This window comes from Streptomyces sp. NPDC000594, from assembly GCF_040299965.1.
In the GTDB taxonomy this organism is placed as follows: domain Bacteria; phylum Actinomycetota; class Actinomycetes; order Streptomycetales; family Streptomycetaceae; genus Streptomyces.
Window position 1 is genome coordinate 1 of record NZ_JBEPCY010000044.1, and the last position, 56,489, is coordinate 56,489.

A 56,489-nucleotide genomic window follows, 5' to 3' on the forward strand; every position below is an offset into this window, starting at 1 on the left:
CGCCAAGGCGGGGGTCGCCGCGGTGCTCGCGGTCGCCGCCGCCGTGGGGCTGGCCTGGGCCTTCGCGGGGGACTCGGCCGAGCCGGCGGAGCCCTCGGCGAAACCGCCCGCCGCGCAGCCCGTCGTACCGCCGGAGCCCGCCCCGCCGAAGCCGTCACCGCCGAAGCCTCCGCCGCCGCCACCGAAGCCCGCTCCCCGGCCGCCCGCGCCCCCGGCCGCCGAGCGGCCCGTACCCCCGAAGCCGGCTCCGGCGAAACCTTCGCCCTCGGCCTCCCCCCGGCCGGCGCCCAGCCCGAAGCCGCCCCCGCCGAAGCCGGCGCCGACACCCCCGCCGTCCCCGTCGGTGTCGCCGAGCCCGCCCCCCGCGCCGACGGTCTACCGGCTCAGCCGGTTGCGCTACAGCCATCTCGGCGACGGCAGCGGCCCGGAGGTGCGTACGGGTGAGAGCGGCTGGCTCTGGCAGCGGTACGGGCTCTCGGTCGGCGGCAAGCGCTATGCGCACGGTGCGACGGTGCACGCCTCGTCGTCGGTGACCATCGATCTCAACCGCCGCTGCTCCAGCTATGACGCCGTGGTCGGGATCGACGATCTGATGGCGGGCTGGGGCGCGGCGCGGTTCGCGGTGTACGGGGACGGGCAGCGGCTGTGGCGGTCGCCGGTGGTACGCGCCGGTGACCCGGCGGTCCCGCTCCATGTGCCGCTCACCGGGCGGACCTCGATCCGGCTGGTGGTGACCCCGCACACCGCGCTGGACTCGGCGGTCCTGGCGGACTGGGCGGACTCGGCGATCAGCTGCGCCTGACCCCCGGGAGGTCACACGGGTGGGTCAGGAGCGGAGCGAGGGGCGGGAGGGGACACCGCCCGCGACGGCGCGGCTGCGCGGTGCCGCCGTACCGGTCCAGCAGGTGCCCCGCCGGGAGAGCAGCCTGCGCAGCCAGAGTTCGGTGGCGACCAGGTCGGCGAGGCCGTCGAGGGGCAGGGGTTCCCCCTCGGAGGCGGCGCGCAGGGCCTTGCGGACGACCCGGGCCTCGACGAGTCCGGCGTCGGCGAGCAGGGGTACGTCGAAGAGGGCCATCAGCTGGGGCAGTGAGGCGCGCAGTCCCTTGCGGGCGGTCTCGGCCGGGGAGGCCTGGGTGGGCAGCCCCCAGCCGGGCGGCACGGACCGTACCCCCGCTCCGGTCAGGACGGTACGGAGGATCTCGGCGCGGGCGCCGGGCCGGACCCGCAGGGACTCCGGCAGGTCGCGGCCGGCGCGGACGACCTGGTTGTCGAGGAAGGGGGTGTGCACCCGCTGGCCCCGGACCTCGGCGGCCTGTTCCAGGATCCGCTGGTCGGCGGCGTGGCGCTGGAGGGCGGCGCGGGCGCGGGCCTCGCCGGGGCGCTGCATGACGACGGGCCGGGTGGCGGCCTCGGCGAGCCGGACGGCGACCTCGGCCAGGGCCTCGCCGGTGAGCCAGCGGGCGGCGGGGCCGGGCCGGGACCAGGTCAGGGCGGCGAGGGAGGCGTCGAGGGGGCCGTTGGAGGGGGCGCGGCCGGTGGGCCGGTTGGCCTCGGTGAGGACTCCGGCGGCGGCTTCGAGGCCGGTGCGGTAGGGGGTACGGGCGAGTCGGCGGGCGGCCCGGTAGACGGTGAGCGGCACCAGGACCGACTGGGCGGTGGCGCCCTCGGCGCGGGTCAGGGCGGCGACGGGCCGCAGCAGATGGCGGCGTCTGCGGTCGAGGAGGAGGTCGGCGAGGCGGGCCGGGTGGGCGTCGAGGACCTGGCGGGCGCCCGCGCCGGTGAAGTGGTCGGCGCTGCCCGCCGCGAGTCTGCCCCGGTGGCGTTCGGCGAGGACGAGGGCGGGGGCGGGTTCGTCGGTGAGCGGGCCGCTCTCCAGCGCGGCGTAGGGCAGGCCCTCCTCGGCCGCAGCGACGACGACATGGTGGAGGCGGGGGTCGTCGGCGAGGGCGCGGGCGCGTTCGAGTTCGGCCTCCCGGCCGTCCTCGGTGAGGTCGTTGTAGGTGACGGCGAGGAGGCGTTCGCCGGCGGCGCCGGTGCCATGGCCCTTGAGGGTGCCGGGGCGGCCGGGGAGCCCGGCGGCGAGCAGGGCGAGGGTTCCGGAGGCGCTGCCGCCGGAGAGGTCGGCGCCGATGCCGGGGGCGGGGGCGCCGCGCCGGGCGCGCCGGTCGGCGGGGCCCATGCCGGGGACGGGTCCGGGGTCGGGCGACGGATGGCCGGGGGCGTGCCGGGGCGCGGTCAGCCGGGCGCGTACCGCGTCGATGAGGGCGTCCCGTACCCCTTCGACGGCCCGTTCGGCCTCGACCTGGGGGCCCGCGACGGCGAGCGAGGCGACGGGTTCATAGCCGGCGATCTCCCGTGCGCCCTCGCGGAGGATGAGGGCGTGGCCGGGCGGTATGCGGCGGACGCCCTCGTACGGGGTGGAGTCGCCGAGGGCCTCGGGGGTCTCGGGGCAGGCGAGCAGCGCGGCGAGGTGGCCGATGTCGAGCTGGGCCTCGATGAGGTCGGCGAGGGGGAGGGCGGCGGTGGCGTAGGCGGTGCCGCCGGCCCAGGGGGTGTGGAAGACGGGGCGGGCGCCCGCGAGGTCGCCGATGACGGTGACGCGCCGGCCGGTCTGGACGACGACGGTGTAGCTGCCGGGCCAGGAGGTGAGGTGGCGCAGGGCGCCGCCGCGGGCGGTGACGAGGGCGGCGCGGAGTTCGTCGTCGGTGGCGGCGCAGCAGCCGAGGACGGCCATCCGGGTGTGGGCGCCGGGGGTGGTGTGGGGGGCGCCGGGGGTCTGGCCGGGCGGGGGCGGCGCGGGGTCGAGGGCGAGGAGGCGTACCTCGTCGGGGCGCCAGTCGCCGACGGCCCAGAGGGGGTCGGGGTCGCCCCAGAGCGGCTGGGAGCCGACGGGCTGGACGGTGCGGCCCTCGTCGGGGTCGCCGACGTTCCCGGCGACGGGACCCGGGCCGGCGTCGAGGAGGGAGGAGACCGTGGGGAACACCGCGGCGCCGCTGCTCCAGCCCACCAACCACCGCATCGCCGCCTCCACAGGCTGTGGACAACTCTGGCCGCCCGGGAGCCTCAAGGGCGACGCGAACCTCCCGGGAACCTCGCTCCGGATCCCCGGTCCGTGCCGGGGTCCGGCGCGGGCGGAGGGCTCCCGGGTCGCCGCCCCGCGGTGTGCGCGATGCCCGGCGGTGCCGGGTGCCGTGCGGTCGCGGGGTGTCGCGGGAGCCTTCCGGGAGCCTCCGAGGGAGGGCGCACCCGGCCGTTCGGGACCATGCTGCCACGAAGGAGGCGCGCGGACGCGCTCCAGGGTCGCAGGTGCGAAAAGTGAATGCGCTCCCCACCTGCCGGAGTTGGCCGCGACGGCCCGGGTGATCACGGGTCATCGCACGCCGGGGGCAGGGGAGTTAAGGGGCAAGACGGACAGTAAGGATTCGGCCAATCTCTGGGGTCGGCCGGGCAGCACAGAGGGGCGCGCGGCCCCTGGTGACCAGGCGGAACCGTACGCTCCGGGCGCTGCGCCCAACAGCCCGGGAGGCGCAGCCCGCCTCCCGGACCGGTCCGCCGCCCACGGGGATCGAAGGCGGCGGCGTCCCCCGGCCCACTGGTTCCCGTACACAGCGGACCGACCCACGCAACACCCATGGAAACCGCTGCGCGGGTCACCCGGCAGAGCGCACGGGCGGGCGCACGGCCACACACACGGGGCACAGCGCGGCACACCCGGGTGACCCCGCCGCCCCGTGCCCGATTTCCGGAGGGGGCCTCCGGAGACAGGCAGCAATCTCGCCATACGGAACACCGCCTCTTAACGGTCGGGATGCGGCGAACTACGCTGTGTTTACTGATGTTCTGCACCGACGGGCATATTCCGGAGGGCTCGGCCAAGCGCTTTTGCAACCGGGACCGCGGACCGGGGGACGGGAGCCACCCGGCGGGGCAGTCCTCCGTACGCATGCCGCGCGCCGGACCGGGACGCGGCGGCCGTCCGTGTGTCGAGGGGTGGGCCATGTCCAGGGAGCAGCGCGGGCCGAATGAGAAGCTCGGCACGGTTCTCGCCCTCGCGGGGATCAGCAACGCCGGACTCGCCCGCCGGGTCAACGACCTCGGGGCACAGCGCGGGCTGACCCTCCGCTACGACAAGACCTCCGTGGCCCGGTGGGTGTCGAAGGGGATGGTGCCGCAGGGCGCCGCCCCCCATCTCATCGCCGCCGCGATCGGCGCCAAGCTGGGCCGCCCCGTGCCGCTGCACGAGATCGGTCTCGCCGACGCCGACCCCGCCCCCGAGGTGGGCCTGGCCTTTCCGCGCGATGTGGGCGCGGCGGTCAAGTCGGCGACCGAGCTGTACCGCCTCGACCTGGCCGGACGGCGGGCGGGCGGCGGCGGGATCTGGCAGTCGCTGGCCGGGTCGTTCTCCGTGAGCGCCTATGCCACCCCCGCGTCGCGGTGGTTGATAACACCCGCCGACTCCTCCGTGGAGCGGATACCGGAGCCGGGTCCTCCGGGGCCCGGTGAGACCGCTCCGGACGAGACGCACACCCGGGTGGGCCACAGCGATGTCGCCAAGCTGCGGGAGGCGGCCGAGGACGCGCGCCGCTGGGACTCCAAGTACGGCGGCGGGGACTGGCGTTCGTCCATGGTGCCCGAGTGCCTGCGGGTGGACGCCGCCCCGCTGCTGCTCGGCTCGTACTCCGACGAGGTGGGCCGGGCGCTCTTCGGCGCCACCGCCGAACTGACCCGGCTGGCCGGCTGGATGGCCTTCGACACCGGGCAGCAGGAGGCGGCGCAGCGGTACTACATCCAGGCGCTGCGGCTGGCACGGGCGGCGGCCGATGTCCCCCTCGGCGGCTATGTGCTGGCGTCGATGTCGCTCCAGGCGATCTACCGGGGCTTCGCGGACGAGGGCGTGGATCTCGCCCAGGCCGCCATCGAGCGCAATCGCGGCCTCGCCACCGCGCGCACCATGAGTTTCTTCCGGCTGGTGGAGGCGCGGGCCCATGCCAAGGCGAACGACGCCGTGGCGGCGGGCGCGGCGCTGCGGGCGGCGGAGGCCTGGCTGGAGCGCTCCCGTGCGGGCGACTCCGACCCGACCTGGCTGGGTTTCTATGGGTACGACCGGTTCTGCGCGGACGCGGCCGAGTGCTACCGCGATCTGAAGGCCCCCCGGCAGGTGCGGCGCTTCACCGAGCAGGCGCTGTCCCGGCCCACGGAGGAGTTCGTCCGCTCGCACGGGCTGCGGCTGGTGGTCAGCGCGGTCGCCGAGCTGGAGTCCGGGAATCTGGACGCGGCGTGCGCGGCGGGCACCCGGGCGGTGGAGGTCGCGGGGCGGATCTCCTCGGCGCGGACCACCGAGTACGTGCGCGATCTGCTGAACCGCCTGGAGCCCTATGGGGACGAGCCCCGGGTGGCGGAGCTGCGGGAGCGGGCCCGGCCACTGCTGATGGCGCCCGCGTAGCCGGCACCCCCGGCCCCGGGGCGCCCCGGAGATGCCGGGTGTGAAGCCGGGCCTCCCCGGGTACGAAGCCGGTCCTCCCGGGTACGAACCGGTGCGCTCCGGCCTTCCGGGGATCCGATTCGGCCTTCTTGGGGTCTACGAGGTGATCTGATCCGGCCTTCCTGGGTACGGGGTGATCCGATCCGGGTCGGTCCAGGTCGGTCCGGGGTCGGTCCAGGTCGGTCCGGGTCGTCCGAACGACGGTGTTCCCCCGGGCGGCGTGGGCGGGGCACGGGCGGGGCAGGGATAGCGGCGGAACTTGTGTGTACGGCTCCCTGGGCCCGTGCCGCCGGAGCGGCGCGGGCCCTCCCGCATGGGCCGCTCCGGCAGGGGGGACCGTACGGGAGGGCCCGGGTACGGACGGGCGGGCGGTCCGGGCGCGGTCGCGGCGGCCCCCGTGCGGTGCCGGGCGGAGCGGTCCGGTGGACGGCTCCGGGGGGCGTTGTCAGTGGGCGGGTGCAGTATCGGGGGTGGGAGGTGGCACGGGTGACGGCGACAGCGACGGCGGAGCCGGGCAGCAGGGCGACACCGGGGGCGGACACGGCGGCCGGGGCGGCGGAAGCGGCGCGCTCCGCGACGGCCCGCCCGGTGGCGGGCTCCGGAGGCGGCTTCGACTGCGATGTCCTGGTGATCGGCGGGGGGATCGTCGGGCTCTCCACCGCCCATGCCCTCACCCGGGCGGCCCCCGGGACCCGGGTGACCGTGCTGGAGAAGGAGCCCGCCCCCGCCCGCCACCAGACCGGGCGGAACAGCGGGGTGATCCACAGCGGCATCTACTACCGCCCCGGATCGCTGAAGGCCCGGTTCGCGGTGCGGGGCGCCGCGGAGATGGTCGCGTTCTGCGCGGAGCACGACATCCCGCACAAGGTCACCGGCAAGCTCATCGTCGCCACCGACCGCGAGGAGCTGCCCCGGCTGCACGCCCTCGTCCAGCGCGGCCGGGAGAACGGCATCCCGGTGCGGGAGCTGGGCCCCGCCCAGATCGCCGAGTACGAGCCGGAGGTCGTCGGGCTGGCCGCGATCCAGGTCGGGACCACCGGTGTGTGCGACTACGGCGCCGTCGCGGCCGAGCTGGCCCGGCTGCTCATGGAGGACGGGGCGCTGATCCACTGCGGCGAGGAGGTCACCGCGATCGACCGAAGACCCTGGGGGGTCGCCGTGCGGACCTCCACCGGCCGGGTGGTCCGCGCCCGCGCCCTGGTGAACTGCGCGGGGCTGCACTGCGACCGGGTGGCCCGGCTGGCCGGGGACGACCCGGAGATGCGGATCATCCCCTTCCGGGGGGAGTACTACGAACTGAGCGACCCCACCCGGGTGCGCGGGCTGGTCTATCCCGTGCCGGACCCGGCCTTCCCCTTCCTCGGGGTCCATCTGACCCATGGGATCGACGGCGGCGTCCATGTCGGGCCGAACGCGGTCCCCGCGGCCGCCCGGGAGGGATACCACCGAACCACCGTGCGCCCCCGGGAGCTGGCCCGGACCCTCGGCTGGCCCGGCACCTGGCGGATGGCGTCCCGGCACTGGCGGTACGGAGCGGGCGAGCTGCACCGCTCGCTGTCGAAGACCGCCTTCACCCAGGCGGTGCGGCGGCTGCTGCCCTCGGTGACCGAGCCCGATCTGCGGCCGGCCCCCTCGGGGGTACGGGCCCAGGCCGTGCTGCGGGACGGGAGCCTCGCCGACGACTTCCTGATCCAGGAGGCCCCCCGTACCGTCCATGTGCTGAACGCCCCGTCCCCGGCGGCGACCGCCTCGCTCCCGATCGGCCGGGAGGTGGCGGCCCGGGTGCTGCGACAGCTCTGACCTGCGGGGCCGCTCCGGACGACCAGCGGCACCGACCGGCGGCACCGGCACCCACCCACAAGGCACCGGATGCAAGGCACCGGGACAAGGCACGAGGCCTGCCGGGCCTGCCGGGCCTGCCGGGCCTGCCGGGCCTGCCGGGCCTGCCGGGCCTGCCGGGCCTGCCGCATGATCATGACGGCTCGCTCGCCCGCCCCCGTAGAATCGGAGGCACTGTGTCCGAGCTGAAGAACAACACCCCCGCACCCTCCGTCGCCGCGCCCGCCCGCGACCGGAGCCTGCCGCGCTTTCCCGGCGGCCCCGTCGCCGACCCTGCGGGCTCCCACCACGAGCGGCGCATCCGGAGCTTCCAGCCCCGGCGCAGCCGGGTGACCACCGGCCAGGGCGACGCCCTCCAGCGGCTCTGGCCCCTCTGGGGCATCGAGATCGACGGCCGGGACGGTCTCGATCTGCCGCGGCTCTTCGACGGGCTGCCCGTCGTGCTGGAGATCGGCTTCGGCATGGGCGAGGCCACGGCGCAGATGGCCGCCGCCGACCCCGGCACCGGCATCCTCGCCGTCGATGTCCACACCCCGGGCCAGGGCAATCTCCTCGGCCTCGCCGAGCGGAACGGTCTGTCCAATGTCCGCGTGGCCAACGGCGACGCGATCATCCTGCTGCGGGAGATGCTGCCGCCCGCCTCGCTGGACGGACTGCGGATCTACTTCCCGGACCCCTGGCCGAAGAAGCGGCACCACAAGCGGCGGCTGATCCAGACCGAGTTCCTGACCCTGGCCGCGGGAGCGCTGAAGCCGGGCGCGGTCCTGCACTGCGCGACCGACTGGGAGCCGTACGCCGAGCAGATGCTCGATGTCCTCTCCGCCCACCCCGACTTCGGGAACACCCAGGACGACGGGGGCTATGCGCCCCGGCCCGCCTTCCGGCCGCTGACCCGTTTCGAGGGCCAGGGCCTGAACAAGGGACATGTCGTGCACGATCTGCTGTTCCGCCGGGTGGAGGCCACGGCTCCGGACACCGTCTGAGCCCGCCCCGGGTCCGCCCCCGGTCCTCGCCCTCAGGCCCCGCCCCCAGGCCCCCATCGGGCCCTCCTCGGGCCCCTCGCGGGAAGTGCTTCGCCAGGTGTCGGTGCGCGTCGTTAGGGTCATTGGGTGCCCGAGCCGCTCCCGCACCACCCTCAGCCCAGCCCGACGGACCCCGAGCCCAGCGCCCGGGACCGCCGGGGCCCCGCCGTGCCCGCCCTCCGTCAGGAGCCGGTGTTCGACGCCGTACCCGAGCGGTCCCGCTGGCGCTATCAGCCCCGGCGGGCCTCCCGGCTCTGGCGCTCCAGAGCGATGCGGATCGGGGTCCTGGTCACCGCCCTCGCCCTGTGTGCGCTGGTGATCCTGGGGCTGGTGCGCAAGGAGACCGGCCACGAGGGGTTCCTCGTCGGTCTCGGCCTGGCAACCCTGCCGGTCCCGCTGCTGGTCACCGCCTTCCGCTGGCTGGACCGCGTCGAGCCGGCCCCCTGGCGGAACCTGATCTTCTCCTTCGCCTGGGGCGCCTTCGCCGCCGCCCTGATCGCGATCCTGGCCAACACCTTCGCGACCCGCTGGATAGCCACGGCCACCGCCGACCCCACCGGCGCCCACTCCCTCGGAGCCACGGTCGTCGCCCCGATCGTGGAGGAGAGCGCCAAGGCGGTGGCCATCGCCCTGCTCTTCTTCTTCCGCCGCAAGGAGTTCACCGGGGTGGTCGACGGCGTGGTCGTCGCCGGGCTCACCGCCACCGGCTTCGCCTTCACCGAGAACATCCTCTATCTGGGCAACGCCTTCGGCGAGGACCAGGCCCTGGGCTACTCCGGCCTGCCGGCGCTGACCGCGGCGACCTTCTTCGTACGGGTGGTGATGTCCCCGTTCGCCCATCCGCTCTTCACCGTCCTCGCCGGGATCGGCTTCGGCCTGGCCGCCACCGCCCCGCGCCACCGCAGGGCCCGCCGGATCCTGCCGCCGCTCGTCGGGGTGCTGCTCGCGATGGGGACCCACGCCCTGTGGAACGGCTCCGCCTCGTACTTCGGACCGCTCGGCTTCTACGCGGTGTACGGGATGTTCATGGTGCCCTCCTTCGCCCTGCTGACCTGGCTGGCGATCCGGTCCCGGCAGAACGAGCTGCGCACGATAGCCGCCGAGCTGCCGAAGTACGCCATCGCCGGATGGCTGGCCCCGGCGGAGCCGCAGGCGCTGTCCTCGATGAAGGCGCGCACGATGGCGCAGGGCGTGGCCCGGCACGCGCACGGCCCGGCGGCGGCCCACGCGGTCTCCGAGTACCAGCGGTTCGCGACCTCGCTGGCCTTTCTGCGGCACCGGGCGGAGCGGGGCACGGCGGGGCCGGACTTCACCGCCCGTGAGCAGGAGCTGCTGCACCACATGTGGCAGCGGAAGGCGGTGGCGGCACCCGCCCTGACCTATGCCGCGCGGGCGACGGGCCGGGTACTGGTCCCGCCGCCGCACCGGGACTACGAGACCTACAACCCGTACCGCGTCTGACTCGCCCACGGCCGGAAGCCGGGAGCCGGGAGCCGGAAAAGGGACCGGCGGCCCTGGCATCGGGGGGTGTGCACCAGGGCCGCCGGGGATCAGGGCGCGGCAGACCGACGACGCGGGTACGGGCGGGCGTCCGGGCATCGGGCCACGGGGGATCAGCGCGGGAAGAGCGCGGAAAAGAAGGGGAGCGGGGGTCCCGGTGGATACCGGGACCCCCGCGGAGATCAGGGGTTGAGGCCCTGGGCGCGCAGCCAGGCCATCGGGTCGACGGCCGCGCCGCCCCCGGTCTTGACCTCCAGGTGGAGGTGGTCCCCGCTGACATTGCCGGTCGCGCCGACGATGCCGATCGTCTGGCCCGCGCTCACCTGCTGGCCGGCGCTCACCGACATGGAGTGGAGGTGTGCGTAGAGGATCTCGGTGCCGTCGGGCAGCTTGAGCAGGATGCGGTAGCCGTACGGGCCCGCCCAGCCGGCCGCCGTGACCGTGCCGGTGCCGACGGCCTTGACCGGGGTACCCCGCTGGGCCGCGAAGTCCAGGCCGGTGTGCTGGCCCGAGGACCACATGGAGCCGGACTGACCGTAGGTGGCGGTGATCGTGTACGAGGAGGTGGGCAGCGCGAAGGCCTTGGCGAGCTTGGCCCGGCGCTCGGCCTCCTCCTTGGCCTTCCTCTCCCGCTCGGCCTTCTTCTTCTGCTCGGCCTTGGCCTTGGCCTCGGCCTTCTTCTTCTCCTCGGCCTTGCGCTCGGCAGCCTGCTCGGCCTTCTTGGCGTCGGCGGCGGCCTTCACCGCGGCGTCCCGCTCGGCGGCGGCGCGGGCGGCGTCGTCGGCGCTCGACTGCTGGTCGTCGGCCTGCGCCAGGATCCGGGAGCGCAGCGCCTCGGCGGCCGTCTGGCTGTCGGCCTGCTGGGCCGCGAGGCCCATCGCGGCGTAGGAGGCGTTCTCGTCGACGACCTCGGAGGAATCGTCGGAGCCCGGCATGAGCGAGCCCACATCGGGAAGGGATATGGAGACGGCGGGCTTGTTCTGCGCGGTGGCGATGCCACCCGCGCCGACCGCGGCGATCACGCCGACACCGAGCACCGTGGAGCTGCGGGCGAAACCGCCGCGCTGCTTCATCACACGATGGCGGTGACGACCGCGGACCGGGTGAACCGTTTCCTCAGTGGGGTTCCAGACACCGGGGGACGGAGCCGCCCCCTCGTCGCTGAAGACGCCGGGCCTGAAAGGCGTTTCCGGGGCAGGGCTGTTGGACGCCACCGAGGCGTGCTCCTTTCCTTCCTTCTCGCCTACCGGGTTAGCTGACGGGTTCGGAGCAGGAAGGTCTCCTACGGGCACCCTCCACCGCGGACAGCATGGTGGAAGAAGTCCGATTCACCCCAAAAGGTGGTTCCCCGGTTCCCTTGCGGGATTCGGCGCGTGCGCACGGCGCCGTCCTGACGACGGCTGGGACGACCGCGCTGCGTTATCGAACGTTAATAGACACGCGGACCGTATTCCAAGTTGTTCCGGTCGATCTTTAATCTCTTTGCCATCCACTTACCCCGACATATGAGGGCGGAATCGGGCGACTTGAACGACCGTCGGGACGGATCACATATCTGACGGTTTATCAATTGTTATCGGAGAGGTGTCCATCGGCTACGGAGCGTGCGTCTCCTTATGTCGCCTTCACCTCGCCGGGGCCGGGCGGACCGTCGTCGGTCGTCCTGCGGGTGGCCCCGAACCGCCGCCCGGTCCGCTGCTCCTCCGGCGGCCGGGCGACCGCGAGCAGCGCCATGTCGTCCGTGGCACCGCCCCCCGTATGCCGCCGCACATCGTCCAGGAGTTCGTCCAGCAGCTCCCCCGGACCCGGGAAGACCCGCCCCGCCAGCCGCGCGGCCGGATCGTAGAAACGCCCCGTCCCGTCCCGGGCCTCGGAGAGCCCGTCGGTGAAGAGAAAGAGGGTCGCCCCCGCCGGCAGCGGATACTCCTCGGCCCGGTCCGGCCAGGAGCCCAGCTCGACCATGCCCAGCGGCAGCGCCGCCTCGCTCGGTTCGAGCACATCCAGCGCCCCGTCGCCATGGAGCATCAGCGGCTCCGGATGACCCCGGTTGACCAGCCGGACGATCCCCGCGCCCCGGGGGATCTCGGCGAGGACCGCGGTGGTGAACGCCTCGACGGCGTCCAGCGTCTCCCGCCGCTGCGCCTCCCGGATCAGCGCCCGCTCCAGCCGCCCGGTCACCCCCTCCAGGGTGCCCTCCTGCTCGGCCGCCTCCCGGAACGCCCCGATCGCGACCGCGACCGCCTCCACCGCCCCGAGCCCCTTGCCCCGGACGTCGCCGACCACCAGCCGGACCCCGTACGGGGTGTCCTGGACGGCGAAGAGATCACCGCCGACGAAGGCGTCGGCGAGCGCCGCCTCGTACCGCGCGGCGATCCGCAGCCCACCGATCCGTTCGGCGGGGGTGGGCAGCACCGCGCGCTGCGCCGTCTCGGCGATCACCCGCGCGGAGGCCAGCTGTTCGCTGCCGCGCTGGATCACCCGGTTGATCAGCAGGGCGAGGCCGGAGACCGTGATCACGGTGACGAATTCGGTGTACGTGGTCGGCTCGTCCGCCGTGCCATTGGTGGAGTGGAGCGCGACCATCCCGACGGTCGCCACGACACCGGTCAGCAGGGTGGCCCGGAAGGAGAAGAACGGGGCGGCGATCAGCGGCGCCGCGGTGAAGATCGGGGCGGCCGTGTAGCGGGGCGGGGTGAGCAGGTCGAAGACGGTGCCGACCACGATCATCAGCGCGGGCAGCATCCGGACGAAGCGGCGACCGCCGCCGTCTCGCTCCTGCTCGGGCTGGGTCAAGGGGGCTCTCCTGTACCGGGGCACCGGTCCGCCGACCGCCGCGGACACGGTGACCGCGCCCTCTTCAGGCTGGCCGCAATCGGCGGGCGGGGCGAGCCACCACCGGCCAAGTGGGCGAGCGCCGCCACCCGGGCACCCGAACCCGGAAACGACCGTGGCCCGGCACTTCTGAACGAAGTGCCGGGCCACGGTCTCAGTAGCGGGGACAGGATTTGAACCTGCGACCTCTGGGTTATGAGCCCAGCGAGCTACCGAGCTGCTCCACCCCGCGTCGGTAAACCCAACTCTACGCCATGCGGAGCAAGATCCACTCCATTTTCGGGCGCGGGATGCGATCACTTTCAAAAATCGTGCGCGGGAGGGGTTCCGGGCGGCCGACCTGGTCCCGTTTGATCGGTTCTGCCCCCATTCATCGGGGCGGAGCGGACAGCGGGAGCCGGCGGCGGGAGCGGGCCGCCCGGACCGGACAGGGTCGTCACCCCGGGCGGAACAGGGTCGTCACCCGCCGTCGGTGAGGTTCCGCTCGGCGTACACGACCATCGCGTCGCGGACGAAGACCGCCGTACCGGCGCCGTACCGGTCGTAGTGCGCGGCGAAGCGATCGTCCCCGACATACAGCTCGCCCAGACCGAGGAAACGGTCCTTCGAGGGCGTCTCCATCGCCGACAGCCAGATGAACTGCCGATGGGCGAGCCGCTGCACCTCGTCACTGTCGACGGCGAGACCCCCGGCCAGGGCCCGGCCGAAGCCCTCGGCGATCGAGGTCTGCTCCTCGTGGTACTCGCGCCGCTGGGTGTCGTTCAGCGAACGCCACCACTGGTCACCGCGCTGGTACGCCTCCCGGCCCCAGCGTTCGGTCACCTCCTGTTCGTACCGTGCGTGGTCGAAACCGTCCAGTACGTCCTCGGGCATGAGGTCCTCTCCTCTCTCGATCTTGTGGAGAGTGGTCCGCACCGAGGCGATCTGCCGTCCCACGCGGTCGCGCTCCAGCTCCAGCAGCCGCAGATGGGTCCGGAGGGCGGCGCCGGTGTCCCGCTCCCCCTCCAGCACATCGGCGATGGCCGGCAGCCCGAGCCCCAGCTCACGCAGGAGCAGGATGCGCTGAAGCCGCAGCAGGGCCTCCGGCCCGTAGTAGCGATAGCCGTTGCGCCCCACCCGGGTCGGGGGCAGCAGCCCCAGATCCCCGTAATGCCGCAAGGTCCTGCTCGTCGTCCCGGCACGCCGGGCGATCTCCTGGATCGACCACTCCATGCCCGAAACGGTAGAAGTTGACGTTACGTAAAGGTCAACCCGGAATCCCCGGGACATCCACGGCGGGGGGCGGAAACGCGCCCGGGGCACCCGAAGGTGCCCCGGCGAGGGGCCCGGGTCCGTCCCCGGGCGGCGTTCGGTCAGGGGTCCGGAGCACCTCCGGACCCGGGGGTACTACGGCTGGACGGCGCCCGCGAGGCCCGCGACCGGGTCGGTGAGCACGGCGAGCTGGTCGGTGGCGGGGGCGGCCAGCTGGTTGGGCACATCCGTGACGGCACCCAGCTGCTGGAGCTGGCTCAGGTCGTTGACGCCGGTCAGCAGCTGCTCCACGGCGGATCCATGCGGGTTGGGAGCGGGCGGGGCGGGGGTGGTCGCGGGGGCGGCGGGAGCGGCGGCGGGTACGGGCGTGGCGACGGCGGTCCCGAAGGAGAGCACGGAGGCACCGGCGGCGAGAACGACGGCGGCGAGGGCGCGCTGAGTCTTGGTCATGCCGGGTCAAACGGCCGACAGGGGCTTGGGTCACGGGCCGGGAAGGGGGATTGACCCGCATGAGGCGGACATCTCGCCCGGGTCCCCCCGCCGGTGTGCCGGTGCGCACATCCGTCCGTCAGCGGCGGTCGCGCCGGACACCCGCCTGAGCCGTACGGGGCACCGCCGACGGGGCGGAACGGGTGAACTCCTGCCCCCATCCGGAGCAACCGTTCGTTTCGCTGCCCTGCTTCGGGGTGATCTGCCCCTATTCCCGGTGGCGTGATCACTTATCTGAGACAGATCGTTCCGACCCTTCGACCCGCTCGGACCGTTCCGACCACCCCGCCCGTTTCACCCCTTTCACCCGCTTCTACCGCCTCGACCACTCCCCCTCGCCCCCGTCGCCTCCGTCGCCTCCACCGTGTGCTGCCGTTCGTCGTGGGGTCGCTCACGCTGGCGCCGCTGCTGCTGACCGGCCCGGCGGGAGCGGCCGCATCGCCCGCACGGGCCGAGAGCGCGCGGTTGGGGGTGGCCGTCGGCCTGCTGACGGTCGGGACGGAGAGCCGGACCGGGTACGACCGGGACCTCTTCCGCCACTGGAACTCCGGGCTGAACCCGTCCGACGGCTGCAACACCCGTAACGAGGTCCTGATCGCGGAGGCCGTCACGGCGCCGACGGTCGGCGCCCGGTGCGCGCTGTCGGGCGGCGCCTGGTGGTCGTACTACGACGAGCAGCGGGTGACCCCGGCCTCCGCACTGGACATCGACCACATGGTGCCGCTGGCGGAGGCCTGGGACTCCGGCGCCCACTCCTGGACCCCGGCCCGGCGGCAGGCGTACGCCAATGACCAGGGGCAGGCGTCCTCGCTGGTCGCGGTCACCGCCCGGTCGAACCGTGCCAAGTCCGACCAGGACCCGGCCCAGTGGCTGCCCCCGGCCGAGAGCGCGCTGTGCCGGTACGCGGCGGAGTGGACCGCGACCAAACTCCGCTGGGGCCTGACCCTGGACGAGGCGGAGCAGGACCAGCTGCTGGTCATCGCCGCCGGGTGCACGACGACCACGGTGAGCTGGGAGCCCGCACCGTAGTCCGGCCGCCGGCCCCCGGACCCGTACCCACGGATTTCACGGTCCGGTGTACGGGCCCGGGGGCACCCGTCAGCCGGTGACGGCCGGGATGTCCTCGGGCGGGACCTCCGCCACCACGATGTACAGCGTCACCGACGCCAGGAACGGCCCGGTGGCCAGATGGTCCAGCCACGCCCGCCCCGCCTCCTCGGTGAGGAATCCGGCGGCGACCGCGCGCTCGGTGTTCCGCTTGAGCCCCAGCAGCTCATCGGCGGCGCGGACATCGCGGAGGACCGAGACCATGGGGAGCGCGACGGGCACGGTGAATCCGGCGCCGACGGCGAGCCGGGGCAGCTCCCGGCCGAGGGTTCCGTTCCGGATCCCCTGATCGGCGATATAGCGGGTGAAGGCCCGGGAGATCTCCCGGTCGGGGTGGTCGACGGTCAGCGAGTCCCAGTCCGGCTCGCCCATCACCAGCCGTCCGCCGGGGCGCAGCACCCGCCGGATCTCGGCGAGCGCCCCGGCGGGGTCGGCGACATGCTGGAGCACCCGGTCGGTACGGGCCCGGTCGGCGGAGGCGTCGGGGCAGGGCAGGCGGTGGAGATCGGCGACCCGGATGTCGACGGCGGGCAGGGCGGCGGTCCGTTCCCGGGCGCGGGCGGCCATCTCCTCGCTGATGTCGATGCCGATCACCTCGCCGGGGGCGCCCTGGGCGGTGGCCTCGCGGGCGAGGTCCGCGAGATCGGTGCCGGGCCCGCACCCGAGGTCGAGCACGGTGTCGCCGGGCCGGATCTCCAGGGCCTGGAGCAGGACGGGTTTGTAGGCCCGTCCCGCCTCGCTCGCGGCGACCCGGTCGAGGTAGTGCGTCTCGTCGGGGGGCACGGACTCGAAGACCTGCTCGGTCACCCGGGCCATCGAGCGGGCCTCCCGTTCCAGCACGGCCCGCCCCTGCGGGGTGATCCGTACCGGGCGGGCCCTGCCCGTACCCTCGACCGGCTCGACCAGTCCTTTGGCCTCCAGCCGGCCGAGGGCACCGTAGAGGCTGCCGGGGCCCAGCTTGGCCCCGGAGAGCTTCTCGATGGCGGTGTTGATCGCGTAACCGTGCAAAGGCCCGTCGACAAGGGTGCAGAGGACCAGTGTCCGGGCGTCCTGGGTGTGCATGGCGTCGATCATGCTTCGTGACGCGTACTACGCACCACGTACTATTCGGCCAACCGTCGGCCACCTGTCGGCCGACCGCCGGCCGGGCACCGGCGCCGGGGCCGTCCCTGTCACGCCCGTGCCGAGGGGCCGTTGGCGTCGGGCGTCACTGCGCTCCGGCGTCCTCCAGGTCCTTGAGCGCGTCGTCCAGCTCCTTGTCGACCGCGTCGGTCGCGTCCTCGCCCAGGCCGTCCAGATCCTTCGTCAGCTCCTCGGTCTTCTTCTTGGTGTACTCCTTGACCGCGTCGGCGCTCAGATCCTGGAGTTCCTTCTCGCTCAGCCCCTCGCAGGAGCCGGGACGCTTGTCGCCGGTCGGCATCCTGCCCTCGCCCGCGTCCTCCATCACCTTGAGCACGGCCGCCTTACAGGCCGCGGCGTCGCCCTTCTTCTCCCCGTCGTCACCGCAACCGGTGAGCACGGCGAGAAGAACGGCCGCAGCGGTCATCGTGGTGGTAGCCCTGGTACGCATGTCTCCCCCTGATGGTGGTGTGAAAAGCGGACGGTATCGCACCGCCAACTCCCCGCGCCGGGCGCCGAACGCCGTACCGCAGCGCGCCCGGCGCCGGACACGGGAGGCCGTACCGCGGCACCCCCGGCGCGGCGGTCGATGGGCGACCCGTCATCGACCTACGATCCCGGTCTCATGGCCATCGCGCCATGCGCCCCGCCCTACTTCCGAAGGAGTCTCCGTGTCCGCGACCCCGCTGACCTCCGCCGAACTCGACCGGGCCCTCGCCGACCTCCCCGGCTGGACCGTCCGGGACGGGCGGCTCACCGCCACCTTCACGACCGAGCGTTCCGCCGTTCCCTCGCTCTATCTGGCGGTGGCGGCGGCGGAGGACGAGGCCAACCATCACGCCGAGGTGACGATCCTGTACGGGACGGTGGGCTTCGCCCTCAGCACCCATGACGCCGGGGACACGATCACCGCCCTCGACACGGCCATGGCCGCGCGTCTGACCTCCCTGGTCACCGCGCGCGGCGCACGCCCGGCGAACGGCTGAACACGCGGCGAGCGCCCGGCGAGCGGCTGAACCGGTCAGGCCCCCGGTCGGGCCTCCGGTCGCGTCTCCGATCCGTCCCCCGGGCAGAAGGCCGCCTCCACGGCGGCCCGGAAACCGCCGGCCCACTCGCCGTTGGCGTTCAGCACCAGGGAGCGACCGCTCCTCTCGGCGATGTACATCCCGGAACGGGAGCCATGGATCCCTCCGGCGTGTCCCCACACGGCGACCCCGCACGACAGCTTCTGCCGGGCGATCCCGAGGCCGTACCGGGCGCCGCTCTCGGAGCTGGGCACGGTGGTGGTCAGCTCCGCCTGCTGGGCGGGGCGGAGCAGCCGGCCGGCCATCAGCGCACGGGCGAAGCGATGGAGGTCGCCCATCGTGGAGATCATGTCCCCGGCCGCCCAGCCCGAGGAGGCGTTCAACTCGGTGGCATCGTGCACCGTTCCGGCGGGGTCACCCCAGGGGACCTTGGTGTAGTGCCGCCCGGACGGGCCCGGCAGCGCCGTCGATCGCCGGGGCAATGAGGTGCCCCGCATCTCCAGTGGCCCCAGCAGCCGCCGCTCGACCTCGCGTTCGTAGGACCGTCCGGTGACCTTCTCGATGATCATCCCGGCGAGGATGTACTCCGTGTTGGAGTAGTTCCACCCCTTGCCGGGGGCGAACTCCGGCGCACCCCGCATGGCCCGGGCGACCAGGCTCTCGGGGGTGTGGCGGTGGAAGCGGTTCCGCAGGAAGTCCCGGCCGATGTAGCGGTCGAAGAACTCCTGGTCGGAGGCGTAGTCACGGATGCCGCTGGTGTGGTTGAGCAGCTGGCGGACGGTGATCTTCGCCCCGTCGTGGCCATGGCCCCGGACCGCGCCGGGCAGCCACTTCTCCACGGTGTCGTCAAGGTCGAGCCGCCCCTCGCCCTCCAGCTGGAGGACGACGACGGCGACCAGGCTCTTGGTGATCGAGCCGATACGGAAGCGGTCGTACGCCCGGCGCGGCTCCCCCGTCCGCAGATCGGCGACCCCGGCGTCCCCGCGCCAGACCCGCCCCCGGCCGTCCTCGACGGAGGCGATCACCCCGGGTATCCCCGCCCGCACCTCCGCCTCGATGACCCCCTGCACCCCGCTCCCCCGCTCCTCCCCGGCCCCCGCCGGCGCCGAGAGCAGCCCAACGGTGACGGCCGCGGCCAGTACGGTGCCGATCGCCCGCGCGGGCCCGTGGTTCTGCCGGGACATGCGACTCCCCTGTCTGCCGTTCCCCACCGCGCACCCACGCGGTCCCCCGACAGGACCCACCCCCGCCCCCTCGCGTTGCCCCCTCCCCGCCGCCGAGCCGAAATCCGGCCTTTCCCAAAACCCGGGTTCCCCCGTAGGGGCACCCCGGACCCCACCCGCGCCTCCTGGGCCCTGGGGCCGCCGCAGGCCCCTGGTCTGCGGGGACGCGTTGCCGAGGACGACCGAAAACCTTCGCGTACACGGGAGTTAAGAGCTTTAAGCGCATCGATCGCCTGGTCCTGGTCAAGGCCCCGAAGCCACTCGCTGCTTAAAGCCGTTAAACGAAGGGCCCCACTTCACGGGCCGTCGCGGCGGCAGAGGACGGGCCAGCGCCGGGGGATCTTCCCCCGGCGCCACCGGCTGCCTACGATCCGGGTCCATGGAGGCTCAACGGTTCGTGCGCTTCGCGTCGCCCGGTGCGGTCCGGCACGGCCGGGTGAACGGCACCACGGTGGAGGTGCTGGACGGGGACCCGGTACGGGAGGAAGCCCGGCCCATCGGGCGCTCGGTCCCCCTGGACGCCCTACGGCTTCTCGCCCCCGTCCAACCCGGGAAGATCGTGGCCGTGGGCCGGAACTACGCCGATCACATCGCCGAGATGGGCATGGGCGCACCGGCCGTGCCCCGGCTCTTCTTCAAGCCGCCGTCCGCCGTGATCGGGCCGGGTGAGCCCATCCGCTATCCGGCGCAGTCCCGGCAGGTGGAGTACGAAGCCGAACTCGCCGTCGTCATTGGCCGCACCACCCGGGACGTTCCGGCCGCCGAAGCGCTCTCCCAGGTGTTCGGCTACACCTGCGCGAACGATGTGACCGCCCGGGACATCCAGAAGGCGGACGGCCAGCCCTCCTGGGCCAAGGCGTTCGACACCTTCTGCCCCCTCGGCCCCTGGATCACCACCGGCCTCGACCCGGCGGACCTGGAGATCGAGTGCCATGTCAACGGCGAACGCCGCCAGCACGCCCGTACCGCTCAGCTGCTCACCCCGGTCGCCGACCTGATCGCTTACATCAGTGCCGCCGTCACCCTGGACCCCGGCGACATCATCCTCACCGGCACCCCCGCCGGAGTGGGCCCGGTCCTCCCCGGCGACACCGTGGAGGTCTCCGCCACCGGCATCGGCACCCTGACCAACCCGGTCGCCTCAGCCGCGCGGTAGCCCGTCCCCCTCCACCCGTGCATGGGTAGGCGGCGTGAGGGACCCATCAGCGATCGACTGGTCAAGGCACTCAAAGCGCTGGCCGTTTAAACCATTAAGCGGTCCCCCCTGCTGGAACGAGCCCTGGTGTAGAGGGCGTACAGCATCAGGAGCCGGGCCTCCCACCCACGCACGAGCACACGGAAGGCCCACCTTGGCCTTAAGGCTCTCCGACCCTTACCTTTCCCCAACAGCCCAGCCAGTAGGGGCACCAATGCCACCCGTTCCACTTCCGAGTGGCCCCATGCTGCCGCATCCGCTCACGCAGGCGGCAACCCTGTACAGAAGACAACACCCTTCGAAGATGCCCAACACTCCTGTGTTGGTGCCTATATTTTCCTCTACTTTCCTCTAGCTTCCTGGCCGCCGAACCTCCGCCCCGCGCACGCGGGGGTGATCCAAATCCGCTTGGCGGGACTTGCCAAGCCGCTGAGTCGTCCCCGCATCTGCGGGTCATCAACACGCGCGTGGCGTTGAACCGGGTGCCCCGGTTCAACGCCACGCGTGTCTCCACGTCCAGGCAGCGCCACACAACTGAATGATGCTCGCGCACCAGCCCGAGCTTCAGACAGCAGGTATTCACCACCAAGTGGATTGTTCCTACATGGGGAGAGACTCCCCGCCAGAGAACTCGTTCCCCCAGGCAGAGAGAGCCCGAGTGGGCCATCTTCGATTCCACGGGAGAGATACATGCTCGTCATCGTGCTGGAACATCACGAGCCTTGGTGGTCTAACCCCGGCTGGTGGCATCTTGCCGCCAGCCTGGCTGCCGCCATGATCCAGTAAGCAGTCACGGCCTCAGCAAGCCCTCATGACTTGCTGAGGCTGTTTCTCATCCGTGCCATGTGCCCAGGCTCCAACCTGGCCCAGCCGGGTTGGAGAGCCAGACGCGTTGTTCGCCAACGCTGATGGTGATGCCGTAGTCGTCGGGAGCGGGGCGGTCGGCGATCAGGTAGGTCCGGTGAGCCTCTTCAAGGAGGCCCCAAAGAGGTCGGGGCCCCGCCTCGGTCACCGTGGTGTCGGGGTGGGCGCGGGCGATGGAGCCGTCGGGGTGCCAGACGCGGGCGCCGGTGATCTGGCCGTTCTCGCTCAAGTCGTACTGCCAGGTGAGGCCGGGGACGGCGATGCCGGCGAGGAAGCGGAAGTGGTTGTCGGCGATGGCCTCGGCGGGAAGCGTGGAAGGGCGGCCAGGGCCGGTGGGCAGGCGGGGACGGCGGGGCGGAACGCCGTCGGTCGGGGTGTGGCGGAGGGGCATGAAGAAGGCGCCGTGGGGGAGGAAGCGGCCCGTAGCCGTGCCCGGTCCCGTGGGGTGGATGCGGGCGAGGGCGTTGCCGAGCGGGGCGAGGAGGAAGCCGTCGTCCGTGAGCTGCTGGAGCAGGGCCGGGGGGACGGTGGACAGGCCGCAGGTGACGATGATCCGGTCGTAGGGGGCACGGTCGGGGGCGCCGAGGGAGCCGTCGCCGGTGATCACGGTGGGCCGGTATCCGGCGGTGGCCAGGCGTTCGCGGGCGGGGCCGGTGATTTCCTCGGCGATGTCGACGGTGGTGACACGGTCCTCACCGAGGCGGTGGGCGAGGAGGGCGGCGTTGTAGCCGGTGCCGGCGCCGATCTCCAGGACGTTCATCCCGTCCGCCACAGCAAGCGATTCGAGCATGGTGGCCATGAGGGACGGCTGGGAGCTGGACGAGGTCGCGGCCCCGTCCGTGCGGTGGGTGACCAGACTGCGGTCCTCGTGGACGGCGGTGAACCATCGTTCGTCGCCGGAGACGCGCTCCCCGGAGGGTGCGTAGAAGTACGGGACGAAGACGTGGCGGGGGACTTCTTCGAAGGCCCGGCGCCAGTCCGGGTCGGTGAGGTCGCCCGCGTCGGTGAGGGCCTGGGCGAGGGCGTGGCGGGCCCCGGCGGCGGCCTGATCCGTGAAAGCGCTCGTCATCGGCGGGTGGAGCCTTTCTGAAGGAGATCGGCGATGGCGTGGGTGATCGGTTCGCGGGTGGGTTCGATCCAGGCCCACTGCCCTCCCGCGTTCACGTCGACCAGGTAGTGCACGCCCCGGGTGTCCACGATGAAGTCGAGGGCGGCGAAGACCAGGCCGAGGCGGCGCATCATCTCGCTTACCGCGCCCCCGATCGAGGCAGGCAGATGGACGGCGGTGTGGGTGAAGGCGTCGGAGTCCTGGCGCCAGTCCGGCCCGGTGTGCCCAACCGGGGCGTGGATCGCGGCGGCGAAGAGCCGTCCGACGACGACGGCGACGCGGACCTCGTACGCCCGGTCGGTGATCTCCCGCGGGAAGAGGTGCGCGGTCAGCGCGATCCGGGGGTCGCGCCACTGCTCCTCGGGGACGCGGCGGGTGTAGAGCTGGCCCCGGGTCCCGCCCTCGGTGTGGACGATCCCGCCGAGCACCTTGGTCACGATGCGTCCGCCGCACCGCCGGGCGAACGACGGCACGGCGGCCGGATCATTGGTGATCAGCGTCTCCGGCACCTGGAGCCCGCTGGCCACGGCGGCGGCCAGGTGCACCGGCTTGGTGCAGTCGACGTTCGCCTGCGGCCGGTTCACCCACAGCACCCCGGGCAGCGAGCCGAGGACGGTGATCGCCCGCTTGGCCTGCCCGACCGCGAAGCGGCGCTCCGGGCCACTCATCGACTCCGGCAGCTCGTGAACGGTGGGCTTGCGCCACCACACCGCCCGTAGCTCCGATAAGTCGACACCTCGGGCGTCATCGTGCAGAGAACCGGTCCACCGGCCGTGAGCCCCCAGCTCCGTACGGAGAGTGGTGCGGGTGGGGAAGTCGGCGAGGTCGGTCCGCCAGAACGGGACCCGCCGCTCGTTCAGCTCGCGCAGGACGAAGTCAGCGGTGGGGTCCAGGGCGTGGGTGACGACGAGCACGCGCGGCGGGAGTCCGCCGCGCGTGCCCTGACTGGCGCGGAACGTCATCAGTCGTCGTACTCGTCGTCGTTCTGGTCCGTGTCGACGGCGATGGCGTCCTTGCCGTCCGACTCGGTGTTGCACGAGGTCTTGCTCATGGTGGGGTGGGCGCCGGTCGGGAGGCCATCGATCAGGGAGAGCTGGCTGACCGGGTCCACGGTCAGCACCGGACGGTGGCCATGGACCGGCATCGGGTTGGTCAGGCTGTCCAGCCCGAACGGCCGCGTCTCGGCCAGTCCGGCCGGCTCGGCAGCGATCTCGTGTGACAGGGACGGGACGCGTTCCAGCAGGAGCGACATGAAGGGTTTCCCTTTCGTCGTAGTGGTGCTCGGGCGGTCCCCTGGCCATGGGCCAGGGGATGTGCGCCCCGGGCAGAGGTCCGGCAGGTGGGTCTGTCCCCTGCCCGGGGCAGTCTCAGGAAGCGGCGGACGGCTCGGTGTCGGCGGCGACTACCGGCATGGGCTTCATGGGCGAAGCCGCGTCGACCACCTGCGGGGTGAGGAGGAGGAAGGGCGGTACGACACCGATGACGCCGAGCAGCAGAGCGGCGAGACCGGGGCGCGAGGGGCGGTCGGCGGCGTGCCTGCCGCTCATCGCGCGCCGCCCAGGGAGAGGAACACCGTCCGCTCGTCGGCCGTACAGCGAGTGGGGTCGCCGTGGCGGCTGCGAAACACCCGCACGGCCTCGGAGGGCCGTACCCGGTCGTCGGTACGGGGCCCAGACTCCCGGGGGCTTTCGTGTGCGGCGTCCGTGCAGAGGGGTCGGGACACCGGTTTCACCTCTTCCCTGGGGTGGCGAGTGGCTGACCGTTCCAGGGAACCGCCGGACCCCACCGGGCGGCCAGGAAACCCACGGGACGCTGAGCGGCCACTCACCGGCCACTTCGAACAGACGCACAGAACACCCGTAACGCCGGGTATGAGTCGATCAGTTGAGCGTTACGTTGGAGGGGTCGAACGCAAGGGGACACGGTGAGGACCAACGACAGGCTGCGGGCGGCACGGCTCGACCACGGGTGGCTGTCCCAGGAGAAGGCGGCCGAGGAGATCAGCAAGGCGGGCCGGCTCGCGCTCGGGGATCCGTACTTCACCGTCAGCGTGCGCACCTACCGGCGCTGGGAGTCCGACCGGCCCGGCTGGCCCCGGCCCGACACCGCCGCCGCTCTGCGCGCGGCCTTCGGCATCGGCCCCGAGCACCTCGGTTTCGCTCCCCCGCCCGGTCACCCCGCCCGTCTGCGCCCTGCGGAGGAGGGATCATCCATGGAACGCCGCAGCTTCCTGGCCGCCGGTTCGGTGGCCGCGCTCGGCATCGTGAGCCCTGCCGATCTCCGGCCCCGGGACATCGACCCGGCCCTGGTCGGCTACTTCTACCAACAACTCGAAGGCCACTACGCCGCCGACATGATGCTCGGCCCCCGCGACCTCATCGGGACCGTCACCGAGCAGTACCGGCTGATCAGCCACCTCTCCCGGGCCGCCAGCGGCCCCGTACGCGAGGAACTGATCCAGGTCGGGGTCACCTACGCCGTCCTCGCCGCCTGGCTCCACCAGGACGCCGGGCTCTGGGACTCGACCGCGTACTGGCACGGCATCGCCCAGTCGGACGCCCAGATGACCGGGAGCGCCGATCTGACCGCGTACGCCGTCTCCAACATGGCCCGCCTCCGGGTCGATCTCGCCGACGGCCGCGCAGCCGTCGACCTGTGCAGGGGCGGGCTGGGTGAACGACACCGGCTCTCCGACCGCATCCGGGTCAACATCCTGAACCAACAGGCACACGGCCATTCCCTGCTCGGTGAGCGGGCAGCGGTCGACCGGACCCTCGACGAGGCGTCCCGGACGGTCGTGACGGTGGACCCCTCCGTCCCCTGGGGTGCGGCGCACCGCAATCCGTACTTCTTCGAGGTCCAGCGGGCCACCTGCTACGGACGGATGGGCCTGTATGAAGAGGCTCAGCGCATCTGGGACCGGATCAACGCCGACATGCCCCCGGCCGCCCGCCGCGACACCGGCGTCTACCTCGCCCGCCAGGCCGCCGCGTACGCCGCCACCGGCGAGCCCGAGCACGCCGTCACCCTGGCCGCCGAGTCCGCCGGGATCGCCGCCCAGACGCGCTCCGCCCGCCATCGCAAGGAGCTGGAAACCCTCCGCGAAAGTATGAGCCGCTGGCGCGGCGACCCCATCGGCGACCGCCTGGTCAAGGCACTCAAGCCACTGGCCGTTCAAAACCGTTAAACGAAGGAGCCCTCATGGCCGCCACCCCGCTGACCGCCACCGAACTCGACCGGGCCCTCACCGACCTCTCCGGTTGGACCGTCCGGGACGGAAAGCTCACCGCGACCTTCAAGGCCGACCGATCCGCCGTCCCCGCCCTCTACGCCGCTGTCGCCACCGCCGAGGACGAGGCCAACCACCACGCCGAGGTCACCATCCTCTACGGAACGATCGGCTTCGCCCTCAACACCCATGACGCCGGGGGCACGATCACCGCCCTCGACACGGCCATGGCCACCCGTCTCAACACGCTCGCCGCCGAACACGGAGCCCGCCCCGCCAACGGGTGACGCGAAGCCGTGTCGCCGGATCCTGTGGCTCCCGAGGCACGGCTGACCGCCCGTCGGGGCACGCACAGGGCACGCAGCAGGCCCACCAGGCCGGTGGAAAGACGGTGGGAAGGTGGCGGAAAGACGATGGCCCGGCCGGAAGTCTCCGGCCGGGCCATGGAACTCGCAGGTCAGAGCGGTATCGAAACCGCAGCAACCGGTAGGCCGTGTGGGACTCGAACCCACAACCAACGGATTAAAAGTCCGCTGCTCTGCCAATTGAGCTAACGGCCCTCCACGAGTCACCCCCGAGCATAGCTGCCCCCGGCGCCTGAGCCGATCGGGTATCCCGTCAGCGGGGTGGCGCGGGGCGGGAAAGCCGGTGGAGAGGGGGGACGAGACAGCGCCCGTGCGGGAGGCACGGGCGCTGTCGGGGGTCACATCAGCGGCGGTCAGCCGTTGCGCTTCCAGCGGGGCTTGTCGTCGCGGCGGAAGGAGGAGCCGGAACCGGAACCGGAGCCGGCGCCACGGTGGTCGTCGCGGCGGCCGTAGGGGCGGTCCGAGGTGCCGGAGCGGAAGCCGCCGGTGGCGGGGCGGTCGTCGCGGCGGTCGCGGTTGAACGGGCGGTCGCTGCCACGGTGGCCCGCGGAGGCGGGACGGTCGTCGCGGCGGAAGGAGGAGCCGCCACGGTCGTCACGACGGAACGAGGAACCACCGCGGTCGTCACGGTCGTCGCGGCGGAAGGAAGAGCCACCACGGTCGTCACGACGGAACGAGGACGAGGAACCGCCACGGTCGTCACGACGCTCGAACGGACGCCCACCGCGGTCATCGCGGCGGAACGAAGAACCGCCACGGTCATCGCGGTCGTCACGGCGGAAGGAAGAACCACCACGGTCGTCACGACGGAAGGACGAACCGCCACGGTCGTCACGACGGAACGAGGACGAGGAGCCACCGCGGTCATCGCGGCGGAACGAGGAACCACCACGGTCATCGCGGTCGTCACGGCGGAAGGAAGAACCACCGCGGTCGTCACGACGCTCGGAGGAACGGCCCCGGCGCTCGTAGTTGCCGCGCTCGTCACGACGCTCGGCGGGCTGCTCGGCGACGACAGCGGCGGCCACAGCGGCCTCCAGCTCCGCCTCGGCGGCCTCGGTCACCTCGGCGACGGCGGTCTCCGGGTCCTCACCGCGCTCGCGGGCCGCGCGGGCCACCAGACGGTCGGCCTCCTCGCGCAGCTCGACGGCGCGCTTCTGCACCCGCTCCAGCTGACGGTTGAGGTCGGCGACCTCACGCTCGGCCTGCTTGGCGGCGTTGTTGGCGGAGTCGGCCTGGACCTCGGTGAGCGAACGCGCACCGGTGATCTCGGCGACCTCCGGGTCGAACGCGCCCGCGCCGCCCACGATGTGACGCGAGGCGTCGACGCCCGCGTCCTCCATCAGACGGAAGATCTGACGGCGCTGGTGCGGCAGGGAGAGCGAGACCACGGTGCCGGACTTGCCCGCACGCGCGGTACGGCCGGAACGGTGCAGGTAGTCCTTGTGGTCACCGGCCGGGTCGACGTTCAGGACCAGGTCGATGCCGTCCACGTGGATACCGCGCGCGGCGACGTCGGTGGCGACCAGCGCGTTGACGTAGCCGTCCTTGAAGTCGGCCAGCGTCCGCGTACGGGCGCCCTGGGTCATGCCGCCGTGCAGCGCGTCGGCCTTCACGCCCGACTCGCGCAGCTGCTCGGCGATACGGTCCGCGCCCAGCTGGGTGCGGACGAAGATGATGGTGCGGCCCTTGCGCGCGGCGATGGCGGCGGTGACCGGGGCCTTGTCCTTCGGCTTCACGACGAGGACGTGGTGGGTCATCGTGGTGACATTGCCCTGGGCGCTGTCGACCTCGTGGCTGACCGGGTTGGTCAGGTAGCGCTTGACCAGCGTGGAGATCTCGTTCTCCATGGTCGCGGAGAACAGCATGCGCTGACCGCCGGACGGGACCTGGTCGAGCAGCTCGGTGACCTCGGGCAGGAAGCCCAGGTCGGACATCTGGTCGGCCTCGTCGAGGACGGCGACCTGGGTGTTCTCCAGGGAGCAGGCGCCGCGGTTGATGATGTCGCGCAGCCGGCCCGGGGTGGCGACGAGGATGTCGACACCGCGCTCCAGCGCGTAGATCTGGTTGCCCATCGACGTACCGCCGCAGACAACCTTCATCTTCAGGCCGAGCACATCGCCGTACGGCTGGAGGGCGTCCGCGACCTGCATGGCCAGCTCACGGGTGGGGGTGAGGATGACCGCGCGGGGCTTCTTCCGCTCGGTGCGGCCCTCGGCGAGCGTCGCCAGCAGCGGCAGACCGAAGGAGAGGGTCTTGCCGGAGCCGGTGCGGCCACGGCCGAGGATGTCCTTGCCGGCCAGGGCGTCCGGGATGGTCGCCGCCTGGATCGGGAACGGGGTGGTGACACCGTTCTGCGCCAGCTTGCGGACGACGCCCTCGGGCAGACCCAGGTCCGCGAAGGTGATGGTGGGCTCAGCGGCCTCGGCGATCTCGTCGGTCTCGACGACCTCGTCGACCTCGTCGACCTCGATGACCTCAGCGGTCTCGATGGCGTCAGCGGCCTCGACGGCCTGGTCGAGCTCGGCGATCTCGATGATGTCGGCCGCCTCGGTCACGGCCGCAGCCTCGACCTCGTCGTTGGCGGGCATGACGGCGTGATCAGAATTAATGTTGGACATGCGAAATGCGAAACCTTCCGGAGTCTCGGCACGCGCCCAAACTCCGTGAATTCGCATATCGACCGCCTCGATGCGGTCAGCCACGGCTAGGGAGAGTACGCGCCACACGGCGCACACTGTCGGCGCCGGGCAATGGGATCAAACGATCTACCACCATACGCACCCTCCCCCATCCAAGGCAAACCGCCACCGGGGTGACCCTGGGCACACCCGCCCCCACACCCGTACGGACGCCGCACCCGTACCGCCGCCGGTCACACCCGTACGGCCACGGGCCGCTCCGCACGCGCCCCCCGGTCGTCGTCCACCGCCGGCTCGACGCGCGGGCCCCGGTCCTCCGCCACCGGCATCCGCAGCGCCCCCGCGTGCACCTCGGGCGCCCCCGTCGCGGAGGGTTCCGCCGCGCTTCCCGTCGGTGACGGCTGCGGCGTCTCCTTCGGGGGCTCCGGCGACGGCTGCGCCGGGGTGGCGGACGGGGGTGTCGCCGAGGGCTCGACCCCGCCACCGCTGCGGGTCGGCTCCGGGACCGGCGGCTTCGGCCGGGGGGTCGCCCGGCCGCCGTGGGAGGGCCTGGCCGACGGGGTGGCCGGATCGCCGCCGCTCGGGCTCCGGGAGGCCCTGGGGGCGCCGTCCGTCCCGGGCGTGCCGGTCCCCGAAGGAGCGGGACGGCCGCCCGCGCCGCCCAGCGGGGGCTCCCCCGGTCCCACATGGCCGCCGTCGGGTTCGGGGACGGTGTCCTGCCGGTCCGCCGGGGTACTGGGGCCGGGGCGGCGACCGCCGCCCTTGTCGTCGCTCACGCTCATACAGCCCGCCGAGGCTGCGAGCGCCAACGACGCGGCGAACGCGACAGCCAGACGGCCGGGGGCGGACATAGGGCGCACGACGGCACCTCCGGGACGGAGCGGGAACGGAACGACGGTCCCCCTGCCCAACTCCCCGCGCCCCGCCGGGGACACGCCCCCACGCCTGACAAGTACACGACCCGGACGACGAACCGGACCGGAACCCGGCACGGAACCCGGACAACGACCCGTGCCAGGGCCCGGGGCGGAACCGGCGCGCCCGTGCCCGGCGGAGCACCCCGTGACAGCCGTCGAGCACCCGGGGTGTCACCCCGCCAGAACGCTCCCGAGCGCCACTCCCCCGTACAGCGCGCCGATCCCCACCCCCACCGACAGCGCCACCTGCGCCGCCGCGAGTCCCGGCCGGCCCCGCTCGGCCAGCCGCAGGGTCTCGTACGAGAAGGTCGAGTACGTGCTCAGCGCGCCGCACAGCCCCGTACCGAGCAGGGTGTACGCGGAAGGGGGCACCGCCGCACCGGTGAGCAGCCCAAGGAGCAGACAGCCGAGGAGGTTGACGGTCAGCGTGCCCCAGGGGAAGAGCGTCGTCCGGCGGGTCTGCACCGCCCGGTCGGTCAGATAGCGCAGCGGCGCCCCGACGGCCGCGCCGGCGGCGACGAGCAGCCAGTTCACCGGCCCCGCCGCCCGTCCTGGGCGGCGCGGACCCGGCGGGCCCGGCGGGCGGTCCAGGCCCGGGTGGCGGTGGCCGCGAGCAGCACCCCGGCCACACAGCAGACCACCGTCGCGCCCGCGTACAGCAGCGCCGTCCCGGGGCGGCCGTGCTCCATCAGCGTGTGGAACTCCCCGGCGTACGCCGAGAAGGTGGTGAACCCGCCCAGCACGCCGACCCCGGCGAACGGGCGCACCAGCGCATGGGCCCGGCGGCCGTCCTCGGCGATCAGCGGCATCAGGACGCCCATCAGGGCGGATCCCCCGACGTTGATCATGAAGGTGGCCCAGGGGAAGCCGGTGCCGGACCAGGGCACGGCGAGGGAGAGTCCATAACGGGCCAGCGACCCGGCCACCCCGCCCGCCGCGATCACCGCGAGAAGGAGCGGCAGCCGCGCCCCGGCCGCCTCGGCGCCCTGGGCGGGCACCCGCAGATCCACATCCGGGTCGACCGGCTCACCCCGGGAGGACCGGGACGCCCCGGGAGAACCGGAAGAGCCGGAGGGTCCCGGGAGCCCCGGGAGCCCTGGGGTCACCCGTACCCCAGCGCGTGCAGCCGGTCGTCGTCGATCCCGAAGTGATGCGCGATCTCGTGCACCACCGTGATCTCCGTCTCCTCGACCACTTCCTCCCGGCTCTGGCACATCCGCAGGGTCGGCCCCCGGTAGATCGTGATCCGGTCCGGCAGCACCCCCGCGTACCACTCGCCGCGATCGGTGAGCGGAGTCCCCTCGTACAGCCCGAGCAGCTCGGGATCGTCGGCGGACGGTTCGTCCTCCACGAACACCGCCACGTTGTCCATCAGGCGTGTCAGCTCGGGCGGGATGCGATCCAGCGCCTCGGCGACCAGTTCCTCGAACTCCTCGCGCGTCATTTCCAGCACCCGGCCATTGTCACGCACCCGCCCGCCGGGGACCGTGCCGGTCCGCGGGTACGCCCGTATAGGCGGTTGCGCCCGTATGACGCGGGGCGGCGCCACCGCATACGGCGTCGGCGCGATGGGCATACGCGCCCCATGGCACGCGTACCCGCCGCCGAGCACCCGTGTGAGAACCGGCTCCGAGATCGGCTCCGAGATCGGGTCAGAGACCGGTTCCGCGATCGGGTCCGGGGCCGGACGCGGGGCCGGACACGGCGCCGCATCCGACGGGCGGGGGGCCGAGCCCCCGGCCGCCCCTGGGCGCACGCCCTCGGCCTCGTCGCCGTCGTCGTCGCCGGCGCCTGGCTCGGGCTCCTCATCGCGGGCGGCGTCCGGACCTCCGTCGGCCCCATGGACACCCGGATGGCCCTGCGCCCCGCCCTCGACGGCGGCACCACCATCGACATCGCCCCGCTGGGCGCCCTCGAAATCGACTCCCACACCGCGCCCGTCCGGCTGGAGGTCGCCGTCGACCGGCTCGACCCGGTACGCGCCCAGGCCCTGGTGGAACACCCCGAACGGCTCTCCGGCCTCCAGGACGAGGTGGCCCGCGATGTCGCCGCCGGCACCACCGAACTCGTCGTGCGCTCCGCCGGTGCCGTCGTCGTCGGGGCCACCGCCCTCGGTCTCGCCGTCTACCGCCGCCCCCGCCGGGCCCTGGCGGCGGGCGGGTTGGCGCTGACGCTGCTCATCGCCTCCGGGGCCACCGCCGCCGCCACCTGGAAACCCGAGTCGATGCTGGAGCCCCACTTCTCCGGACTGCTCACCGGGGCGCCCTCACTCGTCGGCGACGCCCGGTCCATCGTCAGCGACTTCGATGTCTACCAGCGGGAACTGGCCCGACTGGTCACCAATGTCACCAAGCTGTACGAGGCCACCTCCAGCCTTCCCACCTACCGCCCGGACCCGCTGACCACCCGGGTGCTCCATGTGTCCGACATCCATCTCAACCCCGCCGCCTGGCATGTGATCGGCACCCTGGTGGAGCAGTACGGCATCGACGTGATCATCGACTCCGGCGACACCATGGACCACGGGACCGCCGCCGAGAACGGCTTCCTCGACCCCATCGCGGACCTGGGAGCGCCCTATGTCTGGGTGCGCGGCAACCATGACTCCCGTACCACCCAGGCGTACCTCGAACGGATGAAGAACGTCCGGGTGCTCGACGAGGGCAGGGCCGTCACCGTGGCGGGGCTGCGGATCGCGGGCACCGGGGATCCGCAGTTCACCCCCGACCGCTCGGAGGGGGCGGTACGGGGCGAGGGGGCCGAGCGGATGGCGGGGATCCGGCTCGCCTCCGCGCTGCGCGACCAGACCCGGGCGGGCACCCCCGCCGATATCGCCGTGGCGCACAACCCGGCCGTCGCCCGGCAGACCGACGGCGCGGTCCCGCTGGTCCTCGCCGGGCATATCCATCGCCGGGTGAACGAGATGCTGGAGCGGGGCACCCGGCTGCGCACCGAGGGCTCCACCGGCGGCGGCGGGCTGCGCGCCCTCCAGAACGACGAGCCGGAACGGGTCCGGGCCTCGGTGCTCTATCTGGACCGGGACACCCGGCGGCTCCAGGCGTGGGACGAGATCACCCTGGGGGGACTGGGATTGACGACCGCCGAGGTCAGCAGGCATCTGCCGGACGAGAACCGGCCCCGGGGGCGGTGACCCGGCCGCCCTGCGCGGGGCCCGTGCGGGGCCTGTACGAAGCACCCGGGAGCCCACGCCGTGCCCGCCGCGGGCCCGCCGTGAAAAGCGTTTTGGCGATACCTCCTGCCATCCCATATGCTTCTCACGTCCCCGACGCGCTGATGAAGCGCCCAGGCGGGCCCTTAGCCCTCATCGTCTAGTGGCCCAGGACGCCGCCCTTTCAAGGCGGTAGCACGGGTTCGAATCCCGTTGGGGGCACGTACAACCTGTGCGAGACTTGTGCTCGCACAAAGCTTGGTCCTGTGGAGCAGTTTGGAGTGCTCGCCACCCTGTCAAGGTGGAGGCCGCGGGTTCAAATCCCGTCAGGACCGCTGCGACCCTCGTGGTCGTTCGGCTGGGTAGCTCAGTTGGTACGAGCGTCCGCCTGAAAAGCGGAAGGTCGCCGGTTCGACCCCGGCCCCAGCCACCTTCGCCCTTCCAGGGCCGAAACCCCCGTCCGAAGCATCCGGCGGGGGTTTTCGCGTACCACCCTCCCGTACGGGGGTAGGGGTACGGGTGTGCGTACCGTCCGGCGACCCAGCGCGAGACTCCCCGTGGACCCGGGGCGGCCCGGGGTGCCGCCGGAGCGGGTCTGGTACGCGGCGTACGGGTCCAACACCGACCCGGCGCGGCTGGGGTACTACATCGCGGGCGGACGGCCCCCCGGCGCGGCCCGGAACTGCCCGGGGTGCCGGGACCACCGGGCGCCCCGGGAGAGCGTTCCGGTCGAACTCCCCGGGGTGCTCTACTTCGCCACCGAGTCCGAGGTCTGGTCCGGCGGCCGGGCCTTCTACGACCCCGATGTGCCGGGCTCCGTCGTCCGGGCCCACGCCCATCTGATCACCGCCGGGCAGTTCGCCGACATCGCCGCGCAGGAGATGTACCGGAGCCCGGGGACCGATCTCGATCTGCGGACCGTGCTCCACGAGGGTCGGGCACGGCTGGGACCCGGGCGGTACGAGACGCTGATCTGCCCCGGGCTGCTGGACGGGCTCCCGGTGCTGACCCTGACCGCCCCCTGGCAGTGCGCGGATATGGCCTGGAATCGCCCCTCGGGGACCTATCTGCGCCATCTCGCGGCGGGGCTCCGCAGTGCGGACGCCTGGGACACCGGGTCCGTCGCCCGCTATCTCGCGGGGGCGCCGGGGGCGGCCGGGGTCTGGACGGCGGAGGCGGTCGAGGCGCTGCTGAGCGGGGCACCGGGCGACGACGGGCCACCGGGCGTCGGGCCGGGGTGATCCCGGTCACTCCGGGGCGAGCCGGGGTGGGGGTCGTTCACCCGTTCGCCAGGATGGACGCCTGGACGAGCGTGCCCCAGGGGGAGCCATGGACGATGTCATCACCGCACGGCTGTGGCGGAGGATCCAGCGGGACTTTCCCGATCCGGAGACGGCACAGCGGGTGGCCGGGCTGCTGCGGCAATTCATCGGGAGGCTCGGGGACAGCACCAGGGGTGGCGGGGTGGAGCGGCTGATGGCCACCGTCGTGCTGTGTGCCGAAGGCAAGCTGCGGGAGATCTACGACCTCATCGATCTGGGCCTCACGGACTGGCGCGATCTCCTCATGTGTCATGAGGAAATGGCCTACGGCGACGACGAGGCCATCCTCGACCGGGAGCTGGGCCCCGTCGCCCCGGGCGACGACCAGCCGGTGCCGGGGGGCTCCCGGGGCGGGGAGCCGGCGTCGCGGAAGACCCGCAAGGCCGAGGCCCGGCAGCGGCGGAAGACCACCCGGGCCGGGAGCCGCCAGGGGCGGCGGACCCGCGGACGCTGAGGGCCCGCGGAAGCGGGGCGGGCGGCCGGCCTCCGGCGGGGTGTCCCGCCGGAGGCCGCCCGGTCCAAACAGGTCCAGGCCGGTCGGGCCGATCAGGCCGGTTCCCGGGCCTGGGCCTCCTCGGCGTCCCGGCGGCGCCATCCCCGTACCGCCAGGACGATCACGGCCACCGCCACCACACCCACCAGCAGCGCCCAGTCCGGTACGGAGCCGCCGACCTCGCCCGCCCAGCGCTCGGCGGCGAAGGAGTCGTCCACGGAGACCGGCCCCGACAGCGCCGTCGTCCCGTCGAAGACGAGGAAGAGCGTGCCGAGGACGATGAAGAAGAGCCCCGAGGCCAGCGAGGTGGTGTGCGGCCGGAAGCGGCCCAGCTCCAGGCGGCGTCCGCGCAGCCAGCGGCGGCGGCCCAGGTCGAAGCGGTCCCAGAGCAGCGCCAGCAGAAAGAGCGGGACCGCCATCCCCAGGGCGTAGACGGCGAGCAGCAGTCCGCCGTAGACGGGGCTGCCGCTGAGCGCGGAGACGGTCAGCACACTGCCGAGGATCGGGCCCGCGCAGAAGCCCGCGAGGCCGTAGACCATGCCGAGGGCGTAGACCGGGGCGGCGGTCACCGGGCGGAGCCGGCCGGAGACCTCGGCCATCCGGCGGGAGGCGAAGCCCAGGCCGAGGATCTGGGCGACGCCGAGGCCGATGATCGTCCAGCCGCCGACGGCGACCAGGAGATCGCGGTTGCCGTAGAAGAAGCGTCCGGCGTAGGAGCCCGCGACCCCGAGGGGGACCAGGGTGGTGGCGAGACCGGCGTAGAAGATCCCGGTCCGCAGCAGCAGCTTTCCGGCCGAGTCCAGCGAGTACGCGAAGAAGGCGGGGAGCAGCAGGGCGCTGCACGGGCTGATCAGCGCGAGCAGACCGCCCAGGAAGGCGGCGAGATAGCCGATATCGGTCATCGCCCGGCCTTCTCCGATGAACCCTTCCCGGACGGGCCCGTGCCGGTGGCCGGGGCCGCGCGGTGCGCCGCCTCGATCGCCTGGGTGAAGGTCTCCTTGGGCTGGGCGCCCGCCACCGGGGCCCCGTTGATCAGGAAGGACGGTGTGGAGGTGGCGCCGAGTCCGTATGCCTCCTCCTGGTCCCGGGCGACCGCCGCCTTCGCGTCGTCGCTGTCCAGGTCACGGGTGAAGCGGTCCAGGTCCTTGACGCCCGCCTCCTCGGCGAGCGTCTCCAGCCGGTCGGTGCCGAAGCCCTTCTCCTTGGCCCCCTCCGCGTAGGCCGCCGCGTGGAACTCCCAGAAGCGCCCCTGCTGTCCGGCGGCCCAGGCGGCGCGCGCGGCGGCCTCGGACTCCTTCCCGAAGATCGGGAAGTTGCGCCATTCGATACGGAGCACTCCGCTCTCGACGTACTTCTCGATCAGCTCGGGCTCGGTGTCCCGGGCGAACTTCCCGCAGTAGCCGCACTTGAAGTCGGCGTACTCGATCATCACGACGGGCGCGTCGGCGCGGCCCACGGCGAGCGGGTCACCGGCGTCGCGCCGGGCCAGCTTGGCGTACTGGGCGTAGGCCGGGTCCTGGGCCTCGGCCGGGGCGCCGCCGGAGGGTGCGGAGGAGGCGGTGGCGTCGGTGGTGCGCTCCTCGGGCCTGGTGGCGGTGTACGAGGCGAGGCCGAGCAGCAGCGCGGCGACCGCGACCCCCGCGCCGATGATCACCGGTTTGCGAGTGGAACGGGGTGAACGCTTGGCACGAGGGGCGGGAGACGGCGAAGAGGAGGACGAGGAGGAAGGGGAGGAAGAGGGCATGGCGGTTCGTTTCTCCTGAGGGGAACCCGCGCGAACGCGGGAGAGGTGGGAGAGGCGGGGCGGACGGACACACGGAGCCGACACAGCGGACCGGAACAGAAAGGGCCCGGTGTCGGCGCCGGGCGGTCTACACCCGCAGAACCGACAGCTCCTCCGGTGTCGGCGGCGGAAGCGGCGGCGGCCCCCGGTCGGGAAGCACCCCCGGCGCCGGACCGTCCCCCACCGCCAGGGCCCCCGTACCGTGCGCCGCGCACTCCGGCGGGGCCTGCTCGTACGGGTACGGATACGGCGAGCGCGGCGGCGGCGAGGGGTGGGCACCCCGGTCGTCCTCCGGTGCGCCCTTGCCACAGCCCGACTCGCCCGGCGCGCTCGCCACCGGGGCCTTCAGCGCCGCCGTCGCCGTATCGGCGGACACCGGACAGGCCAGCGCCAGCAGCGCCAGCACCAGCGCCGACAGCACGGCCGCCGTCAGGGGCAGCCGGCCCTGCGCGTCGCTGCTCAGCGGCATGGCGGAGCTGTCCCTTCCGGCGGGGCGGCCCGGGGGGCCGACGGCGGCTGAGTGAGCCGATCAGAATGATCCGCTCCATACTGCACCAGCCCGGGCACGAAATGCGTTCGCCAGTGCTCCGACAGGGGTGCGATCCTGGGATCCGTATGTCTACTTCCTTCGCCGACCTTCAGAAGCTGCTGGCCGGGATCTCGCTGCGGGACTCCCACCGGCTCGGCCGCCGTCTCGAAGGCGCTCGCCGCATCCGTAAGCCCGACGCCCGCCAGGCCGTGCTGGAAGAGATCGCCGCCGAAGGCCGCAAGGCCGCCGAGCGGATGACCCGGCGCGCGGAGCGGGTCCCTCCGGTCAGCTATCCGGAACAGCTCCCCGTCAGCCAGAAGAAGGACACGATCCTGGAGGCGATACGGGACCACCAGGTCGTGATCGTCGCCGGTGAGACCGGGTCCGGCAAGACGACCCAGATCCCGAAGATCTGCCTGGAGCTGGGCCGGGGCGTCCGGGGCATGATCGGCCACACCCAGCCGCGCCGGATCGCCGCCCGTACGGTCGCCGAGCGGGTCGCGGAGGAGCTGAAATCGCCCCTCGGCGAGGCCGTCGGCTGGAAGGTCCGCTTCACCGACCAGGTGAACCCGGACGCCACCTTCGTCAAGCTGATGACGGACGGCATCCTGCTCGCCGAGGTCCAGACCGACCGCGAGCTGCGCGCCTACGACACGATCATCATCGACGAGGCCCACGAGCGCTCCCTCAATATCGACTTCCTGCTGGGCTATCTGGCCCAGCTGCTGCCCAAGCGCCCCGATCTCAAGGTCGTCATCACCTCGGCGACGATCGACCCCGAGCGGTTCTCCCGCCACTTCGGCGACGCGCCGATCGTGGAGGTCAGCGGGCGGACCTACCCGGTGGAGGTCCGCTACCGGCCCCTCCTGGAGGACGAGGACGAGGAGAGCGACCGCGACCAGATCACCGCGATCTGCGACGCCGTCGAGGAGCTCCAGGGCGAGGGCAAGGGCGACATCCTGGTCTTCCTCTCCGGCGAGCGCGAGATCCGCGACACGGCGGACGCGCTCAACAAGAGGAACTACCCCCGCGGCGGAGCCGCTGATCGACACAGCACGGAAGTGCTGCCGCTGTACGCCCGGCTCTCCCACGCCGAACAGCACCGGGTCTTCCAGCCGCACACCGGCCGCAGGATCGTTCTGGCCACCAATGTCGCCGAGACCTCGCTGACCGTCCCCGGCATCCGGTACGTCATCGACCCCGGCACCGCCCGGATCTCCCGCTACAGCCACCGCACCAAGGTCCAGCGGCTGCCCATCGAGCGGATCAGCCAGGCCAGCGCCAACCAGCGCAAGGGCCGCTGCGGCCGTACCTCCGACGGCATCTGCATCCGGCTCTACTCGGAGGACGACTTCGAGGCCCGGCCCGAGTTCACCGACGCCGAGATCCTGCGGACCAATCTGGCCTCCGTCATCCTCCAGATGACCGCCGCCGGCCTCGGCGACATCGAGAAGTTCCCCTTCATCGACCCGCCGGACCACCGCAACATCCGCGACGGCGTACAGCTCCTCCAGGAGCTGGGCGCCTTCGACCCGGTCCAGAAGGACCCCCGCAAGAAGCTCACCCCGCTCGGACGGCAGCTCGCCCAGCTGCCGGTCGACCCCCGGCTGGCCCGGATGGTGGTCGAGGCCGAGAAGAACGGCTGTGTCCGCGAGGTCATGGTGATCGCCGCCGCGCTCTCCATCCAGGACCCGCGCGAGCGGCCCGCCGAGAAGCAGACCCAGGCCGACCAGCAGCACGCCCGCTTCAAGGACGAGACCTCCGACTTCCTCGCCTTCCTGAACCTCTGGCGGTACATCCGCGAGCAGCAGAAGGAGCGTGGCTCCGCCAGCTTCCGCCGGATGTGCAAGCAGGAGTATCTGAACTATCTGCGGATCCGCGAGTGGCAGGACATCTACGCCCAGCTGCGGCAGGTGACCAAGACCCTCGGCATCCAGGTCAACGAGGACGACGGCCCCGAGGCCGGTGTCCATGTCTCGCTGCTGGCCGGACTGCTCTCGCACATCGGCCTCAAGGACACCGACGCCAAGAACGAGTACCTGGGCGCCCGGGGCGCCAAGTTCGCCGTCTTCCCCGGCTCCGCGCTCTTCAAGAAGCCCCCCCGGCTGGTGATGTCCGCCGAGCTGGTGGAGACCTCCCGGCTCTGGGCCCGGGTCAACGCCCGGATCGAGCCCGAGTGGGTCGAACCCCTCGCCCAGCATCTGCTCAAGCGCACCTACAGCGAGCCGCACTGGGAGAAGGACCAGGCCGCGGTGATGGCGTACGAGAAGGTCACCCTCTACGGCGTGCCGATCGTCGCCCAGCGCAAGGTCAACTACGGCCGGATCGACCCCGAGACCTCCCGGGATCTTTTCATCCGCAACGCCCTGGTCGAGGGCGACTGGCGGACCCACCACCAGTTCTTCTCCGACAACCGCAAGCTGCTCACCGAGGTCGAGGAGCTGGAGAACCGCGCCCGGCGGCGGGACATCCTCGTCGACGACGAGACCCTCTTCGACTTCTACGACCAGCGGGTGCCCGAGCATGTCGTCTCGGGGGCCCACTTCGACTCCTGGTGGAAGCAGAAGCGGCACGAGACACCCGACCTGCTCGACTTCGAGCGGGAGATGCTGATCAACGAGCGGGCGGGCGCGGTCACCAAGGAGGACTATCCGGACTCCTGGCGGCAGGGCCGGCTGAAGTTCCGGGTGACCTACCAGTTCGAGCCGGGCGCGGACGCGGACGGCGTCACCGTCCACATCCCGCTCCAGGTGCTCAACCAGGTCACCGACGAGGGCTTCGACTGGCAGATCCCCGGGCTGCGGGGGGATGTCGTGGTGGAGCTGATCCGCTCCCTGCCGAAGGCGATCCGCCGCCACTACGTCCCCGCGCCGGACTACTCCCGGGCCTTCCTGGAGCGCGCGGTGCCGCTCCAGGAGCCGCTGACCGTGACGCTCGCCCGTGAGCTGCACCGGATGGTCGGCGTGCCGGTCTCGGTGGACGACTTCGATCTGGCGCGGGTCCCCGACCACCTCCGGATCACCTTCCGGATCGTGGACGAGCGGCGCCGCACCCTGGCCGAGGACAAGGATCTGGAGGCGCTGAAGCTGAAGCTGCGCCCCAAGGCCCGGCAGGCGCTCTCCCGGGCCGCCGCGGCGGCCTCCTCGGGGCCCGAGGGCGGCTCCATCGAGCGCACCGGGCTCACGGACTGGACGATCGGGTCGCTGACGAAGGTCTTCGAGACCCGGCGGGCCGGTCAGCCGGTGAAGGCGTACCCGGCGCTGGTGGACGAGGGCGACACCGTCGCGGTGCGGCTCTTCGACACCGAGGCCGAGCAGCGGCAGGCGATGTGGCGGGGCACCCGGCGGCTGATCCTGCTGAACATCCCGGTCAACCCGGCGAAGTTCGCCTCGGACAAGCTGAGCAACCAGCAGAAGCTGGCGCTCTCGGCCAATCCGCACGGCTCGGTGCAGGCGCTGTTCGAGGACTGCGCCATGGCGGCGGCGGACCGGCTCATAGCCGACCACGGGGGCCCGGCCTGGGACGAGGAGTCGTACCGCAAGCTGTACGACCTGGTCCGCGCCGACCTGGTGGACACCACGGTCCGTACGGTGGGCCAGGTCCAGCAGGTCCTGGCCGCCTGGCAGGCGTGCGAGCGCCGGCTGAAGGCGACCAACAGCCTGGCGCTGATCAACAACGTCCAGGACGTACGGCAGCAGCTGGCGGCGCTGATGCCGGCGGGCTTCGTCACCCTGACGGGGCTGCGGCGGCTGCCGGACCTGATGCGCTATCTGGTCGCGGCGGACCGCCGGCTCCAGCAGATGCCCACCTCCGTCCAGCGGGACACCACCCGGATGGAGAAGGTCCAGGAGATGCGGGACGAGTACGCCTGGCTGCTGGAGCAGCTGCCGCGGGGCAGACCCGTACCGCAGGAGGTGCGGGAGATCCGCTGGATGATCGAGGAGCTGCGGGTGAGCTACTTCGCCCATGCCCTGGGCACCGCGTACCCGGTCTCCGACAAGCGGATCGTGAAGGCGATCGACGCCCTGGCGCCGTGACGGTCCTGTCACCCACCGCGAGTTCGACCAGTGGCCCCAGGCTGCTGTAGAGTCTCTTTTCGCAGCCCAACGAAGAAATTCGGACTGCGAAACCTGGTCCTGTGGAGCAGTTTGGAGTGCTCGCCACCCTGTCAAGGTGGAGGCCGCGGGTTCAAATCCCGTCAGGACCGCAGTGAAGAAGGCCCGCACCGGCGACGGCGCGGGCCTTCGCCGTGTGCGGGACGCGCGCCCGGAGCCGATCGGTACCGGCCCCGATCGGGTACGCCGTCTTGACGGGCCATCGCCGCGCCTGTACCCACTCCTTAAGGCTCGGCACGGGCCCGCGCCCCTCACCGGCGGAGGTGACGTGCATGGCGGCGGCCACTGCGAGGCGGCACGAGACAAAGGCCCTGCTGCGGGCCCATCTCTCGGCCGCGTCCGGCTATCGGTCCGGCTATCGGCATCTCACCCGGGACTGCCCGGTCTGCCATCGACTGCTGCGGCTCGCGATGGAGCCGTCCGAGAACGAGCCGGGGACGCTCCGGCCCGGACTCGTCCCCGCTCCCTCCGAAGGCCCTCCCGGGGCCCCTGTGGGGGCTTCTGACGGCCCGCCGGCCGCCGGACCCGGCGAGAGCCCGGCGGCGGCCCCGGCGGGGCGGTGCGCGGAGCCCTCGGCCGCGCCCGGGGAGACCCGGGACGAAGGTCCCGACGGAGAGTGACTTCGGCCCGGTCCCACCGGGCTCCGGAGAGGCCACACTCGATAGGGCAAGCGTTGTGCGATGTGACGGGTGTCACGGTATGGGTTTTCAAAACCCCGGCGCTTACCCATGACCTACATGCAATCAATTTAATATGTGCAATTGCACCGTTCGGTGAGACTCCCCCGGGCCCCTTTCCGTGCAGGACACACCCTTCGCCGGACTCCCGGGGACCCCCGGCCGGACCCTCGGGAACCCCCCGCCGGCCGCCCGGCGACCGCTCCCCGGGGACGCCCGGAGGCCCTCGGCGGGCACAAAAAAATCGCGCTGGACCCGGCGGAGTCCAGCGCGATCAATGACAGAGCCTGTTGGGGCAGACACCCGCCATGTCGTGCTTCGGTGGGGCACTACCGGGATGGGGGTCCCGGAATGGCCCGGTCAGCGAGGAGTTCAGCCCTCGCTGCGCTGCTGCGGGATACCGGCGAGCAGCGCCCGTACCTCAGCTTCGCGGTAACGGCGGTGTCCGCCGAGCGTACGGATCGACGTGAGCTTGCCTGCCTTCGCCCAGCGGGTGACCGTCTTCGGGTCCACGCGGAACATCGTGGCAACCTCAGCCGGGGTCAGCAGCGGCTCGGCATCAGGGGTGCGAGCGGTCATGAGCGGCCTCCTCGGGAGAACCGAACCTTCTCGGTTCTTTCCTCTAAATTCTGCACCTTGACCCACGTTGCCCGAAATGGCAGACGCAGGCCGAGTCGGTTATAGGACGAACGGCTTGTCCTCGGCACTACAACTACACCATCTGTCCAGCCACGTCGGCCAAACCGACGGAATTGCCCTCCGAGGTGTCCATCAGTGGCTGAACGTCGATGGACCATGCCATAGCGGACAGTCACGTCACAGTGACGATCAGTCACAGAGTGAGCAGGAGCCACCAGACCCCCCATTGAGCGCAATGCAAATCAATCCGCCCTTAGTTGGACGGAAGGAACCCTCCCCGGACTCCTTGTCCTATTTTGACACGAGGGTAGGCGATAGGCGCAAGAGCCCAGTTAGTGCAGTCCGTCACGCTTGAGGCAAAGGCCCGGATCGGGACCTAGGGCCTGAACGGAGGGCCTCAATCATCCACATATTCGCTCAGTTTGCGAATTGCAGGTCCTTCACGGCCCGCCAACGGCCCACAAGCCGGGCATAAGCCTCACCCGCCGCCTCCTGATCACCCTCCCGCAGCGCCGCGATCCCCTCGGCGAGATCGGCGGCCGACCGGTCGTCGGCGAGCTTGGCCTGGGGCAGGGCATGGACCAGCCCGCCGTAGTCCAGCTCGACCAGGGAGCGCGGATGGAACTCTTCCAGCCACTTCCCCACCTCCAGCAGCCCCTCGCCGAGCGCCCCCGGGCTCTCCGACTCGCGCAGCGTCCGCAGCGTCCGGGCCACCCTCCGGCGGGCCTCCACCATCGCGGTGCGATACCGGAGCACCGGGCCGCCGGGGCCCGGCGGCTCGTACTCCCGCTCGCCGTCGTCGAAGAGGACGAACCACCGCACCGGCACCTGCCAGACCGCGCTCCTGATCCAGGGGCGGGCGTCCGGATGCCGCTCGCGCCACCGCTCCCAGTCGGCGGCGGCCTGGCCCCGCACCACCGGCGGGAGCACCACGTCCAGCAGCGGGGCGGGCAGCTGCTCGGCCAGTTCCTGGAGGGCGAGCCAGCCGCGCAGCCGGGTCCCCCAGGGACAGATCCGCACCACCCCGTCGGCCTCCACGACAAAGGCGTCGCCGCTCTCGTGGACCGGCACCGGCACCGGTGGGGTGGGTACCAAATCGGCCAGTGAGCGTCGGAGTTCGTCCTGGGCGGTGGGGGCCCGGCCCTCCCGCGCATAGCGCGCCCAGCGCTCCCGCTCGGCCGGGGGGAAGGCGGCCAGGGGCTCGTACACCCGCAGATAGGCCGCATAGGGAACGAGGACCGACGACACCGCTGGCATGCGTAAATCCTTCCACGCGCTTCGCCCGCCCGGGGGTGATCCCGCGCACCGGACCCGCCAGCCGGGCAGGAAGGACATACCCTCATCCACTGTCGGACCCTCCCCACCCACAGGATGGGTCCTCGCCACTCACCGCTTCGTACCTTGGGAGTCACCACCGTGACCGATGTGACCGGAGCCTCCGCGGATGTCCTGCACACCCTCTTCCACTCGGATCAGGGCGGACATGAGCAGGTCGTCCTCTGCCAGGACCGCGCGTCCGGCCTGAAGGCAGTCATCGCGCTCCACTCCACCGCCCTGGGCCCCGCCCTCGGCGGAACCCGTTTCTACCCCTACGCCACCGAGGCCGACGCCGTCGCCGACGCGCTCAACCTCGCCCGCGGCATGTCCTACAAGAACGCCCTCGCCGGGCTCGACCACGGCGGCGGCAAGGCCGTGATCATCGGCGACCCCGAGACGCTGAAGTCCGAGGCGCTGCTGCTCGCCTACGGCCGGTTCGTGGACTCGCTCGGCGGGCGCTATGTGACCGCCTGCGACGTGGGCACCTATGTCGCCGACATGGATGTGGTCGCCCGGGAGACCCGCTGGGCCACCGGCCGCTCCCCCGAGCACGGCGGCGCCGGCGACTCCTCGGTCCTCACCGCGTACGGGGTCTTCCAGGGGATGCGCGCCTCGGCGGCGCATCTGTGGGGAAGCCCCTCGCTCGCCGGGCGCCGGGTCGGTGTCGCCGGTGTCGGCAAGGTCGGCCACCATCTGGTGCAGCACCTCGTGGAGGACGGCGCCGAGGTGATCATCACCGATGTGCGCGAGGAGTCCGTACAGCGAATTCTCGCCAAATTCCCGCATGTGACGGCGGTGCCGGACACCGAGACCCTGATCCGGGTCGAGGGGCTGGACATCTACGCCCCCTGCGCACTCGGCGGAGCGCTGAACGACGGCACCGTCCCCGCGCTCACCGCCCGGGTGGTCTGCGGCGCGGCCAACAACCAGCTCGCCCACCCCGGGGTCGAGAAGGACCTCGCCGACCGCTCGATCCTCTACGCACCCGATTACGTGGTGAACGCGGGCGGGGTCATCCAGGTCGCCGACGAGCTGCACGGCTTCGACTTCGACCGGTGCAAGGCGAAGGCGGCGCGGATCTACGACACCACGCTGGAAATATTCGCACGAGCAAAGAGTGATGGTGTTCCGCCGGCCGTGGCGGCCGACCGGATCGCCGAGCAGCGCATGGCCGACGCCCGGCTGCGCTGATCTTCCCGGGGCCTCGGCCCGCCGCTCGGGGGACGCGGACTCACCCCGGTCGGCGGGTCGAGTGCCGAGAAGAGGTTAATATCGCAGTTGACCAGCGAGGACGGGGCTCCTCGCGGGTTCTGCGAAGTGGCACGTCATGCGGGCGGCGTACCGTATGGCTGCGGAAGCAGGTACCGTTGAAGCCCTACGGGCCGGTCTCTCCGCGGAGAGTCCGTTCCGACTCATGAACGCGTGTCAAGACTCTGGGGCCGTCGAGCCCCGTCACCGAGGGGGTCGAGCCATGGGGCGCGGCCGGGCCAAGGCCAAGCAGACAAAGGTCGCCCGCCAGCTGAAGTACAACAGCGGCGGGACTGACCTGTCGCGTCTGGCCAACGAGCTGGGCGCTTCGACTTCGAGCCAGCCTCCGAACCCGGAGCCGTTCGAGGACGACGATGAGGAAGACGACCCGTACGCACGGTACGCGGACATGTACAACGACGATGACGACGACGAAGAGTCGGACGCGTCATCGCAGCGCCGCGGCGCCTGACGCCGGTCGAGACCACTGACCCGGTCCGGAGCATCCGGACCGGGTTCTGTGCTGTTCGGCTCCGGCCGGGGGTCCGGATCCCGACAGGGACCCGGACCCGCACCCGGATGCGGTCGGGCGGTCAGACCGCGTAGTCGCCCACCAGCTCGGCCCCGGTGGTCCGGTCGCCGCGCTCGGTGATCTCACCCGCGATCCAGGCGTCCACGCCCCGGTCGGCCAGCAGGGTCAGCGCCACATCGGCGGTCTCACCCGGCACCACGGCGATCATGCCCACGCCCATGTTCAGGGTCTTCTCCAGCTCCAGGCGCTCCACCCGGCCCGCCCGGCCGACCAGGTCGAACACCGCACCGGGGGCCCAGGTGGAACGGTCGACCACGGCGTGCAGCCCGTCCGGGATCACCCGGGCGAGATTGTTGGCGAGCCCGCCGCCGGTGACATGGCTGAAGGCGTGGACCTCGGTGGTCCGGGTCAGTGCGAGACAGTCCAGCGAGTAGATCCGGGTGGGTTCGAGCAGCTCCTCGCCCAGGGTCCGGCCGAACTCGGCGACCTCGGCCTCCAGCGCCATCCCGGCCCGGTCCAGCAGGACATGGCGGACCAGCGAGTACCCGTTGGAGTGAAGGCCGGAGGAGGCCATCGCGATGACCGCGTCCCCCGTACGGATGCGATCGGGTCCCAGCAGCCGGTCGGCCTCGACCACACCGGTGCCGGCGCCCGCGACATCGAAGTCGTCCTCGCCGAGGAGTCCCGGGTGCTCGGCGGTCTCGCCGCCGACCAGGGCGCAGCCGGCCAGGACACATCCCTCCGCGATGCCCTTGACGATCGCGGCGACCCGCTCCGGGTGGACCTTGCCGACGCAGATGTAGTCGGTCATGAAGAGCGGCTCGGCGCCGCAGACCACGATGTCGTCCACGACCATGCCGACCAGGTCGTGGCCGATGGTGTCGTAGACCCCGAGCCTGCGGGCCAGATCGACCTTGGTGCCGACGCCGTCGGTGGCGGAGGCGAGCAGGGGGCGCTCGTACCGCTTGAGGGCGGAGACGTCGAAGAGCCCGGCGAAGCCGCCCAGGCCGCCCAGGACCTCGGGGCGGTTGGTCCGCTTGACCCACTGCTTCATCAGCTCGACGGCGCGGTCGCCCGCCTCGATGTCCACGCCCGCTCCGGCGTAGCTGGCGGCTCCCTGATCCGGAGTGTGAGCGTCCGTTTGCTGGGCGAGGTCGAAGGACTCGGCAGTCATGGCAGAGAAGGCTTTCGTTCGTTCCTGCGGGGCGGGGCAGCGATGGCTACGGGCGTGGCAACAGGCGTGCTACGGGCGGCGGAGCGCGTCGGCGGCGTCGGCACCGCCCGCCAGCTCGGTTTCGAGCAGCTGCTTGCCCAGCAGCTCGGGGTCGGGCAGCTCCATCGGGTACTCACCGTCGAAGCAGGCGCGGCAGAGGTTCGGCTTGGCGATGGTGGTCGCCTCGATCATGCCGTCGATGGAGATGTACGAGAGCGAGTCCGCGCCGAGCGAGGCGCCGATCTCCTCGATGGTCATCCCGTTGGCGATCAGCTCCGCACGGGTGGCGAAGTCGATGCCGAAGAAGCACGGCCACTTGACCGGCGGCGACGAGATCCGGATGTGGACCTCGGCGGCGCCCGCCTCACGGAGCATCTTGACGAGGGCGCGCTGGGTGTTCCCGCGGACGATGGAGTCGTCCACCACGACCAGCCGCTTGCCCTGGATCACATCCCGGAGGGGGTTGAGCTTCAGCCGGATACCGAGCTGGCGGATGGTCTGGGAGGGCTGGATGAAGGTCCGCCCGACATAGGCGTTCTTGACCAGTCCGGAGCCATAGGGGATGCCGCTGGCCTCCGCGTAACCGATCGCGGCCGGGGTGCCCGACTCCGGGGTGGCTATCACCAGATCGGCGTCGGCCGGTGCTTCCTTGGCCAGTTTTCGGCCCATCTCCACACGGGAGAGATAGACGTTCCGCCCGGCGATATCGGTATCGGGGCGGGCGAGATAGACATACTCGAAGACACAGCCCTTGGGCTTCGCATCCGCGAATCGAGAGGTGCGGATGCCGTTCTCGTCTATCGCGATCAGCTCGCCCGGCTCGATCTCCCGGACGAAGGTCGCACCGCAGATGTCGAGCGCGGCGGACTCGCTCGCGACCACCCAGCCGCGGTCGAGCCGGCCGAGGACCAGCGGGCGGATGCCCTGCGGGTCACGGGCCGCGTAGAGGGTGGACTCGTTCATGAAGACGAGCGAGAAGGCACCGCGCACCTCGGGAAGGACCCGGGTGGCGGCGGCCTCGATGGAGAGGGGGTTGCCCTCGTCGTCGACCTGGCCCGCGAGGAGCGCGGTGACCAGATCGGTGTCATTGGTGGCCGCGACCTGCGTGGCCCGCCCGTCCCGGCGGGGCAGATCGGCGACCATCTCGGCGAGCTGGGCGGTATTGACCAGATTGCCGTTGTGACCGAGGGCGATGGAGCCGTTCGCCGTGGCCCGGAAGGTCGGTTGGGCGTTCTCCCACACGGAGGCCCCGGTGGTGGAGTAACGCGCGTGGCCCACCGCGATATGACCGCGGAGTGAGCCGAGAGAGGTTTCGTCGAAGACCTGGGAGACCAGGCCCATGTCCTTGAAGACGAGGATCTGGGAGCCGTTGCTGACCGCGATTCCCGCAGATTCCTGGCCCCGATGCTGGAGGGCGTAGAGCCCGAAGTACGTGAGCTTTGCGACCTCTTCACCCGGAGCCCAGACACCGAAGACGCCGCAGGCGTCCTGGGGGCCCTTCTCTCCAGGGAGCAGATCGTGATTGAGTCGACCGTCACCACGTGGCACGGGACCGAGTGTAGGCGAGTCCGGACACTGGTCCGAACCGGGGAGGGGTCTCCCGGCGATCCGGCTCCCCGGCCGGACCCCCCGGCCGACCGGCGCGGACGGGCCCGGACCGGCGCCGGTCAGCGCTTCGGGGTGGGCTCCGGGACGGCATGGAGGCCCTGGTTCGCGGGGCCGGTGAGGGCGAGCCCGCCGTCGCGCAGGACATAGCCCACCGTGCCGTCGAGGACCTTGCGGAGATGGGCCTCGACCTGTTCGGCGGGGCCGGTGCAGAGCCTGCGGGTGGCGGCGAGCCGCCCCAGCTCGATCGTGCTGTCGGTGACCTTGGCACGGCCCCGGAAGGTATTGCAGCCGAGGCTTCCGCTGACGGTGCCGTCCGGGGCGATGACCAGCCGGGCCACCTGCTCCGTACCGGCGGGCATCGACTCGGCGACATCCCCGGTGAGCAGGGAGTTCACCATCCAGGTGGTACCGGTCAGCGGGACGGGCTTGGTGGCGCTCAGGGCTATGGAGTCGCCGCCGGAGGCCTTGAGGGTGAGCCGGTCGCCGTCGAGGGCGGCCTTCAGCTCACCGGTGAGGGCGGCGTCCAGGGTGCGCTCGAAGGCCCCGGGCCCGTCGGTACAGGCCACCGTGGTCCGCTCGGCGGGCTGGACGGTGAGGGTGGTGCCCGTGAGGTCGGCGGCGGCGCTGAAGCGGTTGCAGCCGCTGTGGCCCTGGACCCGGCCCTTCTTGGTGATCTCCAGATAGGCACCGGCGGGCGCGGCGGACTTCCGTCCGTCGGCGGTGACGCTGTCGACGGTCCAGCGGACCCCGGTCAGGGGCAGATCGGGTGGGGCCACGGAGCCGGAGTCCTTCCCGGCGTCCTTTCCGGAACCGGAGCCGGAGCCGGAGCCGCGGTCGCTGTCGCCACCGGCTCCGTTCTCGGTGCCGCAGGCGGCGAGGGCGAGCAGGGCCAGGGCGGTGAGGGTGGCACTCAGGTGACGGCGCATGCTCCTGGGACGGAGACGATGGCGTTCCGGTTCCGCGCCGCCCCGGGTGCCGGGCCGGGGCCCGGGGACCGGAGCCGGGGGTTCCAGCGCCGGGGGCCCGGGTCCCGGAGGGCCGGAGGGTCCGGTCCTGGAGGTCAGCCGAGGACCGGCAGCAGCTGTGAGAGATCCGCGCGCTCACCGCTCGCGGAGACCCGCGCCGCCCCGAGGGCCGTGGCCCAGTCGGTCCGCCCGGTGGCCAGCCGTACCCAGGTCAGCGGGTCCGTCTCCACCACATTCGGCGGGGTGCCCCGGGTGTGGCGGGGCCCCTCCCCGCACTGCACCACCGCGAACGGCGGGATCCGTACCTCCACCGCACCGCCCGGGGCCTTCGCCGCCAGGGCGTCGGCGAGCATCCGGGTCGCGGCGGCGAGCGCCTGACGGTCGTACGGGATCTCCAGCCCGGTCGCGTCGTTGAGGTCGTCGGTGTGGACGACGGCCTCCACACAGCGGGTCACCAGGAGATCCACCAGCCGCATGGGCGCCGGCCGGGTCGCCACCGGCCGGTCCCCGGCGGGTACCTGGGCCAGCGCCTCCTCGAAGCGCTCCACGGCGCGGCCGAAGGCGCCGATCACATCCTCCCCCGCCGCCGCCACGGCCTCGCCCGCCACGACCCCGGGGAGCGAGCCGCTGTACGAGAAGCTGCTGTACGAGGAGTTGCTGTACGGGGAGTTGCTGTACGGGGGCCACTCGGCCAGGGTCAGCTCGGCCCTCGGCGGCTCGGGCAGGGTCAGCTCATGGGCCAGGGAGCCCAGGCGCAGCGAGAGATGGGCGACCAGGTCGGATACGGTCCGGCCGGCCGACCGGGTGGGCCGGGCGAGCCGGTCGGCGTCGAGGGCGGCGATCCCCGTCCGCAGCGCGGTGGTCTGCGCGAGCAGCGCGCCACGGGTCCTCGCGAGGTCATAGCTACGGGCGCGTCGCCTGTCCACTGGCATGGCGAAGAGCTTAGGTCGTGACGGCGGACGGAGTGTCGGCCGCCCCGGTCACGGCCTCGGCGGACGAGCGCTCCTGGCCCGCGGACGAGTCCACGGTGAAGATCTCCTTGCCCGCCGGGACCCCGACCCCGCGCCAGTGGAAGGGGATCCCCCGCGCCGTGTCCAGGTCGAGCCCGTCCATCAGATGGAAGTGGACATGCGGCTCGGTGGAGTTGCCCGAGTTGCCGCAGCGGGCGATCGGCTGCCCCGCCCGTACCCGGTCACCCGGCCGGACGGTCACCGAGCCGCGCTGGACATGGGCGTACAGCGCGTACGTACCGTCCCCGAGGTCGAGCACCACCCGGTTGCCGATGATCCGGGACGGGCCCACCAGCTCCCGGACCGTGCCCTCCAGCAGCATCAGATAGAGCAGGGAGAGCAGGGAGGTACGGCTGAGGTGGTCGCGCTGCCGGTCGTGGACCTCGACGACGGTGGCGTCGGCCACCGCGTACAGCGGCTGTCCGAAGGCGGGGAAGCTCTCGTTGCGCCGGACCACCGGCCAGAACAGGGAGAACCCGGGGCGCCCGCCACCGCCGCCCGGTCCGGGCACCGGCTCCGGCTCGGCGGTGAGGTCGATGGCATAGGTCTGCCCATAGGCGTGGAGGCCATGGCTGGGCACCTTGTCCGCCGGGCTGTTCGTCGCCGACCAGCGGCCCCGTACCGGCGCCTCGGTCTCCACCGCGGGGGGCACTCCCCCTGGCTCCCCCGGGGGCACCGCCACCCGGGCACGGTGCTCCCGGTCGCCCCGCCGGCTCAGGGCGAGCATCGCGCCCATCATCACCACCCAGGGAGCCGCCACCAGCCACCAGCTGACGGGCAGGGGGGTGAGGACGAGACAGAGGAACAGGACGACGAAGAGCCTGCCGGCGAACCGGAGCAGGACCATCAACAGCTTTCCGGTCGGTACGGACATGTCGTCTCCCCCAAGATGTGCGTGTTTCCGTGGATCCATCCGGTCCTCGGACCGGGAGGCCCGTCTATCGGACCGGGAAGCCCGTCTAGACGGGCCGGGCGGCCGTGAGGACCACCAGCAGCGGCACCACCCGGGCCGGGGGCACCTGGTACCGGCCGCGCCCGGCGGCCTGAAGCCAGCCCGTGCCGGTCAGCAGCCGCAGATGGTGGTAGATCTGGCCGGTGGTGCCCAGACCGTCCAGCTCGGCCAGCTCGGCGGCGGAGCTCCGGCCGCCGAGGATCTCGCGCAGCAGCCGCAGCCGTACGGGATAGCCGAGCGCGGCGAAGGAGTCCGCCGCCTCCGTCCAGTCCTGGTCGAGCACCTCGCCGGTCAGGGCGCCGTACTGCCACTCGTACCGCTCATCGGTCGGCAGCCGGACGGCGCCGGTGAAGACCACCCCGCCGTCCTCCCCCGCCGGGCCGGTGTCGGTCAGCCGCTCCTTGAACGCCTCCAGCGCCCAGAAGTCGCCACCGACGGGCTCGGGGGTGTCCGTGCGCCGCCCCTCCAGTGCCGCGATGCGGCGCTCCAGTGCGGCGACCCGCTCCTCCAGCTCCATGATGCTGAATATACGTAATTACGTAATCACACGCAAGGAGCCGTCCCGGGGACCGCGAAAAGCCCCCGCCCCAGAGAACGGGACAGGCCCCCACCCCGGGAGAACCGGGAAGCGGGGGCCTGTCGCGACTGCGGGAACTACGCGAGCAGCGCCGGGATCGTCTCCTCGTGCGCGGTGCGCAGCTCGTCCAGGGGGAGCGTGAACGCGCCCTGGATGTCGACCGTGTCACCGTCCACGACACCGATCCGGGTCGCGGGCAGCCCACGCGCGCCGCACATGTCCGTGAAGCGCAGCTCCTCGCTGCGCGGCACCGACACGATGGCGCGGCCCGCCGACTCCGAGAAGAGGAAGGTGAAGGGGGTCAGCCCGTCCGGCACCACCAGACGCGCGCCCTTGCCGCCGCGCAGCGCCGACTCCACCACCGCCTGGATCAGACCGCCGTCGGACAGGTCGTGGGCGGCGTCGATCATGCCGTCGCGGGAGGCCGAGATCAGGATCTCGCCCAGCAGCTTCTCCCGGTCCAGGTCGACCGCCGGCGGCAGCCCGCCGAGGTGGTCGTGGATCACCTGGGACCAGGCCGAGCCGCCGAACTCCTCGCGGGTGTCGCCGAGGAGATAGAGCAGCTGCCCCTCCTCGCCGAAGCCGATCGGGGTACGGCGGGTCACATCGTCGATCACACCGAGGACCGCGACCACGGGCGTCGGGTGGATCGCGATGTCACCGGTCTGGTTGTAGAGCGACACATTGCCGCCGGTGACCGGGGTGCCCAGGGTCAGACAGCCGTCGGCGAGACCGCGGGTGGCCTCGGCGAACTGCCACATGACGCCCGGGTCCTCGGGCGAACCGAAGTTCAGGCAGTTGGAGATGGCCAGCGGCCGGGCACCGGAGGCGGCGACATTGCGGTACGCCTCCGCCAGCGCCAGCTGGGTGCCGGTGTAGGGGTCGAGCTTCGCGTACCGGCCGTTGCCGTCGGTGGCCATGGCCACACCGAGGTTGGTCGTCGCGTCGATACGGATCATGCCCGCGTCCTCGGGCTGCGCCAGCACGGTGTTGCCCTGGACGAAACGGTCGTACTGGTCCGTGATCCATGCCTTGGACGCCTGGTTGGGCGAGGCCACGACCTTCAGGACCTGCGCCCGCAGCTCCTCGGCGGTCTCCGGGCGGGGCAGCAGCCCCGCGTCGTCGGCCTGGAGGGCGTCCTGCCACGCGGGGCGGGCGTACGGGCGCTCGTACACGGGACCCTCATGGGCGACGGTCCGCGGCGGTACGTCCACGATCTGCTCGCCGTGCCAGAAGATCTCCAGCCGGTCGCCGTCGGTCACCTCACCGATGACGGTGGCGATGACGTCCCACTTCTCGCAGATCTCCAGGAAGCGGGCGACCTTGTCGGGCTCGACGATCGCGCACATGCGCTCCTGCGACTCGCTCATGAGGATTTCCTCGGGCGAGAGGGTCGCGTCGCGCAGCGGCACGGTGTCCAGCTCCACGCGCATACCGCCGGAGCCGGCGCTCGCCAGCTCGGAGGTGGCGCAGGAGAGCCCGGCGCCGCCGAGGTCCTGGATCCCCGCGACCAGCTTCTCCGCGAAGATCTCCAGGGTGCACTCGATGAGGAGCTTCTCCTGGAAGGGGTCGCCGACCTGGACGGCGGGGCGCTTGGCCGGGCCGGTGCTGTCGAAGGTCTCGGAGGCGAGGACGGAGACCCCGCCGATGCCGTCGCCGCCGGTGCGGGCACCGTAGAGGATGACCTTGTTGCCGACGCCGGACGCCTGGGCGAGATGGATGTCCTCGTGCCGCATCACCCCGATGCAGCCCGCGTTGACCAGCGGGTTGCCCTGGTAGCAGGGGTCGAAGACGGCCTCGCCGCCGATATTGGGCAGCCCGAGGCAGTTACCGTAGCCGCCGATGCCCGCGACCACACCGGGCAGCACCCGCTTGGTGTCGGGGTGGTCGGCGGCGCCAAAGCGCAGCGGGTCGACCACGGCGACCGGGCGGGCGCCCATGGCCAGGATGTCGCGGACGATGCCGCCGATGCCGGTGGCCGCGCCCTGGTAGGGCTCGATGTACGAGGGGTGGTTGTGCGACTCCACCTTGAAGGTGACCGCGTACCCCTGGCCGACGTCCACGACCCCGGCGTTCTCGCCGATGCCGACGAGCAGGGCGTCGTTCTCGGGGGCCTTCTCGCCGAACTGCCGCAGATGGACCTTGCTCGACTTGTACGAGCAGTGCTCGGACCACATGACCGAGTACATCGCCAGCTCGGCGCCGGTGGGACGGCGGTCCAGGATCTCCCGGATGCGCTCGTACTCGTCCTGCTTCAGACCGAGTTCGGCCCAGGGCTGCTCGGCCTCCGGGGTGCCGGTGGCGTGCTTGACGGTGTCCAGCGTCATGAGGTGACCAACTTCTTGATGACCGAGGTGAAGAAGGCGAGACCGTCGGTGCGGCCGGTGCCGATCAGCGGCTCCACGGCGTGCTCCGGGTGCGGCATCAGGCCGACGACATTGCCCTCGGCGTTGGTGATGCCCGCGATGTCCCGCAGCGAGCCGTTCGGGTTGGACCCCAGATAGCGGAAGGCGACCCGCCCCTCCGCCTCCAGCTCGTCCAGGACCCGCTCGTCGGCCACATAGCGGCCGTCGATGTTCTTCAGCGGGACGGAGATTTCCTGGCCCTGCTCGTAATCGGAGGTCCAGGCGGTCCCGGCATTCTCCACCCGCAGCCGCTGGTCGCGGCAGATGAAGTGGAGGTGGTTGTTGCGGAGCATGGCACCGGGCAGCAGATGCGACTCGGTGAGGATCTGGAAGCCATTGCAGATGCCGAGCACCGGCAGGCCGGCCCTGGCCTGGTCGATGATGGTCTCCATGACCGGCGAGAACCGGGAAATGGCCCCGGCCCGCAGATAGTCGCCGTAGGAGAAGCCTCCGGCCAGCACCACGGCGTCGACCTGCTTGAGGTCCTTGTCACGGTGCCAGAGGGAGACCGGCTCGGCCCCTGCGAGCCGTACGGCCCGCAGGCTGTCCTGGTCGTCCAGGGTCCCGGGGAAGGTGACGACCCCGATCCGGGTGTTGCCGCCGACCACAGAGGGTGACGGGGTGGCGGTCACGACTCGACCTTGACGACGAAGTCCTCGATGACGGTGTTGGCGAGGAACGTTTCGGCCATCTCATGGATGCGGGCGAGGGCGGCGTCGTCCACCGGCCCCTCCACCTCCAGCTCGAAACGCTTTCCCTGACGAACGTCCGCGATACCGTCGAATCCGAGGCGGGGCAGTGCGCGCTGCACCGCCTGTCCCTGCGGGTCGAGGATCTCGGGCTTGAGCATGACGTCGACTACGACGCGTGCCACGGGCACTCCCGGTGATGTGTTGCGAGGGCGGTCCGCTCAGCGTACCCGTCCGAGAAATCTACTCGCGTAGATATGGGTGGATATCGGAGCCGGTCATGAAGGAACACGGACGGGGCAACGGAGCGCGGAAATCCGGAAGAAAATTCCAGTCCGCATTGATCGGACACGCGCAGACAATTGGGTGGGCTTCACAATGTACGCCCGCTCGCGTACAAAGGAATACAGGGAACAGCACCAAAAAACCCTCGACAGCCGGAATGCCGGTATCCCAGCATGTCAGCACGGGCGAGCAGCCGACGGAGAGCCGTCAGGTGATCACGAGCGCCCGGGTGGACCGGCGGGGTACCGCGGGAAAGGACCGATATCCGTGGCACAGCGAGTCGTGGTCACGCTCTCCGACGACATCGACGGAGGAGAGGCAGCGGAAACGGTCAGGTTCGGCCTGGACGGGAAGACGTACGAGATCGACCTCAATCCCGCCAATGCCAAGAAACTGCGCAAGGCTCTCGCCCCCTACCTGGCGGCCGGGCGGAAGCAGTCCGGCGCGCGCGGGCGACCGGGGCCGCGTGCGGTCGCGTACACCCACACCGCGCTGGAGCCCGCGCCCGCGGCGGTCCGGGCCTGGGCGCAGTCCAACAAGATGGACGTGCCGGCCCGGGGGCGGATCCCCAAGGCGGTCTACGAGGCCTTCCGCAAGGCGGGTTGAGCCCCGCCCGGGGCCCGTGCGGCCCCGGTCCGATCTTGAGTTGCGCCGCACCCCCCACCGTGGGCTAAAGTATGGATCACGCCGAGGGGGAAACACCCGAAAGGGAAAGAACCTCAGCAGCGTGCGGGTGTAGTTCAGTAGCAGAACATCCCCCTTCCAGGGGGAAGGCGCAGTGTGCAATTCCTGTCACCCGCTCTGACCGATCTCTTACCGACCACGCGAGTGGATCAGGTAGAGTGGTGGTCGCACCGCCCAGTGAGAGCTGGCGCGGGAGCAGTGCGGACGTAGCTCAGTTGGTAGAGCGCAACCTTGCCAAGGTTGAGGTCGCCAGTTCGAACCTGGTCGTCCGCTCAGGGTGAAGACCCGGTTCCGATCTTCGGAACCGGGTCTTTTTCGTTGCCTTCACTCCAGCTTCGTCAGGGGCGCCTTGTCAGGGGCACGCTAAAACCCATGACATTTGTCATGAACAGCCATGACAGCACGCACTGCCCCGGCCCTCCGCACGGCGGGAGGCTGAGGACATGACCACAGACCAGTACGTGATCACGGTGGACGAGCTGCGGCGGAGGTACGCGGGCGGCTACGAGGCCGTGAGCGGCATCAGCTTCGAGGTGGCGCGCGGCGAGATCTTCGCCCTGCTCGGCACCAATGGCGCGGGCAAGACCTCCACCGTGGAACTGCTGGAGGGGCTGGCCGCCCCCGCGAGCGGCACCGTCCGGGTGCTCGGCCATGACCCGTACCGCGAACGGGACGCCGTCCGCCACCGGGTCGGGGTGATGCTCCAGGAAGGCGGCTTCCCCTCCGATCTGACCGTCGCCGAGACCGCCCGGATGTGGTCCGGCTGCACCAGCGGGGCCCGGCCCGTCCCCGAGGCGCTGGACCTGGTCGGCCTCGGCCATCGCGCCAAGGTCCGCGTCAAGCAGCTCTCCGGCGGCGAACGGCGGCGGCTGGACCTGGCACTGGCCCTCCTCGGCCGCCCCGAGGTGCTCTTCCTCGACGAGCCGACCACCGGACTCGACGCCGAAGGCCGCCGCGACACCTGGGACTTGGTCCGGGCGCTGCGCGACACCGGCACCACCGTGCTGCTCACCACCCACTATCTGGAGGAGGCGGAGGCGCTGGCGGACCGGCTGGCGATCATGCACC

At 72.0% G+C, this 56,489-nt stretch carries 50 protein-coding genes, 8 tRNA genes and 1 riboswitch (1 of these 59 running past the window's edge); of the genes, 25 read left to right on the forward strand and 33 right to left on the reverse strand.

What is annotated here, in order from left to right; translation table 11 throughout:
* The coding region (locus ABT354_RS34355; protein ID WP_351501219.1) for an NPCBM/NEW2 domain-containing protein at positions 1–802 on the forward strand (802 nt) is incomplete at its 5' end.
* Between the two features lie 24 nt (positions 803–826).
* Here the strand turns inward: ABT354_RS34355 and ABT354_RS34360 are convergent.
* Positions 827–3,019 carry an asparagine synthase-related protein gene (locus ABT354_RS34360; RefSeq protein WP_351501221.1) on the reverse strand — a complete coding sequence of 731 codons (2,193 nt, stop codon included), beginning with the start codon at positions 3,017–3,019 and terminating at the stop codon, positions 827–829.
* A 978-nt stretch (positions 3,020–3,997) separates the two neighbouring features.
* Here ABT354_RS34360 and ABT354_RS34365 point away from each other — a divergent pair.
* The 4 genes from ABT354_RS34365 (at position 3,998) to ABT354_RS34380 (ending at position 9,804) form a co-directional block, all read left to right on the forward strand.
* Positions 3,998–5,443, forward strand: coding sequence for an NsdA family TPR-like regulatory protein (locus tag ABT354_RS34365; protein WP_351501223.1), 1,446 nt, complete (start codon positions 3,998–4,000; stop codon positions 5,441–5,443).
* Positions 5,444–6,070: 627 nt separating this feature from the next.
* Positions 6,071–7,282, forward strand: coding sequence for an L-2-hydroxyglutarate dehydrogenase (lhgD, locus tag ABT354_RS34370; protein WP_351501311.1), 1,212 nt, complete (start codon positions 6,071–6,073; stop codon positions 7,280–7,282).
* 215 nt (positions 7,283–7,497) lie between these two features.
* The gene (gene trmB / locus ABT354_RS34375; RefSeq protein WP_502983555.1) at positions 7,498–8,304 is read left to right on the forward strand and encodes a tRNA (guanosine(46)-N7)-methyltransferase TrmB; all 807 of its coding nucleotides are present in this window, start codon (positions 7,498–7,500) and stop codon (positions 8,302–8,304) included.
* Between the two features lie 126 nt (positions 8,305–8,430).
* Positions 8,431–9,804 carry a PrsW family intramembrane metalloprotease gene (locus tag ABT354_RS34380; RefSeq protein WP_351501225.1) on the forward strand — a complete coding sequence of 458 codons (1,374 nt, stop codon included), beginning with the start codon at positions 8,431–8,433 and terminating at the stop codon, positions 9,802–9,804.
* Positions 9,805–10,025: 221 nt separating this feature from the next.
* On the opposite strand, the gene ABT354_RS34385 is transcribed toward ABT354_RS34380, so the two are convergent.
* The 5 genes from ABT354_RS34385 to ABT354_RS34405 form a co-directional block, all read right to left on the reverse strand.
* Positions 10,026–11,057 carry a M23 family metallopeptidase gene (locus ABT354_RS34385; RefSeq protein WP_351501227.1) on the reverse strand — a complete coding sequence of 344 codons (1,032 nt, stop codon included), beginning with the start codon at positions 11,055–11,057 and terminating at the stop codon, positions 10,026–10,028.
* A gap of 11 nt (positions 11,058–11,068) precedes the next feature.
* Positions 11,069–11,225: riboswitch (cyclic di-AMP (ydaO/yuaA leader) on the reverse strand.
* Positions 11,226–11,457: 232 nt separating this feature from the next.
* The gene (locus ABT354_RS34390; RefSeq protein ID WP_351501229.1) at positions 11,458–12,636 is read right to left on the reverse strand and encodes a PP2C family protein-serine/threonine phosphatase; all 1,179 of its coding nucleotides are present in this window, start codon (positions 12,634–12,636) and stop codon (positions 11,458–11,460) included.
* A gap of 197 nt (positions 12,637–12,833) precedes the next feature.
* Positions 12,834–12,907, reverse strand: a tRNA-Met gene (locus ABT354_RS34395).
* Between the two features lie 227 nt (positions 12,908–13,134).
* Positions 13,135–13,887 (reverse strand): MerR family transcriptional regulator, encoded by a 753-nt coding sequence (locus tag ABT354_RS34400; protein WP_351501231.1) that lies wholly within the window; start codon positions 13,885–13,887, stop codon positions 13,135–13,137.
* 174 nt (positions 13,888–14,061) lie between these two features.
* Complete coding sequence (locus tag ABT354_RS34405) at positions 14,062–14,376, reverse strand: hypothetical protein (RefSeq protein WP_351501233.1); 315 nt, start codon at positions 14,374–14,376, stop codon at positions 14,062–14,064.
* 405 nt (positions 14,377–14,781) lie between these two features.
* Here ABT354_RS34405 and ABT354_RS34410 point away from each other — a divergent pair, with 405 nt between their 5' ends.
* Entirely contained in the window at positions 14,782–15,444 is a 663-nt protein-coding gene (locus ABT354_RS34410) for an HNH endonuclease family protein (RefSeq protein WP_502983556.1), read from the forward strand.
* Between the two features lie 69 nt (positions 15,445–15,513).
* On the opposite strand, the gene ABT354_RS34415 is transcribed toward ABT354_RS34410, so the two are convergent.
* Positions 15,514–16,584: a methyltransferase domain-containing protein gene (locus ABT354_RS34415; RefSeq protein WP_351501235.1), complete on the reverse strand. Its 1,071-nt coding sequence runs from the start codon at positions 16,582–16,584 to the stop codon at positions 15,514–15,516.
* 145 nt (positions 16,585–16,729) lie between these two features.
* Positions 16,730–17,092 (reverse strand): hypothetical protein, encoded by a 363-nt coding sequence (locus tag ABT354_RS34420; RefSeq protein ID WP_351501237.1) that lies wholly within the window; start codon positions 17,090–17,092, stop codon positions 16,730–16,732.
* Positions 17,093–17,312: 220 nt separating this feature from the next.
* Here ABT354_RS34420 and ABT354_RS34425 point away from each other — a divergent pair, with 220 nt between their 5' ends.
* The gene (locus tag ABT354_RS34425; RefSeq protein ID WP_351501239.1) at positions 17,313–17,627 is read left to right on the forward strand and encodes a 4a-hydroxytetrahydrobiopterin dehydratase; all 315 of its coding nucleotides are present in this window, start codon (positions 17,313–17,315) and stop codon (positions 17,625–17,627) included.
* Between the two features lie 35 nt (positions 17,628–17,662).
* Here ABT354_RS34425 and ABT354_RS34430 read toward each other — a convergent pair whose 3' ends face one another.
* Positions 17,663–18,850 carry a serine hydrolase domain-containing protein gene (locus ABT354_RS34430; RefSeq protein ID WP_351501241.1) on the reverse strand — a complete coding sequence of 396 codons (1,188 nt, stop codon included), beginning with the start codon at positions 18,848–18,850 and terminating at the stop codon, positions 17,663–17,665.
* A 418-nt stretch (positions 18,851–19,268) separates the two neighbouring features.
* Between ABT354_RS34430 and ABT354_RS34435 the strand changes: the two genes are divergently transcribed.
* Positions 19,269–20,045, forward strand: a complete 777-nt coding sequence (locus ABT354_RS34435; RefSeq protein ID WP_351501243.1) for a fumarylacetoacetate hydrolase family protein — start codon at positions 19,269–19,271, stop codon at positions 20,043–20,045.
* Positions 20,046–20,916: 871 nt separating this feature from the next.
* Here the strand turns inward: ABT354_RS34435 and ABT354_RS34440 are convergent.
* From ABT354_RS34440 to ABT354_RS34455, 4 genes are all read right to left on the reverse strand, one after another.
* On the reverse strand, positions 20,917–22,017 hold the full coding sequence (locus ABT354_RS34440; RefSeq protein ID WP_351501245.1) for a methyltransferase domain-containing protein: 1,101 nt from the start codon (positions 22,015–22,017) through the stop codon (positions 20,917–20,919).
* Complete coding sequence (locus ABT354_RS34445; RefSeq protein ID WP_351501247.1) at positions 22,014–23,018, reverse strand: MvdC/MvdD family ATP grasp protein; 1,005 nt, start codon at positions 23,016–23,018, stop codon at positions 22,014–22,016. The genes ABT354_RS34440 and ABT354_RS34445 overlap by 4 nt, the downstream gene beginning before the upstream one ends.
* On the reverse strand, positions 23,018–23,308 hold the full coding sequence (locus ABT354_RS34450) for a hypothetical protein (RefSeq protein WP_351501249.1): 291 nt from the start codon (positions 23,306–23,308) through the stop codon (positions 23,018–23,020). The genes ABT354_RS34445 and ABT354_RS34450 overlap by 1 nt, the downstream gene beginning before the upstream one ends.
* A gap of 115 nt (positions 23,309–23,423) precedes the next feature.
* Positions 23,424–23,603, reverse strand: coding sequence for a hypothetical protein (locus ABT354_RS34455; protein ID WP_351501251.1), 180 nt, complete (start codon positions 23,601–23,603; stop codon positions 23,424–23,426).
* Between the two features lie 377 nt (positions 23,604–23,980).
* Between ABT354_RS34455 and ABT354_RS34460 the strand changes: the two genes are divergently transcribed.
* Both ABT354_RS34460 and ABT354_RS34465 read left to right on the forward strand, forming a co-directional pair.
* Complete coding sequence (locus ABT354_RS34460; RefSeq protein ID WP_351501253.1) at positions 23,981–25,243, forward strand: helix-turn-helix transcriptional regulator; 1,263 nt, start codon at positions 23,981–23,983, stop codon at positions 25,241–25,243.
* 14 nt (positions 25,244–25,257) lie between these two features.
* The gene (locus ABT354_RS34465; RefSeq protein WP_351501255.1) at positions 25,258–25,572 is read left to right on the forward strand and encodes a 4a-hydroxytetrahydrobiopterin dehydratase; all 315 of its coding nucleotides are present in this window, start codon (positions 25,258–25,260) and stop codon (positions 25,570–25,572) included.
* Positions 25,573–25,772: 200 nt separating this feature from the next.
* On the opposite strand, the gene ABT354_RS34470 is transcribed toward ABT354_RS34465, so the two are convergent.
* The 6 genes from ABT354_RS34470 to ABT354_RS34495 all read right to left on the reverse strand — a co-directional run bounded on the left by ABT354_RS34470 (position 25,773) and on the right by ABT354_RS34495 (position 30,662).
* Positions 25,773–25,845 (reverse strand) — tRNA-Lys (locus ABT354_RS34470).
* 158 nt (positions 25,846–26,003) lie between these two features.
* On the reverse strand, positions 26,004–28,271 hold the full coding sequence (locus ABT354_RS34475) for a DEAD/DEAH box helicase (protein ID WP_351501257.1): 2,268 nt from the start codon (positions 28,269–28,271) through the stop codon (positions 26,004–26,006).
* A gap of 254 nt (positions 28,272–28,525) precedes the next feature.
* Entirely contained in the window at positions 28,526–29,143 is a 618-nt protein-coding gene (locus tag ABT354_RS34480; RefSeq protein ID WP_351501317.1) for a hypothetical protein, read from the reverse strand.
* A gap of 237 nt (positions 29,144–29,380) precedes the next feature.
* Positions 29,381–29,743 (reverse strand): fluoride efflux transporter FluC, encoded by a 363-nt coding sequence (locus ABT354_RS34485; protein WP_351501259.1) that lies wholly within the window; start codon positions 29,741–29,743, stop codon positions 29,381–29,383.
* Positions 29,740–30,207, reverse strand: coding sequence for a fluoride efflux transporter FluC (locus ABT354_RS34490; RefSeq protein ID WP_351501261.1), 468 nt, complete (start codon positions 30,205–30,207; stop codon positions 29,740–29,742). Before ABT354_RS34490 ends, ABT354_RS34485 begins: the two co-directional genes overlap by 4 nt.
* A gap of 104 nt (positions 30,208–30,311) precedes the next feature.
* Positions 30,312–30,662: a metallopeptidase family protein gene (locus tag ABT354_RS34495; protein WP_351501263.1), complete on the reverse strand. Its 351-nt coding sequence runs from the start codon at positions 30,660–30,662 to the stop codon at positions 30,312–30,314.
* A 132-nt stretch (positions 30,663–30,794) separates the two neighbouring features.
* Here ABT354_RS34495 and ABT354_RS34500 point away from each other — a divergent pair, with 132 nt between their 5' ends.
* From ABT354_RS34500 to ABT354_RS34525, 6 genes are all read left to right on the forward strand, one after another.
* A complete protein-coding gene (locus ABT354_RS34500) occupies positions 30,795–32,360 on the forward strand; it encodes a metallophosphoesterase (RefSeq protein ID WP_351501265.1) in 1,566 nt (521 codons plus the stop codon).
* A gap of 167 nt (positions 32,361–32,527) precedes the next feature.
* Positions 32,528–32,600 (forward strand) — tRNA-Glu (locus ABT354_RS34505).
* 38 nt (positions 32,601–32,638) lie between these two features.
* Positions 32,639–32,713, forward strand: a tRNA-Asp gene (locus ABT354_RS34510).
* A 21-nt stretch (positions 32,714–32,734) separates the two neighbouring features.
* Positions 32,735–32,808: transfer RNA gene (locus tag ABT354_RS34515), tRNA-Phe, on the forward strand.
* 91 nt (positions 32,809–32,899) lie between these two features.
* Positions 32,900–33,619 (forward strand): histone deacetylase, encoded by a 720-nt coding sequence (locus ABT354_RS34520; protein WP_502983557.1) that lies wholly within the window; start codon positions 32,900–32,902, stop codon positions 33,617–33,619.
* An 88-nt stretch (positions 33,620–33,707) separates the two neighbouring features.
* Positions 33,708–34,154, forward strand: a complete 447-nt coding sequence (locus ABT354_RS34525) for a hypothetical protein (RefSeq protein ID WP_351501267.1) — start codon at positions 33,708–33,710, stop codon at positions 34,152–34,154.
* Positions 34,155–34,246: 92 nt separating this feature from the next.
* Here the strand turns inward: ABT354_RS34525 and ABT354_RS34530 are convergent, their stop codons facing one another.
* The 3 genes from ABT354_RS34530 to ABT354_RS34540 form a co-directional block, all read right to left on the reverse strand.
* Positions 34,247–35,095, reverse strand: a complete 849-nt coding sequence (locus ABT354_RS34530; RefSeq protein WP_351501269.1) for a cytochrome c biogenesis CcdA family protein — start codon at positions 35,093–35,095, stop codon at positions 34,247–34,249.
* The gene (locus tag ABT354_RS34535) at positions 35,092–35,847 is read right to left on the reverse strand and encodes a DsbA family protein (protein WP_502983558.1); all 756 of its coding nucleotides are present in this window, start codon (positions 35,845–35,847) and stop codon (positions 35,092–35,094) included. The genes ABT354_RS34530 and ABT354_RS34535 overlap by 4 nt, the downstream gene beginning before the upstream one ends.
* A gap of 217 nt (positions 35,848–36,064) precedes the next feature.
* Positions 36,065–36,445, reverse strand: a complete 381-nt coding sequence (locus tag ABT354_RS34540) for a hypothetical protein (RefSeq protein ID WP_351501273.1) — start codon at positions 36,443–36,445, stop codon at positions 36,065–36,067.
* A 146-nt stretch (positions 36,446–36,591) separates the two neighbouring features.
* On the opposite strand from ABT354_RS34540, the gene hrpA reads away from it, so the two are divergent.
* The 3 genes from hrpA to ABT354_RS34555 all read left to right on the forward strand — a co-directional run bounded on the left by hrpA (position 36,592) and on the right by ABT354_RS34555 (position 41,240).
* Positions 36,592–40,542, forward strand: a complete 3,951-nt coding sequence (hrpA, locus tag ABT354_RS34545; RefSeq protein ID WP_351501275.1) for an ATP-dependent RNA helicase HrpA — start codon at positions 36,592–36,594, stop codon at positions 40,540–40,542.
* A 95-nt stretch (positions 40,543–40,637) separates the two neighbouring features.
* Positions 40,638–40,712, forward strand: a tRNA-Asp gene (locus tag ABT354_RS34550).
* Positions 40,713–40,892: 180 nt separating this feature from the next.
* On the forward strand, positions 40,893–41,240 hold the full coding sequence (locus ABT354_RS34555) for a DUF6274 family protein (protein WP_351501277.1): 348 nt from the start codon (positions 40,893–40,895) through the stop codon (positions 41,238–41,240).
* Positions 41,241–41,669: 429 nt separating this feature from the next.
* Here ABT354_RS34555 and bldC read toward each other — a convergent pair whose 3' ends face one another.
* Together bldC and ABT354_RS34565 are read right to left on the reverse strand one after the other, a co-directional pair.
* Positions 41,670–41,876, reverse strand: a complete 207-nt coding sequence (gene bldC, locus ABT354_RS34560) for a developmental transcriptional regulator BldC (RefSeq protein ID WP_020869672.1) — start codon at positions 41,874–41,876, stop codon at positions 41,670–41,672.
* Positions 41,877–42,353: 477 nt separating this feature from the next.
* Complete coding sequence (locus ABT354_RS34565) at positions 42,354–43,193, reverse strand: DUF8083 family protein (RefSeq protein ID WP_351501279.1); 840 nt, start codon at positions 43,191–43,193, stop codon at positions 42,354–42,356.
* A 159-nt stretch (positions 43,194–43,352) separates the two neighbouring features.
* Between ABT354_RS34565 and ABT354_RS34570 the strand changes: the two genes are divergently transcribed.
* Entirely contained in the window at positions 43,353–44,444 is a 1,092-nt protein-coding gene (locus ABT354_RS34570) for a Leu/Phe/Val dehydrogenase (protein ID WP_351501281.1), read from the forward strand.
* Between the two features lie 280 nt (positions 44,445–44,724).
* A complete protein-coding gene (locus ABT354_RS34575) occupies positions 44,725–44,973 on the forward strand; it encodes a DUF3073 domain-containing protein (RefSeq protein ID WP_351501283.1) in 249 nt (82 codons plus the stop codon).
* A 121-nt stretch (positions 44,974–45,094) separates the two neighbouring features.
* Here ABT354_RS34575 and purM read toward each other — a convergent pair whose 3' ends face one another.
* From purM to purS, 9 genes are all read right to left on the reverse strand, one after another.
* The gene (gene purM / locus ABT354_RS34580) at positions 45,095–46,207 is read right to left on the reverse strand and encodes a phosphoribosylformylglycinamidine cyclo-ligase (protein ID WP_351501285.1); all 1,113 of its coding nucleotides are present in this window, start codon (positions 46,205–46,207) and stop codon (positions 45,095–45,097) included.
* Between the two features lie 69 nt (positions 46,208–46,276).
* Positions 46,277–47,794: an amidophosphoribosyltransferase gene (gene purF, locus ABT354_RS34585; RefSeq protein ID WP_351501287.1), complete on the reverse strand. Its 1,518-nt coding sequence runs from the start codon at positions 47,792–47,794 to the stop codon at positions 46,277–46,279.
* A 119-nt stretch (positions 47,795–47,913) separates the two neighbouring features.
* The gene (locus ABT354_RS34590; protein WP_351501289.1) at positions 47,914–48,780 is read right to left on the reverse strand and encodes an META domain-containing protein; all 867 of its coding nucleotides are present in this window, start codon (positions 48,778–48,780) and stop codon (positions 47,914–47,916) included.
* Positions 48,781–48,914: 134 nt separating this feature from the next.
* Positions 48,915–49,751, reverse strand: a complete 837-nt coding sequence (locus ABT354_RS34595) for a sterol carrier family protein (protein ID WP_351501291.1) — start codon at positions 49,749–49,751, stop codon at positions 48,915–48,917.
* Positions 49,752–49,761: 10 nt separating this feature from the next.
* On the reverse strand, positions 49,762–50,703 hold the full coding sequence (locus ABT354_RS34600) for a M23 family metallopeptidase (RefSeq protein ID WP_351501293.1): 942 nt from the start codon (positions 50,701–50,703) through the stop codon (positions 49,762–49,764).
* 85 nt (positions 50,704–50,788) lie between these two features.
* Positions 50,789–51,298, reverse strand: coding sequence for an ArsR family transcriptional regulator (locus ABT354_RS34605; protein WP_351501295.1), 510 nt, complete (start codon positions 51,296–51,298; stop codon positions 50,789–50,791).
* 137 nt (positions 51,299–51,435) lie between these two features.
* The gene (gene purL / locus ABT354_RS34610; protein ID WP_351501297.1) at positions 51,436–53,685 is read right to left on the reverse strand and encodes a phosphoribosylformylglycinamidine synthase subunit PurL; all 2,250 of its coding nucleotides are present in this window, start codon (positions 53,683–53,685) and stop codon (positions 51,436–51,438) included.
* Complete coding sequence (gene purQ / locus ABT354_RS34615) at positions 53,682–54,371, reverse strand: phosphoribosylformylglycinamidine synthase subunit PurQ (RefSeq protein ID WP_351501322.1); 690 nt, start codon at positions 54,369–54,371, stop codon at positions 53,682–53,684. Before purQ ends, purL begins: the two co-directional genes overlap by 4 nt.
* Positions 54,372–54,391: 20 nt before the next feature.
* Positions 54,392–54,637, reverse strand: a complete 246-nt coding sequence (gene purS, locus ABT354_RS34620; protein WP_215092426.1) for a phosphoribosylformylglycinamidine synthase subunit PurS — start codon at positions 54,635–54,637, stop codon at positions 54,392–54,394.
* Positions 54,638–55,004: 367 nt separating this feature from the next.
* On the opposite strand from purS, the gene ABT354_RS34625 reads away from it, so the two are divergent.
* The 4 genes from ABT354_RS34625 to ABT354_RS34640 form a co-directional block, all read left to right on the forward strand.
* Positions 55,005–55,343 carry a histone-like nucleoid-structuring protein Lsr2 gene (locus ABT354_RS34625; RefSeq protein WP_351501300.1) on the forward strand — a complete coding sequence of 113 codons (339 nt, stop codon included), beginning with the start codon at positions 55,005–55,007 and terminating at the stop codon, positions 55,341–55,343.
* A gap of 123 nt (positions 55,344–55,466) precedes the next feature.
* Positions 55,467–55,538 (forward strand) — tRNA-Gly (locus ABT354_RS34630).
* 83 nt (positions 55,539–55,621) lie between these two features.
* Positions 55,622–55,694, forward strand: a tRNA-Gly gene (locus ABT354_RS34635).
* A 170-nt stretch (positions 55,695–55,864) separates the two neighbouring features.
* Positions 55,865–56,489, forward strand: partial view of an ABC transporter ATP-binding protein gene (locus tag ABT354_RS34640; RefSeq protein ID WP_351501302.1) — the 5' portion only. The gene runs 293 nt beyond the window's last position; 625 of the gene's 918 nt are visible here — the first part of the coding sequence; the start codon lies at positions 55,865–55,867; the stop codon falls past the right edge of the window.

What these genes read in the sequence shown, in the direction of transcription:
- ABT354_RS34360 (WP_351501221.1), bottom strand. Translation starts at nt 3,019, where the DNA reads ATGCGGTGGTTGGTGGGCTGGAGCAGCGGCGCCGCGGTGTTCCCCACG.
- ABT354_RS34365 (WP_351501223.1), top strand. Translation starts at nt 3,998, where the DNA reads ATGTCCAGGGAGCAGCGCGGGCCGAATGAGAAGCTCGGCACGGTTCTC.
- ABT354_RS34400 (WP_351501231.1), bottom strand. Translation starts at nt 13,887, where the DNA reads ATGGAGTGGTCGATCCAGGAGATCGCCCGGCGTGCCGGGACGACGAGC.
- ABT354_RS34405 (WP_351501233.1), bottom strand. Translation starts at nt 14,376, where the DNA reads ATGACCAAGACTCAGCGCGCCCTCGCCGCCGTCGTTCTCGCCGCCGGT.
- ABT354_RS34415 (WP_351501235.1), bottom strand. Translation starts at nt 16,584, where the DNA reads ATGCACACCCAGGACGCCCGGACACTGGTCCTCTGCACCCTTGTCGAC.
- ABT354_RS34420 (WP_351501237.1), bottom strand. Translation starts at nt 17,092, where the DNA reads ATGCGTACCAGGGCTACCACCACGATGACCGCTGCGGCCGTTCTTCTC.
- ABT354_RS34430 (WP_351501241.1), bottom strand. Translation starts at nt 18,850, where the DNA reads ATGTCCCGGCAGAACCACGGGCCCGCGCGGGCGATCGGCACCGTACTG.
- ABT354_RS34435 (WP_351501243.1), top strand. Translation starts at nt 19,269, where the DNA reads ATGGAGGCTCAACGGTTCGTGCGCTTCGCGTCGCCCGGTGCGGTCCGG.
- ABT354_RS34440 (WP_351501245.1), bottom strand. Translation starts at nt 22,017, where the DNA reads ATGACGAGCGCTTTCACGGATCAGGCCGCCGCCGGGGCCCGCCACGCC.
- ABT354_RS34445 (WP_351501247.1), bottom strand. Translation starts at nt 23,018, where the DNA reads ATGACGTTCCGCGCCAGTCAGGGCACGCGCGGCGGACTCCCGCCGCGC.
- ABT354_RS34450 (WP_351501249.1), bottom strand. Translation starts at nt 23,308, where the DNA reads ATGTCGCTCCTGCTGGAACGCGTCCCGTCCCTGTCACACGAGATCGCT.
- ABT354_RS34455 (WP_351501251.1), bottom strand. Translation starts at nt 23,603, where the DNA reads ATGAGCGGCAGGCACGCCGCCGACCGCCCCTCGCGCCCCGGTCTCGCC.
- ABT354_RS34465 (WP_351501255.1), top strand. Translation starts at nt 25,258, where the DNA reads ATGGCCGCCACCCCGCTGACCGCCACCGAACTCGACCGGGCCCTCACC.
- ABT354_RS34475 (WP_351501257.1), bottom strand. Translation starts at nt 28,271, where the DNA reads ATGTCCAACATTAATTCTGATCACGCCGTCATGCCCGCCAACGACGAG.
- ABT354_RS34480 (WP_351501317.1), bottom strand. Translation starts at nt 29,143, where the DNA reads ATGTCCGCCCCCGGCCGTCTGGCTGTCGCGTTCGCCGCGTCGTTGGCG.
- ABT354_RS34500 (WP_351501265.1), top strand. Translation starts at nt 30,795, where the DNA reads ATGGCACGCGTACCCGCCGCCGAGCACCCGTGTGAGAACCGGCTCCGA.
- ABT354_RS34525 (WP_351501267.1), top strand. Translation starts at nt 33,708, where the DNA reads ATGGACGATGTCATCACCGCACGGCTGTGGCGGAGGATCCAGCGGGAC.
- ABT354_RS34530 (WP_351501269.1), bottom strand. Translation starts at nt 35,095, where the DNA reads ATGACCGATATCGGCTATCTCGCCGCCTTCCTGGGCGGTCTGCTCGCG.
- ABT354_RS34540 (WP_351501273.1), bottom strand. Translation starts at nt 36,445, where the DNA reads ATGCCGCTGAGCAGCGACGCGCAGGGCCGGCTGCCCCTGACGGCGGCC.
- hrpA (WP_351501275.1), top strand. Translation starts at nt 36,592, where the DNA reads ATGTCTACTTCCTTCGCCGACCTTCAGAAGCTGCTGGCCGGGATCTCG.
- ABT354_RS34555 (WP_351501277.1), top strand. Translation starts at nt 40,893, where the DNA reads ATGGCGGCGGCCACTGCGAGGCGGCACGAGACAAAGGCCCTGCTGCGG.
- bldC (WP_020869672.1), bottom strand. Translation starts at nt 41,876, where the DNA reads ATGACCGCTCGCACCCCTGATGCCGAGCCGCTGCTGACCCCGGCTGAG.
- ABT354_RS34565 (WP_351501279.1), bottom strand. Translation starts at nt 43,193, where the DNA reads ATGCCAGCGGTGTCGTCGGTCCTCGTTCCCTATGCGGCCTATCTGCGG.
- ABT354_RS34575 (WP_351501283.1), top strand. Translation starts at nt 44,725, where the DNA reads ATGGGGCGCGGCCGGGCCAAGGCCAAGCAGACAAAGGTCGCCCGCCAG.
- purM (WP_351501285.1), bottom strand. Translation starts at nt 46,207, where the DNA reads ATGACTGCCGAGTCCTTCGACCTCGCCCAGCAAACGGACGCTCACACT.
- ABT354_RS34590 (WP_351501289.1), bottom strand. Translation starts at nt 48,780, where the DNA reads ATGCGCCGTCACCTGAGTGCCACCCTCACCGCCCTGGCCCTGCTCGCC.
- ABT354_RS34595 (WP_351501291.1), bottom strand. Translation starts at nt 49,751, where the DNA reads ATGCCAGTGGACAGGCGACGCGCCCGTAGCTATGACCTCGCGAGGACC.
- ABT354_RS34600 (WP_351501293.1), bottom strand. Translation starts at nt 50,703, where the DNA reads ATGTCCGTACCGACCGGAAAGCTGTTGATGGTCCTGCTCCGGTTCGCC.
- ABT354_RS34605 (WP_351501295.1), bottom strand. Translation starts at nt 51,298, where the DNA reads ATGGAGCTGGAGGAGCGGGTCGCCGCACTGGAGCGCCGCATCGCGGCA.
- purL (WP_351501297.1), bottom strand. Translation starts at nt 53,685, where the DNA reads ATGACGCTGGACACCGTCAAGCACGCCACCGGCACCCCGGAGGCCGAG.